The organism is Novosphingobium hassiacum (genome assembly GCF_014196055.1).
GTDB classification, from domain to species: domain Bacteria; phylum Pseudomonadota; class Alphaproteobacteria; order Sphingomonadales; family Sphingomonadaceae; genus Novosphingobium; species Novosphingobium hassiacum.
This window is the reverse complement of sequence record NZ_JACICY010000001.1, coordinates 853,101-910,771: the sequence shown is the minus strand read 5'-3', so window position 1 is coordinate 910,771 and position 57,671 is coordinate 853,101. Positions and strand designations below refer to the sequence as shown.

General features: G+C 63.2%; 42 protein-coding genes, 1 tRNA gene and 2 pseudogenes (2 of these 45 cut by a window edge). 10 read left to right on the top strand and 35 right to left on the bottom strand.

Annotation, left to right across the window (positions count from 1 at the left end; genetic code table 11):
• Both GGQ88_RS04455 and GGQ88_RS04450 read right to left on the bottom strand, forming a co-directional pair.
• Window positions 1-1,000, bottom strand: the 5' portion of a protein-coding gene (locus tag GGQ88_RS04455) for a glycosyltransferase family 4 protein (RefSeq protein ID WP_183611854.1). The gene continues 62 nt to the left of window position 1, outside the view; 1,000 of the gene's 1,062 nt are visible here — the first part of the coding sequence; the start codon lies at window positions 998-1,000; its stop codon lies beyond the left edge, outside the window.
• A gap of 11 nt (window positions 1,001-1,011) precedes the next feature.
• Window positions 1,012-2,139, bottom strand: coding sequence for a radical SAM protein (locus GGQ88_RS04450; protein WP_183611853.1), 1,128 nt, complete (start codon window positions 2,137-2,139; stop codon window positions 1,012-1,014).
• A 205-nt stretch (window positions 2,140-2,344) separates the two neighbouring features.
• On the opposite strand from GGQ88_RS04450, the gene GGQ88_RS04445 reads away from it, so the two are divergent.
• Window positions 2,345-3,322: an RluA family pseudouridine synthase gene (locus GGQ88_RS04445; RefSeq protein ID WP_183611852.1), complete on the top strand. Its 978-nt coding sequence runs from the start codon at window positions 2,345-2,347 to the stop codon at window positions 3,320-3,322.
• Window positions 3,323-3,439: 117 nt separating this feature from the next.
• Entirely contained in the window at window positions 3,440-4,342 is a 903-nt protein-coding gene (gene rpoH / locus GGQ88_RS04440; protein WP_183611851.1) for an RNA polymerase sigma factor RpoH, read from the top strand.
• Between the two features lie 112 nt (window positions 4,343-4,454).
• On the opposite strand, the gene GGQ88_RS04435 is transcribed toward rpoH, so the two are convergent.
• The 5 genes from GGQ88_RS04435 to GGQ88_RS04415 all read right to left on the bottom strand — a co-directional run bounded on the left by GGQ88_RS04435 (window position 4,455) and on the right by GGQ88_RS04415 (window position 13,217).
• Window positions 4,455-7,592, bottom strand: coding sequence for a Dyp-type peroxidase (locus GGQ88_RS04435; protein WP_183611850.1), 3,138 nt, complete (start codon window positions 7,590-7,592; stop codon window positions 4,455-4,457).
• The gene (locus GGQ88_RS04430) at window positions 7,589-9,076 is read right to left on the bottom strand and encodes a cytochrome P450 (RefSeq protein WP_183611849.1); all 1,488 of its coding nucleotides are present in this window, start codon (window positions 9,074-9,076) and stop codon (window positions 7,589-7,591) included. The genes GGQ88_RS04435 and GGQ88_RS04430 overlap by 4 nt, the downstream gene beginning before the upstream one ends.
• A complete protein-coding gene (locus tag GGQ88_RS04425; protein ID WP_183611848.1) occupies window positions 9,073-12,108 on the bottom strand; it encodes an adenylate/guanylate cyclase domain-containing protein in 3,036 nt (1,011 codons plus the stop codon). The genes GGQ88_RS04430 and GGQ88_RS04425 overlap by 4 nt, the downstream gene beginning before the upstream one ends.
• Window positions 12,109-12,234: 126 nt before the next feature.
• Window positions 12,235-12,702 (bottom strand): ATP-binding cassette domain-containing protein, encoded by a 468-nt coding sequence (locus GGQ88_RS04420; RefSeq protein ID WP_183611847.1) that lies wholly within the window; start codon window positions 12,700-12,702, stop codon window positions 12,235-12,237.
• Between the two features lie 59 nt (window positions 12,703-12,761).
• Window positions 12,762-13,217 (bottom strand): hypothetical protein, encoded by a 456-nt coding sequence (locus GGQ88_RS04415; RefSeq protein WP_183611846.1) that lies wholly within the window; start codon window positions 13,215-13,217, stop codon window positions 12,762-12,764.
• Window positions 13,218-13,343: 126 nt separating this feature from the next.
• On the opposite strand from GGQ88_RS04415, the gene GGQ88_RS04410 reads away from it, so the two are divergent.
• Together GGQ88_RS04410 and mtgA are read left to right on the top strand one after the other, a co-directional pair.
• Window positions 13,344-14,024, top strand: coding sequence for a Crp/Fnr family transcriptional regulator (locus GGQ88_RS04410; RefSeq protein ID WP_183611845.1), 681 nt, complete (start codon window positions 13,344-13,346; stop codon window positions 14,022-14,024).
• 52 nt (window positions 14,025-14,076) lie between these two features.
• Window positions 14,077-14,799: a monofunctional biosynthetic peptidoglycan transglycosylase gene (mtgA, locus tag GGQ88_RS04405; protein WP_183611844.1), complete on the top strand. Its 723-nt coding sequence runs from the start codon at window positions 14,077-14,079 to the stop codon at window positions 14,797-14,799.
• Window positions 14,800-14,875: 76 nt separating this feature from the next.
• Here mtgA and GGQ88_RS04400 read toward each other — a convergent pair whose 3' ends face one another.
• From GGQ88_RS04400 to GGQ88_RS04390, 3 genes are all read right to left on the bottom strand, one after another.
• Window positions 14,876-15,397 carry a GNAT family N-acetyltransferase gene (locus tag GGQ88_RS04400; protein ID WP_183611843.1) on the bottom strand — a complete coding sequence of 174 codons (522 nt, stop codon included), beginning with the start codon at window positions 15,395-15,397 and terminating at the stop codon, window positions 14,876-14,878.
• Window positions 15,398-15,554: 157 nt separating this feature from the next.
• Entirely contained in the window at window positions 15,555-18,086 is a 2,532-nt protein-coding gene (locus tag GGQ88_RS04395; protein ID WP_246385434.1) for a TonB-dependent receptor, read from the bottom strand.
• Between the two features lie 335 nt (window positions 18,087-18,421).
• Window positions 18,422-19,216: a metallophosphoesterase family protein gene (locus GGQ88_RS04390; RefSeq protein ID WP_183611841.1), complete on the bottom strand. Its 795-nt coding sequence runs from the start codon at window positions 19,214-19,216 to the stop codon at window positions 18,422-18,424.
• A 250-nt stretch (window positions 19,217-19,466) separates the two neighbouring features.
• On the opposite strand from GGQ88_RS04390, the gene GGQ88_RS04385 reads away from it, so the two are divergent.
• Window positions 19,467-20,213, top strand: a complete 747-nt coding sequence (locus tag GGQ88_RS04385) for a TorF family putative porin (RefSeq protein WP_183611840.1) — start codon at window positions 19,467-19,469, stop codon at window positions 20,211-20,213.
• Window positions 20,214-20,303: 90 nt separating this feature from the next.
• On the opposite strand, the gene GGQ88_RS04380 is transcribed toward GGQ88_RS04385, so the two are convergent.
• Window positions 20,304-20,993 carry an SIMPL domain-containing protein gene (locus GGQ88_RS04380; protein WP_246385523.1) on the bottom strand — a complete coding sequence of 230 codons (690 nt, stop codon included), beginning with the start codon at window positions 20,991-20,993 and terminating at the stop codon, window positions 20,304-20,306.
• A 151-nt stretch (window positions 20,994-21,144) separates the two neighbouring features.
• On the opposite strand from GGQ88_RS04380, the gene GGQ88_RS04375 reads away from it, so the two are divergent.
• On the top strand, window positions 21,145-21,582 hold the full coding sequence (locus GGQ88_RS04375) for a VOC family protein (RefSeq protein WP_183611838.1): 438 nt from the start codon (window positions 21,145-21,147) through the stop codon (window positions 21,580-21,582).
• 423 nt (window positions 21,583-22,005) lie between these two features.
• Window positions 22,006-24,684 carry a TonB-dependent receptor gene (locus GGQ88_RS04370; RefSeq protein ID WP_183611837.1) on the top strand — a complete coding sequence of 893 codons (2,679 nt, stop codon included), beginning with the start codon at window positions 22,006-22,008 and terminating at the stop codon, window positions 24,682-24,684.
• A gap of 135 nt (window positions 24,685-24,819) precedes the next feature.
• Here the strand turns inward: GGQ88_RS04370 and GGQ88_RS04365 are convergent, their stop codons facing one another.
• Genes GGQ88_RS04365 through peaA form a run of 8 tightly spaced genes read right to left on the bottom strand, consistent with a single transcriptional unit; the run spans window position 24,820 to window position 34,967 of the window.
• Entirely contained in the window at window positions 24,820-26,847 is a 2,028-nt protein-coding gene (locus GGQ88_RS04365) for a tetratricopeptide repeat-containing sulfotransferase family protein (RefSeq protein ID WP_183611836.1), read from the bottom strand.
• On the bottom strand, window positions 26,844-27,560 hold the full coding sequence (qhpE, locus tag GGQ88_RS04360) for a subtilisin-like serine protease QhpE (RefSeq protein WP_183611835.1): 717 nt from the start codon (window positions 27,558-27,560) through the stop codon (window positions 26,844-26,846). Before qhpE ends, GGQ88_RS04365 begins: the two co-directional genes overlap by 4 nt.
• Window positions 27,553-29,259 carry an ABC transporter ATP-binding protein gene (locus tag GGQ88_RS04355; protein WP_183611834.1) on the bottom strand — a complete coding sequence of 569 codons (1,707 nt, stop codon included), beginning with the start codon at window positions 29,257-29,259 and terminating at the stop codon, window positions 27,553-27,555. Before GGQ88_RS04355 ends, qhpE begins: the two co-directional genes overlap by 8 nt.
• Complete coding sequence (locus GGQ88_RS04350) at window positions 29,256-30,269, bottom strand: NAD(P)/FAD-dependent oxidoreductase (protein WP_183611833.1); 1,014 nt, start codon at window positions 30,267-30,269, stop codon at window positions 29,256-29,258. The genes GGQ88_RS04355 and GGQ88_RS04350 overlap by 4 nt, the downstream gene beginning before the upstream one ends.
• Window positions 30,266-31,351, bottom strand: a complete 1,086-nt coding sequence (locus GGQ88_RS04345) for a YncE family protein (RefSeq protein ID WP_183611832.1) — start codon at window positions 31,349-31,351, stop codon at window positions 30,266-30,268. Before GGQ88_RS04345 ends, GGQ88_RS04350 begins: the two co-directional genes overlap by 4 nt.
• Window positions 31,352-31,408: 57 nt before the next feature.
• Window positions 31,409-31,735, bottom strand: a complete 327-nt coding sequence (gene qhpC / locus GGQ88_RS04340; protein WP_183611831.1) for a quinohemoprotein amine dehydrogenase subunit gamma — start codon at window positions 31,733-31,735, stop codon at window positions 31,409-31,411.
• A complete protein-coding gene (gene peaB, locus GGQ88_RS04335; RefSeq protein ID WP_183611830.1) occupies window positions 31,732-33,186 on the bottom strand; it encodes a quinohemoprotein amine dehydrogenase maturation protein in 1,455 nt (484 codons plus the stop codon). The genes qhpC and peaB overlap by 4 nt, the downstream gene beginning before the upstream one ends.
• Window positions 33,183-34,967, bottom strand: a complete 1,785-nt coding sequence (gene peaA, locus GGQ88_RS04330) for a quinohemoprotein amine dehydrogenase subunit alpha (protein ID WP_183611829.1) — start codon at window positions 34,965-34,967, stop codon at window positions 33,183-33,185. The genes peaB and peaA overlap by 4 nt, the downstream gene beginning before the upstream one ends.
• A gap of 440 nt (window positions 34,968-35,407) precedes the next feature.
• Between peaA and katG the strand changes: the two genes are divergently transcribed.
• Both katG and GGQ88_RS04320 read left to right on the top strand, forming a co-directional pair.
• Window positions 35,408-37,630: a catalase/peroxidase HPI gene (gene katG, locus GGQ88_RS04325; RefSeq protein WP_183611828.1), complete on the top strand. Its 2,223-nt coding sequence runs from the start codon at window positions 35,408-35,410 to the stop codon at window positions 37,628-37,630.
• 132 nt (window positions 37,631-37,762) lie between these two features.
• Window positions 37,763-37,836, top strand: a tRNA-Gly gene (locus tag GGQ88_RS04320).
• An 8-nt stretch (window positions 37,837-37,844) separates the two neighbouring features.
• Here GGQ88_RS04320 and GGQ88_RS04315 read toward each other — a convergent pair.
• From GGQ88_RS04315 to GGQ88_RS04295, 5 genes and pseudogenes are all read right to left on the bottom strand, one after another.
• Window positions 37,845-38,130: pseudogene (locus tag GGQ88_RS04315) on the bottom strand (IS21 family transposase); the annotation flags it as partial.
• A gap of 80 nt (window positions 38,131-38,210) precedes the next feature.
• A complete protein-coding gene (locus GGQ88_RS04310; RefSeq protein WP_183611827.1) occupies window positions 38,211-38,702 on the bottom strand; it encodes a hypothetical protein in 492 nt (163 codons plus the stop codon).
• Between the two features lie 293 nt (window positions 38,703-38,995).
• A complete protein-coding gene (locus GGQ88_RS04305; protein ID WP_343057081.1) occupies window positions 38,996-40,378 on the bottom strand; it encodes an efflux transporter outer membrane subunit in 1,383 nt (460 codons plus the stop codon).
• Complete coding sequence (locus GGQ88_RS04300) at window positions 40,375-41,448, bottom strand: HlyD family secretion protein (RefSeq protein ID WP_183611826.1); 1,074 nt, start codon at window positions 41,446-41,448, stop codon at window positions 40,375-40,377. The genes GGQ88_RS04305 and GGQ88_RS04300 overlap by 4 nt, the downstream gene beginning before the upstream one ends.
• The gene (locus GGQ88_RS04295) at window positions 41,445-43,133 is read right to left on the bottom strand and encodes an MFS transporter (RefSeq protein WP_246385432.1); all 1,689 of its coding nucleotides are present in this window, start codon (window positions 43,131-43,133) and stop codon (window positions 41,445-41,447) included. The genes GGQ88_RS04300 and GGQ88_RS04295 overlap by 4 nt, the downstream gene beginning before the upstream one ends.
• 50 nt (window positions 43,134-43,183) lie before the next feature.
• Here GGQ88_RS04295 and GGQ88_RS04290 point away from each other — a divergent pair, with 50 nt between their 5' ends.
• Entirely contained in the window at window positions 43,184-43,495 is a 312-nt protein-coding gene (locus GGQ88_RS04290) for a hypothetical protein (RefSeq protein WP_183611824.1), read from the top strand.
• 102 nt (window positions 43,496-43,597) lie between these two features.
• Here GGQ88_RS04290 and GGQ88_RS04285 read toward each other — a convergent pair whose 3' ends face one another.
• The 11 genes and pseudogenes from GGQ88_RS04285 to GGQ88_RS04235 all read right to left on the bottom strand — a co-directional run.
• Window positions 43,598-44,857, bottom strand: coding sequence for a cation:proton antiporter (locus GGQ88_RS04285; RefSeq protein ID WP_183611823.1), 1,260 nt, complete (start codon window positions 44,855-44,857; stop codon window positions 43,598-43,600).
• A 20-nt stretch (window positions 44,858-44,877) separates the two neighbouring features.
• Complete coding sequence (locus GGQ88_RS04280; protein WP_183611822.1) at window positions 44,878-46,185, bottom strand: sugar MFS transporter; 1,308 nt, start codon at window positions 46,183-46,185, stop codon at window positions 44,878-44,880.
• Window positions 46,186-46,203: 18 nt separating this feature from the next.
• Entirely contained in the window at window positions 46,204-48,654 is a 2,451-nt protein-coding gene (locus GGQ88_RS04275) for a glycoside hydrolase family 3 protein (RefSeq protein ID WP_246385430.1), read from the bottom strand.
• Window positions 48,655-48,753: 99 nt separating this feature from the next.
• Window positions 48,754-49,971 carry an MFS transporter gene (locus tag GGQ88_RS04270; protein ID WP_343057080.1) on the bottom strand — a complete coding sequence of 406 codons (1,218 nt, stop codon included), beginning with the start codon at window positions 49,969-49,971 and terminating at the stop codon, window positions 48,754-48,756.
• Window positions 49,937-50,978, bottom strand: a pseudogene (locus GGQ88_RS04265) (LacI family DNA-binding transcriptional regulator). The gene GGQ88_RS04270 and the pseudogene GGQ88_RS04265 overlap by 35 nt, the downstream one beginning before the upstream one ends.
• An 8-nt stretch (window positions 50,979-50,986) precedes the next feature.
• Window positions 50,987-51,934: a glycoside hydrolase family 16 protein gene (locus tag GGQ88_RS04260; RefSeq protein ID WP_183611821.1), complete on the bottom strand. Its 948-nt coding sequence runs from the start codon at window positions 51,932-51,934 to the stop codon at window positions 50,987-50,989.
• Window positions 51,931-53,433, bottom strand: a complete 1,503-nt coding sequence (locus GGQ88_RS04255; RefSeq protein WP_425490405.1) for a tryptophan halogenase family protein — start codon at window positions 53,431-53,433, stop codon at window positions 51,931-51,933. Before GGQ88_RS04255 ends, GGQ88_RS04260 begins: the two co-directional genes overlap by 4 nt.
• A 14-nt stretch (window positions 53,434-53,447) precedes the next feature.
• Entirely contained in the window at window positions 53,448-54,458 is a 1,011-nt protein-coding gene (locus GGQ88_RS04250; RefSeq protein ID WP_183611820.1) for a cupin-like domain-containing protein, read from the bottom strand.
• Window positions 54,455-55,177: a SapC family protein gene (locus tag GGQ88_RS04245; RefSeq protein ID WP_183611819.1), complete on the bottom strand. Its 723-nt coding sequence runs from the start codon at window positions 55,175-55,177 to the stop codon at window positions 54,455-54,457. Before GGQ88_RS04245 ends, GGQ88_RS04250 begins: the two co-directional genes overlap by 4 nt.
• A complete protein-coding gene (locus GGQ88_RS04240; protein WP_183611818.1) occupies window positions 55,174-56,709 on the bottom strand; it encodes a tryptophan halogenase family protein in 1,536 nt (511 codons plus the stop codon). Before GGQ88_RS04240 ends, GGQ88_RS04245 begins: the two co-directional genes overlap by 4 nt.
• Window positions 56,710-56,827: 118 nt before the next feature.
• A protein-coding gene (locus tag GGQ88_RS04235) for a TonB-dependent receptor (RefSeq protein WP_246385429.1) crosses the window boundary here: on the bottom strand, window positions 56,828-57,671 show its end. 2,102 nt of this gene lie beyond the right edge of the window; the window shows 844 of its 2,946 coding nt (coding positions 2,103-2,946); its start codon lies off the right edge, out of view — the gene reads right to left on this strand; the stop codon is at window positions 56,828-56,830.

Genomic DNA, 57,671 nt, shown 5'->3' with positions numbered 1-57,671 from the left:
ACGACACCGAAAGGTCTAAGGTCTTCGCGCGCGACCGAGCGCGCCGGGACATCGCTCGCCACTGTGTGGGCTGTGTCATCAGTTGCCCCATCTCGTCTGCCATCGCGTCATGGTGGGCAACAGCGACGAAGTGCGCCGCGTCGCCGGCGAGCGCGCGCAACGACGGCAAGTCGCTCACGATCGATGGAAGTCCCGATGCCATGGCTTCGATCAGCGCGAGTGGCGACCCTTCGGCGCGCGACGGCATCAGAAACACCTGCTTGTCGCTGAGAAATGCCAAGGGATCGACCGAGCCGGCCAGCCTTACCCACGGCCTTGTAGATGCGAGGTCGCCGATTTGTGCACTCATCGCGCCTTCGCCCGCGATATGGAGTTCGATGTCGGAACCCCGCTCGATCAGCCGGTCCGCAGCATGGACGGCATCGATATGGCGCTTCACCGGATCGAGACGCGAGAGCATCGCGAAACGGAAAGGCGCGCCGGCAAATGGCAGCAGAGGGTCGATAGCGAGGTAGGGCGCGCATTCGATACCGTTGGGGATCGTCGCCACAGCACGGCCTGCAATCGTTGCATACGTTGTCGCCAGATCATTTGAGACGGCGTTGAGCCCGTCCATTGCGCGCAGCGCACGGCGAATCGACCAAAGCCACCGCCATGTGCCCTGCATGCCGAGATGCATGGTCGCGAGACTGGCGGGCCTGTCCGCCCACCCTTGAATCGCCTGCGCAAGATGGACCGCCGCGATGTGGCCGTGCGCATGTACCAGCGCGATCCGTTCGCGCCGGAACAGGTCGCGCAACTTTGCTACGAAGCCTGCGTCGTGCCGGTCCAACTGGACATATTCGACCTGGGGGGTAAGCGTCGCGATGTTGGCAGCAACGGGCTCGTAGCCCACCAGCATTGGTTGCTGGCCCAGCGCCCTACCCGCTCGCGCCAGATCGTTGGCGATGCGTTCACGGCCGCCGACAGTCAGATTGGGCAGGAAGTGGGCGATGCGCATGATGTGCTGTGTCAGGCTTTGGTCCGTGCCTTGGCCATCGCCGAGTACTTGCGATTGCTCGGGCCGTGCTTTTCGATCCGCGCCGCCGATTCACAATGGCAGTTCGGGCAGTTGAGCGCGAAGGCGTCACGCGCGGCGCGATGGTGGTCGGGCGTATAGAGGATGTCGCGCAGACGCTTCTCGTGGAGATTGCCGAGCGGAAAGGTGACGTAGCACAGCATCACCGATCCGTCCGCGCCGATCCACAACAGCTTGCGCGCGTCGCACGGCACTTTCATCTCGGCCTGCTTCAGCGCCCAATCTTCGAGCGAAACCAGCGCGGTGGGCGAGGCGGTCAGCAGTTGCGGCTGGCGCGCCTTGATTGCCAGCAGATGGTCGATGCTGCGGCGCAGGTCGTCGGCGTCCTGCGGGCGGAACTGCAATTCGGTTTCGGGGCCGTCCTGAAAGTAGGGGAGCGAGTAGTGGACCACATCGATCTGCACAGCAGCGTCATAGCGTTCAGCGAAAACGCGCATTTCCTCGATCGCTGCCACGTTGGCTGTCTGGCGTGAGAGCAGGAAGTTGAACTGAAAATCGAGCTTGTCCGGACCGAATGCACGGCGGGTGGCGTCCAGGCTCTCGATCAGTCGTGCATGCCTACCGGGGCGCTGGACATAGGCATCGAACGCTGCGCCCTGCCCGTAGTAGCCCATCGTGATTTTGCGCAGGCCAGCGCCGTGCAGTGCGTCGATCTTGCGGTCGAGGATCAGGGCGTTGGTGGTCATGTAAGCGCCGACGCCGTGGTCGCCCGCGATCTCGACCATGCGCACGACATCGGGGTGGAGCAGGGGTTCGCCGCCGTAGAGCCGCACTGCGGGCACGTTGGCCGCAGCGGCATCCTCGATCAGGTCGGCGTAGAGTGCCAGCGGCAGTTGCGCGCCCGGCATGAAGTCTCGTCCGTAGTTGCAGCCCTTGCAGCGCAAGTTGCAATGGGCGGTGATCGCGATCGTGATCTTCTCGGTATTAGCATGGATCACGCCCGGCCAGACTCCGCCGATCGTCGTCAGCGCGCGTTCGCTGGCGCGATAGCCGGATTTAAGCAGCGGGGCCGTTGCTGGAACGGTGTGGGCAATCTTGCGTGCAACGGCGGCAAGGGTCATCGAGCTTCTCCGACGAATCTGCTGCGTTGCTATGGCTGGAAGGCTTGCTGCGCGAACGGATATTTGGCGTGGTTCCATGTTGGGACGGTTGTTTTACAAATGCTTACAGGTGCAAACGTCCGGCGTGCGATGTGATGACGGCACTAACCTCGGCAACTTTTTCTTTGTCTTGCCGGATGCCGCGCCTGTTCCCATATCATGGGCGATGGGGGCATCCGACAGCATCATTTCCGGCACGATCCAGACCGGCGGGCAGCGGCTCGACAAGGCGCTGGCCGATGCCAGTGGGCTGTCGCGCGAGCGGGTCAAGGCGCTGTTGGGAGAGGGGCGGATTGCTCTTGGCGGCGTGACCGTTTTGCAGGGCACGATCAAGGCGGCGCAAGGCACGGACTTCACGATCGACATTCCCGAGGCGACGCCAGCGCATGCGGTTGCGCAGGATATTCCGCTGAGCGTCATTTATGAAGACGACGCGCTGATCGTGATAGACAAGCCTGCGGGGCTGGTTGTGCACCCGGCGGCGGGCAATCTCGACGGAACGCTGGTCAACGCGCTGCTGCACCATTGCCGGGGGCAGCTATCGGGCATCGGCGGGGTGGCGCGGCCCGGTATCGTCCACCGCATCGACAAGGATACCTCCGGGCTTTTGGTCGTCGCCAAGACCGACGTGGCGCACGAAGGGCTGGCCAAGCAGTTTGCCGATCATTCGATCGTGCGGGCGTACAAGTGCGTGACGGCGGGCGCGCCGATGCCCCCTGCGGGAACGGTGCGCGGCGCGATCGCGCGGTCCAATCACGATCGCAAGAAGATGGCGCTGGTCGAGGAAGGTCGCGGCAAGCACGCGGTGACGCATTACCGCACGCTGGCGACGCTCGAGGATGCCGCACTGGTCGAGTGCCGGCTCGAGACCGGGAGAACCCACCAAGTCCGCGTTCACCTTGCGTCAATCGGCCATGCGCTATTGGGGGACCCTGTCTATGGACGTGCCCCTTCACGGCTCCGGCCACTGCTTTCCCGGCTCAAATTTGCCCGCCAGGCGCTTCACGCCGCGGAACTCGGGTTCATTCATCCCGTCAGTGGCGACGCCCTGCACTTCATCAGCCCGACGCCCGTCGATATACGGGAACTTATCGTCGAACTCTGCGCTGAAGGGCAGGATGCAAGAGTACTGGCGATGGTGTAGACGAAGTGCTCCGGAGTCGTTCGATGCTGAGGACTCCAGCAGGTGTGTGGTCCCGCCGCCGGTCGCCCATCAGGGGGCCGTCTTAGGGGAACCGATACGAGGAAAGGATTTGTTCAGGTGAGTGAACGCAAGACCGCGCTGTCCGTCCCCTCTTTGGGCGGCGAAGCCAGCCTCAACCGATATCTCTCGGAGATTCGCAAATATCCGGTGCTGAAGCCCGAGCAGGAATACATGCTCGCCAAGCGGTATGCGGAACATGGCGATCCCGAAGCTGCCGCACAACTGGTGACGAGCCATCTGCGGCTCGTGGCGAAGATCGCCATGGGCTATCGCGGTTATGGCCTGCCGGTCAGCGAGCTGATTTCCGAAGGCAACATCGGCCTGATGCAGGGCGTCAAGAAGTTCGAGCCCGATCGCGGGTTCCGTCTGGCGACGTATGCGATGTGGTGGATCAAGGCCTCGATGCAGGAATTCATCCTGCGCAGCTGGTCGTTGGTCAAGATGGGGACGACCGCCGCACAGAAGAAGCTGTTCTTCAACTTGCGCCGCATGAAGAAGAACCTCGAGGCGTTCGAGGATACCGACCTTCATCCTGACGATGTTCGCAAGATTGCTACCGACTTGGGCGTGCCCGAGCAGGAAGTGATCAACATGAACCGCCGGATGATGATGGGCGGCGATGCCTCGCTCAACGTCTCCATGCGCGAAGATGGCGAAGGCAGCTGGCAGGACTGGCTGACCGACGATCGCCCGCTGCAGGACGAGACGGTGGCCGATGCCGAGGAAGCGCACTACCGCCATGAAATGCTGGTCGAAGCTATGGACAGCCTGAACGAGCGTGAGCGGCACATCCTGACCGATCGCCGTCTGGTCGATGATCCCAAGACGCTTGAAGAGCTTTCCCAGGTCTATCACGTCAGCCGCGAACGCGTTCGCCAGATCGAGGTGCGCGCCTTCGAGAAGCTGCAGAAAGCGATCCAGCGCATCGCGACCGAAAAGCGATTGGTTCCTGCGATGTAATTATCCGAATCGGATGAGGTTGAAGCGGCCGGACGCAAGTCCGGCCGTTTTCTTATGTGTGCTTGCGGCGCTCACCGCGTCGTGCGGCAAGGCGCTGCTGCGGGCCTGACCATCAATAGGCGAGCGTCGGCATCGGCATGACGCCTTGGTCGAACGCGTCCCCTGCCAGAAACCAGATGGCGTGGCGGCCGGGCATGAAGAAGTAGCCACCGCCGCGCAGGGTGACGTGGCGCTTGACCGGGCACAGTTCCAGCGCGGCGTTGCGACCGGTGATGGTGAAGCGCTGCGGGCCGCCCTCGCGTTCTTCGTTGCGGCCGCCGTGGTGCATGACGAAGGGGTCGGGCTCGCGTTCGAGACCATGGAACGCGGGCGAGCCCAGCCAGGTCTGCTGGACGAATTCGAACTGGCGTTCGATGTCGGCGTTGAAACAGATGAACAGCGTGCCTTTGGCCGTCTTGCCGTCATCGCCGAGATAGGGACGTCCGCGGCGCAGCAGGCGGTGGCGGTTCGACACCGACAGTTCGAACGGATCGGTCTGGGCGAGGCTGTCGCGCGGGAAGGTGCGGCGGACGTGCGCGCCGAACGGGCAGCGCAACCCTTGCGGATCGGCGGTCTTGTAGAGAAAATCGTTGGTTTCGACGGCGTCGGCGTTGTTACGGAACGCCGGGTGGAACGGGTGATCGACCAGCGACGACCCGTCGCGCCAGCGTCCGACCATCTTGGCAGCGATCCATTCGCGGGTGCGGTGGAGGTTGCCGTTATGCGGGTTGATCACGTCGGGCTGGCTGCACAGCCGCTCCGCCTCGGCATCGAGTTGATTGCGGAAGGTTTCCACGTCTTGCGCCAGTTGGCGGATGACGAGGTAGCTGCCGTTGCGGCCGAAATCGCGGGCCATGGCCGCGCGGGCCGAGAAATCCGGATATTGCGAAGGCTGGTCGGGCGGGGGCGAGGGCAGCAATTCGCCCGGCTCCATGCCGCGGTCGGACATGTCACGCGCGATCAGCGGCGAGGGCGGGTAGTAGCCGCGATTGTCGGCGTAACCGAGGATGAACTCGCCGGGCTCGACCGCGTGGATCGGGTCGGGCGCGCCGTGGCGGCCGGGGAAGCCGCGGACCAGTGGTTGCGAAACGCCATCGACGAAACCGAATGGTTCGACTGTCAGTTCTGCATCTGAATCGGCGCTGGCGTGGAGGAATTTCTGGTTTTCTGCAGGTGCCGAGACGTTTGGATCGCTGGCGTCCCAAGCCGCGCGAAAGTCTGCCGGTTTGAACTTGTTCAGTCCGGTCTGGATCGTGATGGGGTCGGTCAATCCAGCGGCGACCGCTTGCGCGATCACGGTGTCGAAGCGGGCGGCGGCGGCTTGGTTTCGGGCGTAAAGCAGTAGCGTGACGTGGGCGTCGTGCTCGGTCCATTCGAGCGTCTGGGGATCGTCGAGCGCGCGCTTGCGGCTGGGGTGTGACATGCCGAGCGCGAAGGCGGCGGGGAAGCCTTGGACCGCGCCGGCACCGCTGATGTCGAGCTCGGCGTCGAGCCCGAGCAGCCGCAGCCCTTCGGCGGAGAAGGCGAGGTTGCAGACGAAGTCCTCGGCGGGCTTGTCGCCGAAGGACACGGTGTCGGCAGCGATCAGGTCTGCGAGCCATTGCTGGACATGGGTATAAGGGTGCAGGCCCTTGCGTGGCTTGCCGAAGCGCAGGGCCACGACCGAACTGTGCGGATGACGGCTGAGCCCGCCGAACATCAGAGTCTGGATTTCCTCGTACTGGAGGCCGTAGTCGGGGCGGGGGATCGAGCCGAACAGATCGAGCCAGGCCTCGGCATCCGACGGCGATACGCTGACGCGCTCGGCACAATGCAGCCCGCTGACGATCAGCGCGTGCTTGCGGATCTGCGTGCAAGTAAGGTCGGGATAGGCTGAGAACCAGAACGGCGTGGGCTGCATCGACGCGCGGGCGAAGCGCTTCATCCGGTCGCCGTCCTCGGCGCCTTTGAAGAACAGGAGCTCGGTGGAGGGGAAGCCTTCGGTGTTGCTCCACACACAGGTCACACCCTTGGCCGACTTGGTGATGAAGTCTTCGAGGTAACTCTCCCAGCTTCCATCGTAATTGCTGCAGAACAGGAGTTGGCGGGTCTTGGGCAGGACGATCCAGCGCGCGGCGTGGATGGTCCCGATCGTGGCGAGGAAGCCGCTCCGCATCAGGCCGATCCGCGCCATCGCCGCGATGGCATAAAAGCCGAGCGCGAGCGACAGCCGCCTGATCGATGAGGCGCGCAGCCGGGTCACGCTGATCATGTGGTTCTGCACGCAGCCCTGTGCGTTCTCGAGCGCCATCATCCGTCCGAGCAGTTCGGGCGATGGGGTGCGGTCGATTGGCCGATTGGCGGTTTCATCGCGGCGCAACAAAAGCGCGAGCAGCGATGCGAAGAGAGCGACGAACACGAGGCCAGGCGCGATGGCGGCGGATGCGGACACCAGCGTGCTCGCGCCGGTGAGCTTGAGGATCACCAGTGCGGCGAGATAGGGCAGTGCGACGGCCAGCACGAGCAGTTGCCAGGCATCGCGCAAGGCGCGGAAGAACCAGGCAATGTTCCATTCCGAGCGTTCGAACTCGAGCCACGGAGCGCTGGCCGTCTCGGTGAAGGACAGCCTTTCGGGTTTCGCTCCGGGGCGGTCGCGGACGCGCTTGCCAAGAGCGTCATCGACTGCCGTGAACACCGTCTGCGGGCCGCTGGCGCTTGACTGGGCGCGTACGCGGGCCACGATCTGGCGCGCCTGCTTGACGATCTCGCGGTTCTCGCAGATCGCCTTGACGGTGAGGCCGGGGATGCCGTTGAACGGCAACCCGGCGAGACGTCCGAACCAGCGTAGGGGTGCGGGCGATATACCGTAGGCGTGGCGGCGCAGCAGTTGCTCAACCTCGCCGATGCGCGTGGTGGTGCCGATCATCGCGAGGATAGGGAGCAGATCGGCGGCCAGCGCTCCGGCAAGGGCGTCCACCGCCTTGTTTGCGGGTCCATCGACGGTCGCCTCGATCAGCAGATGCGCAGGGCTATCGGGTTCATCAGCCGGGATGACGTGGATGCTGGCGAAGTGGACGATGCCGGTGTCGCGCAGGCGTTTTGCGATGTCCTTGTTCGCCGGGTTGCCCAGGGCGGCGACGGCGCGTTCCACATCGGCAAGGGCAAGCGGAGCCCATTCGGTGCGATCGGCAAACGGGATCGCGATGGTGACGAAATCCTGTCGTTCGGTCACTGGCCGGGTCCCTTGAAGAAGCTTTTAAGGTTGCGCATCGCGATTGTGCCCGGCGGGGTGACGACAGTATTGCGCCTGCCGCGTCGGCGGTGGCGTGGCTTGGCAGCCGGGGCGTTCGGCCTGGCCTGAATTGCGAACGGCAAGTCGTCGGGCAAGGCAGCGAACACCGCGAGTTTTGCGTCCTTGGCAGGGACGATACGTCCCGCGGTCGCGACGATCGCTTCGCGCATGATCGTCCAGGCGATGACCCGGCCATAACAGACATGCGGTCCCTGCAGCGGCCCCGAGGTTATGTAGGGGCGAGCGGGATCGGGTGCGAACGTGCCCGGATCGGGGAACGCGGCGGGATCGCGCGATGCGGCTTCGACCATCACGAGCACGCGGTCGCCCTCGCGCAAGTCGACGCCGCGCCAGGTGCAATCGCTGCGGACGGTGCGCACGAGCCTGCTGCCGCCGACCAGCCGCAGCATCTCGTTGATCGTCGCGTCGTGATCGGCAGGCGATGGGGTGTCATCGGCAAGACGTGCAACCAGTTCGGGCCAGCCGATGCCGGCGGCATGACCACGCGGCGAGGTGGCAAACGCGGCGATCTCGGCCAGTGACTTGCCCACGATCAGCACGAGCGCGCCGGTCAGCTCGAACAGGACGCTGCGGCCTTGCGTGCGGTAGTCGGCATTGCCTTCGAAATCGCTTTGTGCCGCGCGCAGTCCGGCCAGCAGGCTGTCGGCGCGGGCCATGCCGGGCAGGTCCCACGCAAGGTCGAAGGCAGCCAGCGCGTCGCGCGTGGTCGAGCGGCTGATCGCTTGCAGCCAGCCGGGGCTGGTGGTGACCGTGCCGAAGACGTGGCCGAACAGCGGCTGGAGCAGCGTCAGCATGGTCGTCGCCGCGCCCATCCCGCCCTTGAGGCGTACCCATGGGCCGGGACGTAGCAGGTTGCGTACAGCGATCAGCAGGCGCACGAAGGCGGTCGGCTCTGCGGGCGCTGCGACCCCGATGATCCGCCGCGCCATGCGATAGGCGAGCAGGAAAGCGTATTCGCGCGCGAAATTGACGCTTTCGCCAGTGCGTCCGCGCCGTTCGAGCACATGCAGGATCGCATCTGCCTCTTCGCGGGCGATGCCGGCAATCCACGCGCGATAGCTTGGCGCCAGGTTGGCTGGGTCCGGCGAGGGCGGTGCCTTGCGCACTTTGTCGACGTGGGCCTGGGCTGCGTGGAGCTGGCTGATCCGGAGCTTGCGCAGGGCGTCATCCTCACCCACGAGATAGCGTACCGGCCCGGCGACTTGCGCCAGCAAGAGGTCGTAATGTCGCAGTGAAAAGCGGACCTCGTCGCTGAGCACCTCGGTCGCCACGTCGTGGCGTGCCGCGATGAAGACACGGGCGCTGTCACCATCGGTTTCGAGCGGCCTGTAGCGTTCCAGCGCGGGAGCATGCGGCTTCAGGAGGGCCTGAGCGACCTTAGCCAGCTCGTCGGTACCGCTCATGCCATGTGCTCCTGTAGTCGGGCAAGACGCTTGGCCAGCACGGCGATGCCGAGCGAACCGATCAGCCCGCCAAGGCTGGCAAGGGCTTCAGCGTGATCGTCGGGCGGGGCGCGACCGCTTGCCACGCGGACCTCCTCCCGCAGCACCAGCGCGTGGAGTTCGTGCATGGCTTCGCCGCAATCACGGCAATGTTCCAGCGCCTCGCTGGCCGCGAGTTCTGCCTGCGCCAGATTCCCTTGCGCCAATGCAAGCCGTGTCCGCGCTTCGTGAAAATAGTAGGTCGCCGCCGTGCGCACCGTCCGGTAGTGGCCGCGCTGCGCCGATTCCATCAGGACCGTATCGGCTTCGTCCAGCAGACCCTGATCGATCAGTGAGAGTGCAAGCCAGCTGACGCTAGCCGGTTCGAAGCCGTGGAAGCGGTGTCGCAGGCAATCGGCGTAAGCACGGCGCAGGACGGTAAGCGCGTGGGCACTGCGCCCCTGGCGATAGAGCAGGTAGCCGTGCGCCAGGTTCGCGAGCAGACGCGAGTAGTTGTGGCGATGCCGGCGTGACAGGTTCAGTGCTTCGGCGATCCATGATCGCGCCCGCGCCGTCTCACCCAGATCGACCAGATACCATGCGCCGAACGAGCGGGCCAGAACATGGGGGATGACCACGACAGCGCCGAACGTGGCGGCGCGCATTCCGTCAACCAGACGTGCGCCAAGCCGCTCGATCCGGGCGATCGCTTCACCGGGCCGGGCGCGCGAAAAAGCGATATAGGCGCCGACCACATCGGCATAAGTCCGGCGCGGCAGACTGTCGCGCGTTGCAAGGTCTGCTTCTGCCTGTGCCAACCACGCTGAGGCGGCTACCGGCGCGCCGTCGATCCAGTCAAGCAGGGCCATGTTGATGCGGGCGACCGTCTGTAGCGCGGGCCTCATCTGGACGCTGCCGGTGGCGATCGCGCGAATATCGGCGCGAGTTTCCTGCTCGAGCGACAACTGCTGGAGCGTGTCGAAGGCGAGCAGCGAGAACCGGGCCGTTTCGAACGCAGCGACGTCAGCGGGGAGTCCGCCTGCCACAACGCGCGCGCGACGGTAGAGAACGAGCACCGATCCAAGCGCAGCAAGCCCTAGCGCTTGCTCGCAGGCATCCCACAAGTGGCCCAGCGCGCGTTGAAGCAGACCGGCCTTTTCGGCATGGGTGGCAAGTTCTGCATGGCTTGCCTGTTCGGCGTCGGGCGCGGTGGGATCGAGCAGTTCGAGCGCGCGCGAGTGCATCGCGGTCCGCCTGCGTCGCGCCATTGTCCGGTATGCCGCTTCCTGCACCAGCTGGTGGGTGAAGCGGACGTGATCGGCATACGTGGTTTCGATCACGCGCGCCTCGACCAGCCGCGCGATGGCGACGGCCGGATTGCGGCAGATGAGGCCGGCACCCTTGCGCAAACGGCTGGCAGGAAAGGCCGGGCCGAGCGTCGAACAGAACTGGCACAGCCGCGTCGCATCGCCATCGAGCGACGCCAGCCGTTCGGCGAGCAGGTTCTCGAGCCGTGCGGGCAGCCGGACGCTTTCGGGCGCGGCCTGCGCAGTAACCGCGAATTCCTGCAACGCCAGTGGCAGTCCGCCCGAGCGGTGGAGGATGTTGGTAACGACGGTTGCATCGAGCGGGGACGAGCGGCTGATCAGCGCGACCAGCTCCCGCGCGGACGAAGGAGCGAGCGGAGCGAGATGCGCCATGTTCTCGCACAAGCTGGCCAGGCGGAGCGCCGCCTCCGGACGACCGGTGGCGATCATGCCGAGCCGGGTTGCCGCGCGGATGGCGGCGAGGACCGACCTGGTCTCCTTGTCGACGTATTGCATGTCGTCGATCAGCAGCAGCAGCGGAATGTTGGCTACCGCCAGCTGGACGATGCCGACGATGGTCTGTGCGGCGATGTTGTTTCGGTCGCCTGGGGCCACGTGCGGGAGCCAGTCGCCCGAATTGGCCACGAACCCCTGCAGGCACGCGGCCTGCTCAGGGGTGAACTGCGCCGCCGAGGCGGGATCAGGACAGAACGGGCGCAACAGTTCGGTAAGATGGCGCACGGTGGGGGCAAGGCAGCCGAAGGGTACTGCTGCCATCAGCGCGTTGCCGCGCAGCACCACGAAAGTCACGCCGAGACCCGCAGCTTGGCGCGATGCTTCCAGCAACAGGCGACTCTTGCCCATGCCCGCTTCACCAACGATCGCCAGCGCAGGGCCGCTCCTTGCGGCACTGGCGTCGACGTCGGGCAAGCTGTCGACCAGCGCGCGCACCCGCTTGAGCAACCCGTCGCGACCGACGATGGGGTACGTGGCATTGCCCTTGACCGGGACCTGATCGCCGCCGGCAAATTCGACAGAGAGAAGTTCGAACACCGCTTCGCCCTGATCGTCGCCAGCCTGATCGTTGCCGCCTGCTGCAACGCTGCCAAGCGTGCGCAAGCCGCAAGGTTCGGCGATCAGCGAGACCGTAGACGAGGAGATGGCGACGCTGCCGGGAGGGGCGAGCTGTTCGATCCGACCGGCCAGATGCGCGGCATGGCCGACCACATCGACAATGCTGCCGAAATCGTTGTCCTGCCGGCGCAACAGTATAGGCCCTGCATGAAGTCCGACGCGGGCTTGCGGCGAGGGCAGCAGGCCCAGCGCGCCTTTGCGCATCCGGTCGACAATCTGACGGGCGGCAAGCGCGCCGCGCAGGGCATGATCGGTGGCGGCGGGGTGGACGCCGAACACGGCCATTACGCCATCGCCCTGCACGCGCACCACAAGGCCATCGAAATCGTGAATCGCCTGCTGGATGAGGGCAATCGAACCGTCGAGCAGGTCACGCGCGTCTTCAGGATCGAGCGCGCTGATGAGCTTGGTCGATCCGACGAGATCGGCAAACAGGATGGTCGCGAAACGAACCGATTCGAGTTCGCCCGCAAGGCCCTGCAGACCGGGCAATTGTAACGTCTGCGACAGGTCCCCGCCAATGCCGACCGTTTCGGGTCTGCTTCCGGCACTGCCGTCTTCAAACACCCCCACGGTGAATTTTCGCCCCCTGCCAAGCAATGCGAACCCCGTGCCGCCTCGCCTGACTCGCGCAGGCTTTCAGGTAACAAGCACAACTGCAACGAGAATCTTTCGAGGTGCCCCGTTACGAACCATTTTTCAGGTATCCAGTGCAAGACGGGTGTCGGCGAAATCTTCGACGACGCGGTCGGTGGAAGCAGCGATCACAATCATCCCGCGCTTGCGCGCCTGATGGCGCACCGCGAGCATCACCCGGCCCGCCAGCTGTGCACCCATGTGGCGGGTGACGTCGTCGATCAGTAAAATGCGTGGAAGGACGCACAGCGCTGCGGCAATGCCGACCGCTTCGGCCGAGCCTGCCGCGAGCTGTCCGACCCTGGTGCCGACGCGCCGCCCGAGATCGAACCGGTCGAGCAGGTCGAGCGGACCGAGATTGAGGCTGCCCGATGAAGGAGAGGTGCGCAGCGCCAGCGTCCGCAACAGCGCCTTGGTCGAAGCGTCATACGGCGTAATCAGGGTGACGAGGCCCGGCGCGAAGGCGTGGTCGACGATGACCTGCCGACCGGGCTGTTCGGGATCGGGCGGGAGGCACAGGCTGGCTGCCACGAGTGACTCGGGCCTGGTCGTCCGGACCCTGCTCAGGGGTTCTTGGGCCGTTGGGGCCGTCATGTCAGTCCGATGATATCGTGATCCCGGGCCACGCCCGAAAGGTCCGGCAAAGTCCTCAGGCGGGCACGGGTGAAGCCGTCGCGACACATGACGAGCGGCTTGCCGTCAAGGTAGTGCCCGGGCAGCGCGTGGCCATCGCGTGAGACGCGAATCGCCCAGCCCCAGCGTCGACGGCCCGTGTCACCTGCAGGCCCGGTCGTCATCGACAGGAATGCGTCGCACTGGAATGCCATGCACGGCGGGCGCAATCCGCCGGGCGATGAGAGCAGGCGCGCGACGTCCTCATCCGTCAGGTGGAAATGGGCGATGTCGGCGCTGTCCTCGCGCGGGACGGCGATCGACTTTCCCGGGGTGACGATCAGCAGCGAGGGCCGCAACACGGCTTCGCCCATGCGTTTGAATTCAATGTCGAGCGGGCCGGGCCCGGATTTCCAGATCAGGTAGCGAGGCATGAATGTGTTGCAATCGTTTGGAACGATCGACCATGCCGCCCTTGCTGGATTCCTGCCGCTGTCCAGCACACCGGCCACTTGTGATTTTGATCACATTCGATAATAACGCGGCAGGGGATTGCAGAAATGCCGGGCGCAACAGTACTTAAGTCGAACCTGACCGTACCAAAAGACGTCAGGCAAATACTTGCCGACAACGGCCGTGCGGTGCGCGTACGCAAGGGCCAGGTGCTACTTGCCGTGGGTCTGCCCGCCACCGATGTCTATCTTGTCGTCGAAGGCTGCGTCAGCGTTTCGCTGGTCTCGGCGCAGGGGCGCGAGACGGTGTTGCGTTCGATCGGTCCGGGTGAGCTTTTCGGCGAGCTTGCCGCGATCGATGGCGAGCCGCGCTCGGCCGACGTCGCCGCTAGCGAGAACAGCTCGTTGCTGGTGATCCCGGGGCGTGTCTTCGTATCGCTGATCGAACGCGAGCCGCGTCTGGCGCTGTGGCTTGCGCGCTATCTGGCACAGCAGGTGCGTTACCTGACCAACCGCATCTACGAACTTTCGACGATGGCGGTCGGAACCCGGCTGCAGGCCGAACTGACCCGGCTCGCCGTGCCCGATGGCAACGGCGGGGCGACGATCGCACGCATCCCGACCCAGGCCGAACTTGCCGCGCGGATCGGGACCAACCGCGAGACGGTCACGCGCGAGTTCTCGCTGCTGGTGCGCGAGCGGCTGGTGATCCGCGAGGGTCGGCGCATCGTCATTCCCTCGCTTTCGAAGCTGGCCGAACGCGTCAGTCGCTATTCCCACTTCGGCTGAGACATCGCACCGATTGCGGGGGCGCTGGGTTCCGGTTAGGTTTGCCCACGACATGATCCACGAACTCAAGAACGCTCGCCAGCCTGTTGCCGCCAAGCCCGGCGCCCTGCGCCGCGTCGGCTGGTTCTTCGCGCGGCTCGTGGCTGCGTTCCTGTTCCTGTCGGTCGCGCAAGTGGTGATTTACAAGTTCGTACCGGTGCCGATCACTTTCACCATGCTGATGGACGATCATTCGATCACCAAGGACTGGACGCCGCTTTCGCGTATCGACCGCGACATGGTCGCCGCCGCGATCTCGGGCGAGGATGGCAAGTTCTGCCTGCACAACGGCTTTGATCACGAGGCGATGATGCAGGCGTTCAAGCGCAACGCGAAGGGCGGGCGCATCCGCGGCGGCTCGACGATCAGCCAGCAGACCGCCAAGAACGTGTTCCTGTGGCAGGGCGGCGGCTATGTGCGCAAGGGGCTGGAGGCCTGGTACACCGTCCTGATCGAGACGATCTGGGGCAAGCGGCGGATCATGGAAGTCTACCTCAACGTCGCCGAAACCGGCATCGGTACCTATGGCGTGGAGGCGGGCGCGCAGCGGTACTACGGCAAGAGCGCGGCAAAGCTGAGCCCGGTGGAGGCCGCCCGCATCGCCGCCGTCCTGCCGCTACCCAAGCAACGCGAAGTCAACGGCGCGGGCGGGTTCACGCGGCGTCATGGCAACGCGATCGCGCGGCGGGTGGCGGTGGTGAAGAACGACGCACTGGATGCCTGCGTTTATCGGTGAGGGTTGGGCATTTCCCACCCCCGTTTGTCCTTCGACTGAACGATGGGCAGCTACTGGATAGCGATCGGTCAATCATTCAGGAGCTGGAGAGAGCGGCGAATTCTCGCGTCATCCAGCGCGCGTTCTGTCCATAGACCGCCACTTTTGCTTTAAGCTCTGCTGCGACGTCGACTTCAGCGAAGCCAAGGCTCCGCCAGTAGGCTGCGGCACCTTCCACTGCGATCAATTCTGCGCGGGCCAACTTCTGCTTGGCGGCTAATTCGAAGGCGCGGTTCACCAACCTTCGTCCCAGCGCCAGGCCTCGTCCATTTAGGCCGACAGCCAGATCATGGATGAACAGAACTTCGCTGGAGGCTGCGGGCGACAGAATAGCGCCGATGGGTGGCGGGCTCTGCCGCAGCCATCCGTGTGCAAGCAAGTATGCTACCAATTCGCCGTTTGAAACAGCGGCGAGGCAAAATTGCGCCGGAACGTCGAGCCGGCTCGCGAACGCGTCGGCAGATTCTACAAGAAAGGATGGATACGCAGCTGATTGGATTGCCAATGCCGCTGGCAAATCGCGCTTCTCCAGTGGGCGTACGATGAGGTCCTCAGCCATTGTTTGACCCTGCCTAAAGCCCTCTGAAGCGTCGCATTCGGTACCGCAGCTTTCAAGCCATAATTCAGCTAAGCCCCTGGAGGTTTTGCAGCACATAACAAAAAAGCGCGGGAAGGTTGCCCCTACCGCGCTTTTTCTGTGTCAAATCAGCGTCAGATCAGAACTCGAAGTGTACCGAGCCGATTACCGTGCGGGGTGAGCCGATTTCGACCTGCGGGTTGTTCGATGCCGCAGGCTGCGTCGACAGGTTGCCGATGTAGAACTTGTCAAACAGGTTGATGACGTTGAGCTGGAAGTAGATTCCGCCCTTGTCGTTGACCTTGCCCAGGTTGAAACGCGCGTCGAGATCGACCGTGGTATAGGATGGCGCGATCACGTCGTTGATGTCGGTCAGGAAGCGGTCACCCACGTACTTGACCTGCGCGCCGACCGAAACCGGATCGTAATCGACCTGGACGCGGCCACCGACCTGCCACTTCGGCGTTTCGGCCACGAACTTGCCCTTGGTCGGTGAAAGCACGGTGCCCGTGGCCGACAACACGTCGTCCTTGAGTTCCGCGTTCGTGTACGAACCGAAAGCGTAGATCGAGAAGAAGTCGACCGGACGGATCGCCACGCTGCCGTCGAAGCCGTAGCTGCGCACCCGGCCGACGTTGCGGTCGAGGTTCAGCGTGCTGCCATCGTCAAGCAACACCTGCGACGATATGATGCGGTTCTTGTAGCTGATGTACCAGCCGGTCGCCTGGGCCTGAACCACGCGGCTGGTGTAGCGCGCGCCGAGGTCGAAGCTGTTGGTACGCTCTGGCTGGACCAGCGTGGTCGGCTGGATCTTCACGCCGTCGAACCCATAGAGGTTGTCGGTACGCGGGGCTGAGAAGCCCTGGCTGAAGCTGCCGAACACGTTCATCGAATCGGCGAACTTGTAGACGAAGCCGGCACTTGGCAGGACCGCGCTGTAGGCAACCTTGCGGGCGGCATATGGTGCGCCATAGGCCGGGTACTTGCTGGCGACGACGGCGGCGCTTTCCGAGGTGCAGTAGGCGTCGTTCGAGCTACCGGCGATGGTGTAGCAGTTGTTCGTCAGGTTGCGGCGGAAGAACGGAGCGCGCACGCCGAGCTGCACGGTCAGCGCATCGTCGAAGTACTTGCCGACGTATTCACCCGCGACCTGATGCAGGATCGCATAGGACAGGCGATCGCGCTTCTGCAGGATGTTGCCCGCTGCGTCTTTCACGCCCGACGCTTCATCGCCGCGACCGCCGAACACGCTGATCGGGTTGCCGAACGGGTCGAGACGGCTGGCCTCACCGGTCTGGCGATGCTTGGCGCGATCCCAGGTATAGGCGAGGCGGATCGTGTTCTCGGGCGACATTTCATACCGCAGCGACGCCGTGGCGCCGAGGCGGTGGGTGTTGGTGTTTGACGGGAAATAGAGGCGAACGAGATCGTTGAGATCGCCGTCCTTGTTGATGTCTACGCCCAGCGCGGTGCCAGCGCCGATGCGCGTGCCCTGACGGTTGTAGACGCCCGTAACGCTGCGGTTTGCGTCGGATTCGGCAAACACCGATGTGCCGCCACCGTTGGCCAGCGCATACTGGTAGCTGGCGTCGAGCGTGGCGGTCAGTTTGTCGCTGAGGTCAACGCGCGAATTGAAGCGAATGTTGCCGGTGTTCGAAGGATTGATCGCGGTGTTATAGAAGTTCGAGCAGGAGCTCGCGTCGCTCTGGCGACCGGGACCGCCCGTACCGCTCGGCAGCGAGCAATCGGCATCGTTGTTGAAGTTAAAGACGGTGTCCTGCTGTGCATCGGTCAGCTTGCCAAGATCGAGCGGCGCTGCGGGCGTAATGCCTGCCGCTGCCGGGATGGTGGCGGTGCCCAATAGCGTGCGCATGTCGTTCAAACCGACACGGCGGTAGAAGTTGTTGCGGTTGACGTTGTAGTTGGCCGCAAGGCTGACGAAATCGCTGCCGCCACCGAGGGGCTGATAGATGCGCGCGTTGTACTGCGCCTTGTTGAGTTCACCCGGACCACGAAACTGCTTGTAGGTGGTGTTGCTGGCCGAGATGAACGCGCGCGTACCGAAGGGGGTGAACACGCCGGTATCGATCACGCCGAACACGCGGTTGTAGTCGAACGTGCCGCGCGAATAGTTGACCGCTGCGCCGAGCTCTTCCTTGGGCAGGCGCGTGCGATAGTTGACGGTGCCACCGGCTGCGCTGGCGGTCGGGCTGTCGACATCGGTCGCGCCGAAGTTGACGTTGACCTGTTCGATCAGTTCGGAATCGAGCTGCTGGTTGGTGTAGAGCGCGTAGTTGCCCGAGTCATTGACCTGAACGCCGTCGAACGTGGCCGAGATACGCGCGCCGTCGAAGCCGCGGATGCGCAAGTTGCCGCCGCCCGCACCATAGGGGTCGGTGCTGGTGAAGTTGACGCCGGGGATGATGTTGATCGTGTCGAAGATCGCCTTGCCCGGGTTCTGGCGAGCAACCAGTTCCTGCGTCAGCACGGCCTTGGCCTTGGTCGTCTCGGGCGCCTTGATGCCGTTTACGGCAGCTTCGCCGCGCGCGCCGGTAACGACGATCGCTTCTTCGACGTCGACCGATCCGGTCGACTGCGCACTGGCAGTTCCCGCAAGCGAAACGCTGCCGATGGCAATCGTCGAAGCGGCAACCAGAAATCTCATTTGCATGTCTTGACCCCGTATGTGCGCCTTGTGGCGCGGTTGTGCCGGTAGAACTGGTCCGCATCGTTGGTCGATGCAGGACCGCGCGAATCATTGCTGGTTCCAACCTTCGTGGACGGCGCTAGCCGCCCGTGCAGGGCCTCAAAACCGGTTTCATGTGACACGTGAATGACGGTTTTTCCGGCTAGCTACCGGGGGTCTTGCAGCTACGTAACAATCTTACGCAAGCGGCGTCGGAGCGCATCTAAAAGTGCGTACCTGACGCGATCAGGCAAACGAATGGAAATATGTTGCACCGCGGCAACATCTGTTGAAATTTGCTGCGTTGCGGGAACCTTGGGTCAGGCTGCCGCGGGCTCGCTTGGTGCGATCAGCGCAGTTACGAACCATCGTTCGCCCCCTTCGAGCCCGAGTGCCGTAAGGCGGCCCGAGGCGAAGGCGCCGGTGTCGATGCCGATGCGGTTTTTGCGGATCACCGGTTCGTCGCTGATCGAATGGCCATGCACGACAACGTGGCTGTGCGGTGCGTCATGATCGAGGAATTCCCTGCGGATCCAGCGCATGTCGGGAACGATCTGGGCGTCGAGCGGGACGCCCGGGCGGATGCCGGCGTGGACGAACAGGTAATCGCCAAACACGATCTGGTTTTCCATGGACCGAATAAACGCGAGGTGGCGTTCGGGTATCAGTTCGCCCATCCTGTCGAACAGTGTCTCAAGCGTCGATCTGGAATATTCCTCGATCGACAGGCCGTAGCTGAACAGCGTTTCCTTGCCGCCATGGCGGAGAAAATGTCGCAAGGTTTCCGTGTTCTCGAGGCTGCCTAGCAGCATTTCCTCGTGGTTGCCCGCCAGGATCCGGACCTTGCCGCCCTGCGCCAGCTCGATCGCACGCTCGACCACGCCCCGGCTTTCGGGACCCCTGTCGACAAGATCGCCGAGCAGCACCAGCCAGGTGTCCGATGGCCCGCGAGTGGCATCGTCGGCAATAATCTTGTCGAGCAGCTGCTCGAACAGGTCGAGCCGGCCGTGGATGTCGCCGATCGCATAGATGCGCTGACCCTCCGGCACGAACGCCACTGGACATTCAGGCTCGGGCGTTGGCGGCGCGAATAGCGTTCGTAGCTTGGCTAACATGGACCCTCTTTAACCAAGGATATGGTTCCGGATTGTGCGGGTTGCAACAGGCGCGACCACCTGTAGCGACAACTGGTGCGCAAAAGACACAAATGGAAATCAATCAGACACAATGGGGCAACAAATGGCTTGTGCGTTGCAGCATGTGGCGGCACCTGTTGCTTCGTAGTCAAGAGCGCTTCCGGTATGAGAAGCGCCGACTGCAAGCAGGTGGGACGACGCGCTGAAGGAACAACAAAAGGATTTTGTTATGCGTACGTCCATCAAGGCCCTTCTGGCCTCGACCCTTATTGCTGCCGGTCTGGCTGCTACTCCTGCCATGGCGCAGGAAGAAGCCGCCGCAAGCGACATCACCATCACCGGCAACGTTGCTGCCGTGACCGACTATCGTTTCCGCGGCCTTTCGCTCTCGGGCGGTGACTTCGCGATCCAGGGTTCGATCGGCGTCAGCCACTCGAGCGGCTTCTACGTCGGCGCATGGGCTTCGAGCCTGGAAGATACGCCGGTCTACGGCAGCACCGAGCTTGACGTTTACGGCGGCTGGACCGGCGAAGTAACGCCCGGCCTGACCTTCGATGGCGGTCTGCTGTACTACGTCTACCCGAACGGCAACGTCGGCAAGGCCAACGTGTATGAGCCTTACGCCTCACTTTCGGCTGCTGTCGGCCCCGCAACCGTGAAGGTTGGCGCGGCTTACGCCTGGAAGCAGGACTCGCTTGGCGGTGACGACAACATCTATGTCTACACCGACCTTTCGGCTGCGATCCCTGAAACCCCGATCTCGGTTTCGGCACACCTCGGTTATGCCGATGGTGCGCAGTCGCCCAAGTTCCTGACCGGTGCCAGCACCGACGGCGGCTTCGACTACAACGTCGGCGCCAGCTATAACCTGACCAGCAAGCTCTCGGTCGGCGTCAGCTACGTTGGCGTTGACGGTCGCTCGATCGACAGCTTCTCGAACGATGCTGTCGTCGGCACGATCAAGCTCTCGTTCTGATCTGACGACTCTTCCGGTCCTTCGGGGCGGGAGACACAGAAGGCCCGCGCTGCTCATGCAGCGCGGGCTTTTCTGTTTTGTGGGTCTGTTTCAGCGTAAATAGAAGTCGATCGTGGTGACTACGCGAACCTTTTTGTAGGGGGTGTCCGAAACGCCCCAGCCGCCACCGCCATCGCCATCGCGCGCGGTGATCTCGAAGTAGCCCTGGGTCGCGTTCTTGATCCCGTCGACCGACGAGCCGCTGTCGCGCGCGAACTGTTCGGCCGCCGAGCGCGCGTCTTTGGTGGCGGCCGCGACCATCTCGGGCTTGATCGCGTTCAGCTTGGTGAAGGTGTAGGCCATTCCCGAGCCTTCCTCGAGCATGACCCCGCGCCGGACGAGGTCGAACTGGCGCTTCACCGCTTTCTGCGCGCGGTTCACGTCGGTGGTGCGCAAGGTCATCCGCTGGCGCACGGTGAAGCTGACCACCCCGTTGTTCGTCATGGTCTGGACGTTGACACCCGTCGGCTGCAGGGCATCGGCGGGAAAGCCCAGTTCGGCAAAGAACGCGCGGATCGATTGACTGTCGCGATCGACGCTCGCCTGTGCGCTGGCCATGTCGGGCGCGGTAGCAGAATAGGCCAGGGTCCAGGTGGCAAGGTCGGCGGTCACCTCGCGCTCGGCAAGGCCGCGCACTGTCACCGCGCGATCGGCGACCTTGGCACGGCGCAGGCCATCACCGATGAACCAGCCGCCGAGCACCAGCCCGATCGTCAGAATGCCGGCCGGCAGCAGCGCCATTGCGCTACGCGGTATGCGCGTGCGTGCAACCACTTGGGTCGGATCGTCGTTATCGCTATCATGGCCGCTCATCGTCATCTCCCTGCGCATTGCCTGCGATGAGTTGTGCGTTTTCGTCGATGAACCGATTTTGAACGGAGTGCTCGCGCGCGTGACCAAATTTCTCCACAGCATGATTCGGGTGACCGATCCCGACGCCACGATCGCCTTTTTCAAGCTGATCGGGCTTGAAGAAGTGCGTCGCATCTCTAGCGATCAGGGTCGCTTCACGCTGATCTTCCTGGCTGCTCCCGGTGAGGAGGGCGTTGCCGAGGTCGAACTGACCTGGAACTGGCCCCCAGCCGATGGCGCGGCAGGCGAGATCTACAGCGGCGGGCGCAACTTCGGGCACCTAGCCTACCGCGTCGATGATATTTACGCGACCTGCCAGCGCATCCTCGATGCCGGCCACGTGATCCACCGCCCCCCGCGCGATGGCCACATGGCATTCGTCAAATCGCCCGACGGAATATCAGTAGAACTGTTGCAGGACGGGCACCTGCCTCCGGCTGAGCCTTGGGCCAGCATGGAAAACACCGGAAACTGGTAACCAAGCGATAAGACAGGCGAGCATGCGGGCCGCGCGGGCAGATCGCCTGCGCGGCCCGTTGCCGTGCGTGCGACGGGCGTATTCCTCTATGCGCGAATTGCGTAGGCCCCCTTCCGAAAAGGAAGTTGACTCCATGTTGCCCTGCAGCATTATCAATCCCGGACGGGCGTCATAGAAGTTGACTAAAACCCGCCGGTCCATGGGGTAATACAGCACTATCTAACTTGCTTTGCGTCAGGCGGAGCGGGGCTGGTGACGGGTCGTCGCCGGTCGATGGCGGTTGCTTGCCTCAACAAGTTTGATCGCCTGCATGGCGATGAGAACTGTGCTGCAGTGCAGCGCAGCGGGTCATGCAACAGCGAAACGGGATGGGATCCTGAAGGTCGCGGGTCGCGCGCGTTTTCGGTTTAGGGGGTAAACGTAATGAAAAAGCAGGTTGCATTGAGGTCGCGAGCCATTCGGGCGCTGGGTGCCAGCACGATACTGGCCACGATGGTACTGCCGGCAAGTGCCTATGCCGCAGAAGCGGACGAGCAGGAGGCCATGGCCCCCGCTCCCGCCCCAGATCAGGCCGAAGACCAGAGCGGAACCGGCCTTGGCGAGATCATCGTTACCGCCACGCGCGACGCGACATCGATCCAGAAGGTGCCGATCTCGATGCAGGCGCTGAGCGGGGACGTACTTCAGCAGCGCCAGATCAACGGCATAAGCGATTTCACGGCCCTGCTGCCCTCAGTGACCATTGCCGGTATCGGACCTGGTCGTGTAACCCCGTATTTCCGCGGCATCGTGCCCGCAGGCGGAGCCTATGCATCTGTCGGCTACTACCTCGACGATATTCCGATCACCGGCACCGGTCTGCCAGATATCCAGTCGTACGACATGGAGCGCGTCGAAGCGCTTTCCGGTCCGCAGGGTACGCTTTACGGCGCTGGTTCGCTGGCCGGCACCATTCGTATCATCACGAAAAAGCCGAAGCTCGACCTCTTTGAAATGGGCTACGATGCCGAGGTCAACAAGTACGGCAAGGGTGATTTCGGCGGAAAGTATCAGACTTACATCAACGTGCCGATCGCCAACAATATCGCGGTTCGCGCGATGGGCTTCTACCGTAAGGATGGCGGCTACATCGACAATACGCCTAACAATGGCAAGTTCAACGATGGTCGCCCTTCCGTATTGAGCCTGGGCGATGACAACCCCGCAACAAGCTTCACACTCGACAACTCAGCCATTGCGCAAGACGATTACAACACGATCGAAGCTTATGGCGGCCGTCTGCAAGTGCTGTGGGAGCCCGCCGACGACTGGTCGGTAATGCCGCAAATCACGGCGCAAAAGCAGATTGCGAACGGCTATTTTGGCTTCGATCCGCGCGTTGGCGATCTTGAGGTTCACGATTACGATACCACCAAGCAAAACGACAAATGGTATCAGGCATCGCTTACGATCAATGGACACATCGGCGATTTCAATATCGTCTCGGCGACCGGCTATTATCAACGCCAGATCAAGCTGCTGAACGACTACACCTACTACACGGTGACATATGACGCTTTCGGGCCCGGTTACGAAAACTACCTGCAGTTCTTCGACAAGAACGGCTGCACGGGTTCGGGCGCGACCTTGAAGTGTTCGAACCTGATCAACCCGACACAGTTTTATCGTGGCTTACGCAACGAAAAGAAATTTACGCAGGAATTGCGCATCAAGACGCCATCATCGTGGCCTTTCGATGTCACGCTTGGCGCATTCTATCATCGCCAGAAGAACGAGGTTAATAACTATTACAGCATCCACGGTCTGGACAAGATCGTCGGATACACCGAATCCGGCGCTGATCCGGCTGGCTTTGGCATTCCCACCAGCCAAGGCGGTTCCATGATCCTGGGATCGCCCGCAGTGAAGAACGATGGCTTCTACATCAACGAGAACAACAATAATTATAAGGACTACGCCTTCTTCGCCGAAGGGCACTACAACATCACACCCACACTCAAGCTGACGGGTGGCATCCGCTTCTTCTGGACCGAATTCGACACGCGCGGTTTTGCCGGTGTCAGAGGGTCGGCAATCGCTGCACCGTCGGTGTTCGTGCCCACAGGCGCGATCGGTTGCCCGTTGCCTTTGCCCCAGGATCGCCTGACGTGCCTCAACTCGAACCGCACGGCTGCGGATAACGTAGGGCGCTACAAGGAAAATGGCGAAACCCACAAGGTCGCGCTTAACTGGGAGTTTGCCGACTCCAAGATGCTGTTCCTGAACTATTCGACGGGCTTCCGTCCGGGTGGCTACAACCGTCCGTTGCGCATCCGCGCTGCCGGCGGCCTGCCCCAGGTTATTGTGGCGGCTCCCGCGTTCAAGTCTGAAACGCTGACCAACTATGAAATCGGCATCAAGACGACGTGGAACAATATGTTCCGGTTCAACGCCGCAATCTATCGCGAGGACTGGACCAACATCCAGTACGGCGTCGTCGTGGCGGGTGCACAGGGCGCGGGCTACACAGGCAATGCAGGCACAGCGCGCGTTTACGGCATCGAATACGATTCGGACTTGAAGCTAGGCGACATCACGTTCTCGACGTCAGGTGCCTACAATGACGGCAAATTGAAGGGTGATTTCTGCAACTTCATCGCAGATCGCGCCAACCTGACGATTACGCAGCTTGCGTCCTGCGCCGTGGGCACGCCTGTACCGGGCACCAACGGCCAGACCTCGTCGGTGGCGGCCGTCGATGGCACCCGGCTGCCGCGTCAGCCAAAGTTCAAGGGCACCACATCGGTCCGTTATGCAACGACGATGGGTGAAATGGATGCCTACATTCAGGGTGCGGCACTCTACCAGACCGGTGCCACGCAGGATCTGAACGTCGACCAGAATGCGCTGTTCGGCAACACGCCCGGGTTCGTCAGCTTCGACTTCTCGGCGGGCATCAAAAAGGAAACCTGGTCGCTCGACGTGTTCCTCCAGAACGCTTTCGACAAGCGCGGCCAGCTTACCAAGAACACCTTCTGCTCAATCGACTTCTGCTCGGGTTCCTCGCGAACCTTCATCATCAAGCCGCAGTTCTTTGGCATCCGCTGGGGCCAGAAGTACTGATCAACCAACTTACCACCCTGCGTAAGGCAACCTCGACACCCACGGGAGACCGTGGGTGTCTTTTTGTGTGGCGCAGGCGCAAAAAGCCCCCTCCTCTTCAGAGGAGGGGGAAGAAGCGTCGCCTAATTGCGAAGATCAGTCCGCAGGTGCGTCCGGGTAGGCAGGCAGCACCGGCCCCAGCGCCTCGACCAGCGGCCCCAGCCACGGCTCGTAGTTGCGCCATTGGTCGAGCCCGTCGCGGAAGATCGGTTTGCGTACCTGTTCGGAACTGGCGGTGCGCACCGCGCGGTCATTGTTGTAGAATTCGAGGCAGCCTGCCTCAAACGGCAGGCCTAGATAGGCGAGCACGCGGCGCACTTGCGCTTCGGTATCGGCCACCATGTCCTCGTAGATCACGCGGTGGACCGAACCGGGTGCGGCGCGATCGTAGTCGGCCATCAGCCCCACATAATCGCGATAGTACCGGCCGATCTCGGTCAGGTCGTACGTGAACGTCTGCCCGCGCGCGAAGTGCTGCTTCCATCCCGAAAGGCAGCACGACAGCGGATTGCGGCGCGCGTCGATGATCTTCGCGTTGGGCAGGATCAGCTTGATCAGGCCGACGTGCTGCCAGTTGTTGGGCATCTTGTCGACGAAGCGCGGCCGGTCGGTCTGGCGATGGACGCGCGTTCGCTCGATATATTCCTCGCCCAGTCGCGTGCGGTCCGCGGGGGTGAGCGAGGCGATCATCGTGGCGAAATCGGCAAACTCGCCTTCGTCGATGCGTGATTGCAGGCGGGCTGCGATCATCATCATGTCGGGCAGCTCCATCGTGCCCTCGATCTGGCTGTGGCTCGCAAGGATCTGCTCGACCAGCGTCGAGCCGGAGCGCGGCAGGCCGACCACGAAGATCGGGTCAGGGGCGGGACAGCCGCTGTCACCCCTTTGCGCGATGAACGCCGATGTGAACGTTTCGGCAGCCGCGCGCACTTCGCCGCTGAAGTCCTCGGCGTCGTGGAGCACCATCGTCCGGCGCAGGGCGTTGCCGCTTTCGTAGTGCGCGAAGGACGCCGGGTAGTCCTTGGCATCCTCGAACGCCTTGCCTAGCGAGAAGTGCAGGTGGAACACGTCCTCCTTGCGCTCCTCGACCTGGCCCGCGAGCGAGGTGAGCGCCGCTTCCATTGCCGCGATGTCTTCCGCGCCCAGCTTGACCGTCTTGAGGTTGGCAAGGCTCCACCACGCCTCGCCCATCGTCGGCTGACGGGTCACCGCCTCCCGGTATGCGGCCACGGCTTCGTCCTGCACGCCCAGCGTCTTCAGGACATGGCCGAGGTTCTGCCACACTTGCGGCTGATCGGGCTGCGCGGCGAGCAGCTCAAAGTAGAGCCCGCGCGCGCGCTCCTGCTGGCCCAGTTTGACCAGCACCGAGGCGAGGATCAGCCGGTGTCCCGGCGACTGCACCGGCGATCCGGTTAGCACTTCGGCATGGGCCAGCGCTTCGGGGAGGCGGTTGGTCTGCATCAGCAGGCGGATCAGAAAATCGCGGGCAAGGTCGAACCCGGGAGCCGTCGTCACTGCGCGCTCGACCAGTTCCAGCGCGGCGGTCATGTCTCCGCGCCGCCACGCGATTTCGCCGAGCATCCGGCACGCGGGCGGATCGTCGGGAAGGCGCTGGAGGCGCAACTTCAACTGGGCTTCGGCCTCGTCGAGCTGGCCGTCGTTGACCGCCGTTGCGGCCTTGAGCAGTTCGGCATCGTGCGACGAGGCGAAGACGCCCGACAAGTCCGCGCGCCACGCATCGGCATCCTCGCCCAGCTTGCGCAAGGTGCGCGCCAGCAGGAACCAGCCCGCCGGAATGCTCGGCTGGACTTGCGTCAGCGCGTGGAGGGCTGCAACCGCGCGTGGATTATCGCCGAGTTCGGCGGCTAGATCGCCCAGCTCCCACAGCACAGCAGGGACGCGCGCATTGGCGCGTGCGAGGGCATCCAGGCGGGGCAGGGCCTGCTTGCCCTTGCCCATCCGCCGCAGAGCGCGCGCGGCCAGAAATTCAGCCGGGGGGTAGCCCGGTGCCTGCCGGAGGATCGCATCGACCTTGTTCAGCGCCAGATGCGGCTGCTTTTCCAGCAGACTTTCCGCCTCGGCCATGGCGATCTTCGGAGGTGCGAGACGGGTCTGCTGGATCATGCCTCCTGTCTAGGGCGCGGCTCGGCCTCGGCGTGTACGCGATTCAGCGCAAGGGCTTCGAGAACGGTAGCCGGGGTTAACGGCTTTGCGGCGCTATTGGCCGCGATCCAGCCGGCGACTTGCGCCACGGCAAAGCTGATCCCGTAGAGGTTGCGCCGTTGCGGTACGCCCGGGATAGGGCGCGGATAGCCCGAGGCCATGACCACGAGTCCTCCCGGGTCGAGGCAAGGTTGCCCGCGCGGGATGTCCCAATCGAGCCCGACGCCGAGAACCTGTGGCAGGCATCCCGGCCAGCACGGCTCGCCCTGCGCCTCGCGCGCAGCAACGATCAATGCGCCCGCTGCTGCGGCTTCATCGGCAAGCGCGGCGAAGACTTCGGCATGGGCGGGGTTGGTGGTGCCGAGGCTGAGGTTGATCAGATCGACGCGCGCCTCGATCGCGCAGCGGATGCCGCCCGCCAGTGCGCGCGCACTGGCGCGCAGGCCGTCGCGGAACACCCGGATCGGCAGGACCAGCGCGTCGGGTGCCTGCTCCTGAATGGCGGCGGTGACGGCAGTGCCGTGGCCGAGTTTGTCAAGCGCGTCTTCTTCGCCGCGCAGCACGGTGCCGTCTGCCAGCACGCTAAGGCCGGGCAGCAGGCGGGCGGCATTGATATGCGGATGCGTGGGGTGGACGCCGCTGTCGATCACCGCGATGCGCAAGGGCTCAGCCATGGACGCTCACCTGCGGCGCGATCGTTGCTTGGCCATGGTCGAGCCGGATCACGTGATCGGCCATCTCGGCAAGTGCGGGTTTGTGGGTGATGACGATTAGCGTGGCGCGCGGCAGCGCGCGGCGCAGGCCACGGGCGACCACCATTTCGGTGGCCTCATCCAGTGCGGCGGTGGGCTCGTCGAGGATCAGCACATCGGGCTTGCGCAGCAGCGCGCGGGCGATGGCGATGCGATGGCGTTCGCCCGCCGAAAGTGACAACCCGCGCTCTCCGGTGCGTGTGGCGAGACCATCGGGCAGGCGCGCGGTCAGCGTATCGAGACCGGCGGCGCTGGCGGCGGCTTCGATCTCACTCGGCGTTGCGTCGGGACGGGCGAAGGCGATGTTCTGCGCGATCGTGGCGTTGAACAGGAAGGGGCTCTGATCGACGAGCAATACGCGGGCGCGCAGGTCGGCCAGCGACACCGCGCGCAAGTCGGTGCCGTCGATCGTTATGCTGCCCGCAACCGGATCGTGGAAGCGGACCAGCAGGTCGGCGAGCGTCGATTTGCCCGCGCCCGAAGGCCCTAGGATCGCGGTCATCATGCTTGCGGGAATGACGATGTCGACATTGCGCAGAACCGGTTCGCGCCCGTGGTCCATCGACACGTTTTCGAGCCGGATCTCGCGCTTCACGGCGGGCAGGGCCTTTGGCGCGGACGCTTCGACCACTTCGGGCGCAGTGTCGAACAGTTCGAAGATCCGCGCCAGAGCGACGCGCGCGGTCGCGAGGCCCGCAGTCAGGCCCATCAGCGCCTGCACCGGGCCGAGCAGTCGTCCGTGATAAGTGATGAAGGCTACCAGCGCGCCGATGGTCATCGTGCCGTCGATGATCTGCTTGCCGCCATAGATCATCACCGCCGCGCTCGACGCGGTGACGATCGTTCCGGGCAGCGCGCCGGTCATGAACGACACGGTCTGCATCCGCAGCATCGTGGCGATGAAGCCGCCATTGGCCGCGCGGAAACGCTCGGCCTCGTGAGCTTCGGCGCCCAGCGTGTTGACCGTGCGCATGCCCACGATCGTATCGACCAGCAGGCTGCCGATGTCGGCCCCGCTTTCGCGCATCTGGCGCGAGAGGTCGGTCATGCGGCGCTGGAAGTGGAGGAAGCTGGCGACGGCTGCAGGGACCAGCACCGTGCCGACCAGGAACAGCTTCCAGTCGAGCCAGAGCATCATCGCGACGCTGCCGACAAAGAACAGCACGTTGCTGACGACCGAAAGCAGCGTATCGCCGACGACGCGCTGGACGTCGGAAACGTCGCTGTTCAGCCGCGACATCAGGTCGCCCAGCCGGAACGAGCCGTAGAAGCGTGGACTGAGTGTCTGCAGGTGACGCAGCAGCGCGACGCGCATGTCGAACAGCATCGCGGCTGAAATCGCGACATAGCGGTAGGACACCAGCGCGTTGACCGCGAACCCGCCGACCGTCGCGCCGACCATCAGCGCGGCGATTTTCAGCAGCATGTCCCAGTCGCGCTTGATCAGCGCCTCGTCGATCATCAGCTTCGAGATCAGCGGCTGCGCCAGCGTCAACCCGGTCGCGATCAGGCTGGCGAGCAGGACCAGCATGAGGCGGGGGGCATAGGGTTTGAGCCATGGCCACAGCCTACCGTACGTGGTCCACGGCGCGATCTTCGGGGCTGGGGGTGGGACGCTCATGCAGCGAGGTCCCGGCGGACCAGATCGAAGCCGTGCAGGGCAAAGCGCGGCTCGGGCATCGTTGCGAGCCGTTCGGTGCACCAGTCGTAGCCTGCGCGCGCGGCGGTATATTGCTCGCGCCACCAGTGCGCCGACCCCGCGCCGCCGTAAAACGGCAGCGACAGTTGCAGATGGCGGCGCATCGCGGCGAGCAGCATCGAGTTGTAGTGCATCGTCAACGCAGCCGGGTCTTCGCCGCGCGACAGGGCGGTGACGACTGCGCTCGCCAGGATCGCCTCACGCGTGGCCTGCGCGGTGCCGTCGCCGCAGATCGGGTCGAAGGCAAGCGCCGCTGTGCCGCAGGCGAGCCAGCCGTCGCCAGCCAGGTGTTCGAGCATGCGGGGCGAGGTGTCGAATGCCGGCCCGGCGCTGCCGATCGTGTCGATCAGCGGTGCAATCATCGGGGCCTGCGTTGCCAAGGCCTCGGGCGTGTCGCCCACCGCGAGCAGCCACGCGCCGCCGCTGCCATCGGGGATCAGGAACAGCCAGCCGCCCTCGACGGCTTCGATCCAGCATGTTGCGGGCGGGGCGTCTGCGGCCAGCATCACCCGTGCGGTCATCGAAAGTCGTTCACCGAACCGTTGACGCTTTTCCACCGGGAACGGTGACATGCCGTGGAGCGTCATCAAGGCCTTGGTTTCGCCCGATGTTGGATGGTTTTTCCGGGGAAGCATATCGAGAACAGCGTTCAGGTCGTCCTCGCTGACGACGACTGCGCCATGGGGCATTTCAACCGGATCGCCCGTACCCCAGCGCACCACGCGGCGCTCTATCCGGGTCTTGTTGGCGAACATCTGCGGCTGATCATGGACGTCGCGCAGCAGCGCCAGCGCCGGGTCGCTCAACATGATGACCGGGACCGGGCGACGCGTGCCCGGTTCGTGATCGACCGCCAGCCCTGCACGGTGCATCAGGTGCGCGGCGGTCGACACCGCCACGCCCCTTCCACGCAGGATCACACGATCCGTCACTGGGTAATGATCATCCCCGCGCCGGTCGTGTCATTGCCGAGATCGACGGTCTTGATGTGCTGCAGCGTTTGCGCATCGTACATCTCGATGTCGTAGCTTGCGCCATAGATGTAGAGCATCTTGCCATCGCCCGAGAGGCCGAACTGAAAGCGTGAGCGACAGGGGAATTCGGCCTTGTTCTTGACCAGGTTGGTGGTCAGGTCGAAGTGCCAGAATTCGCAGCGTTTGTTGCCGACCTTCTCCTGCGTAACGACGGTCCAGCCTTCCTTCATATCAGCCGAAACCTGCAGTCCGGCCATTCCGCCGAGCGGGGCCGGGCCAACTGGGCGGAAATCGAAGGCCTTGGTTGCCAAATTGAAGCGGCCCACACCGAAGATCTTGTTGCGGATGTACGGGTCCTGCGCGTTGAACAGCGAGACGTACTCGTTGGGATTGCGCAGCGTTTCCACGCCGCCGCCGAAGCTGACGCCTTCGATGCCGGTCGCTTCTGGCTTGGAAAATTCGAGGCGGTCCTTGACCTTGAGTTCGCCGGTATCGATCACCAGCACCTTGTCGCGGATCAGAAACAGCGTCTTGCCATCGGCGGACAGCATGTAGTTGCCGCGCCCCGCGCCATTGCGGACGTCTTCGTCCGGCACATCGGCGGTGCGGACCACGGCCTTCTTCTGCAGATCGATCACGCCGAACATCTGCGGGCTGACGGTGTAGCGGTCGTTCAGCTTTTCGAACTTCTGGATCATCGTGTAGAAAAAGCGGCCCGTCGGATCGGGCACGCCACCGTTGAAGCGGTAGCGCACAGTCGGTGTGTTGAGACTGAAGGAATTGACGACCTTCTTGGTCTTGGTGTCAATCACCTCGATCCCGCTGGTGGTGATCGTGGTGACGTAGATCTTCGACTTGTCGTTCGACAGACGCATCGAGGTCGGCAGGCCCGAAGCCAGCGTGATGCGGTCTTTGATCGCACCGGACGCCTCGTCCATCACCAGCATCTTGTCGGGGTAGGACCCCATGAACAGGGTCGATGCATGCGCGGCGGTCGATCCGGCAAGCAGGGCAGCAACGAACAGGCCGAGTTTCTTCATGGCAACGCTCTTCCGGTCAGGATGGTCGGGCAGGGCAGGCAGACGGCAAACCCGGCATCACGGGAAGATGATGTCGAGGCTGCGCCAGTCCTTGGCCGCCGTCGCGCAATTGCTAGCCCAGTCGGGCGAGTAGTTGACGTGGTCGGGGACCTGCACCGGCCAGAAGCAGGTGACGTAGCAATCGTAGATGTCGCGCTCTGCCGGCTGGCACAGGCCCGCCGTGCCGCCGCCCGCATCGACTTCCCAACCGGGCGAGAACGAGATCGAGCAGCCCATCGGCGTATGCATCGGCTTCTGCTGGAGCGCGATCACGTCCTCGTCGGTGGACGCGATCGTTTCCTCGATGCGCAGAGCCTTCTTGTTGAGTGGTTTCAGGTGCTTCATGACAAGCCCTTTCGTGCAGCAAAGCGTTCGAGAAATTCGGGGTTACGCGCAGCGACGGTGCCGTAGATCTTGAGGCACGTGTCGGTCCATTCACGGATCCAGTCGCAGTAGTGCAGGTTGGCGTGGCCGGTATCGCCGTAGCGCACGAACGCCTCGTGATGGCATCCGCCCGCGCAGAGCGGACGCGCCCAGCACGACGAACATTCGTACTTGGCGCCGACATGCCCGCGCGTCAGGAAATCGGTGCGCTTTTCCTTGTCGAGCCCGGTGGTCACGTGGCCGAGCACATGCGTGTCGGCGTCGGTGAAGCGGTGGCACGGCGAAAGATCGCCCGAGGGGCTGACGCCGACCAGACCCAACCCCGCGCCGCATGGGTGCGACTTGTTGGTGCCCTGGATCAGTTCGCTGATCGTTTCCGACACGTTGGAAAAGCCGTGCATCTCGCCGCGCAGGGCAAAGGCAAGCCATTCCGCCGCGAGTTCGTGGAAGGCCGAGACGACCGTGTCCATGCCATCGCTGTCGAGCGTGTAAGTCTGCTCGCCCGAATCCGTGACCGGCGCGAAGCCGACTTCGTGGAAGCCCAGATCGTCCTTGAGGTGGCGGTAGATGCGGATGACGTCGGTCACGCCTTCGGTCAGCGTGACGCGGGCGGTGATCGCGCGGGTCTTGTGCCCGGCGATCAGCTTGCGCAGGCGCGGCTCCATCACCGCGTAGGAGCCCTTACCGCTCTTGTAGACGCGGCGCTTGTCCTGAAGATCGGGCGGGCCGTCCATCGATACGGTGACGCCGACCGCCTGATCGGAGAGGAACTGGATAATCTCGTCGGTCAGCAGCGTGGCGTTGGTCGTCAGACTGTAGGTCATGCGCTTGCCGACTGCAGCCGAAGCCTCGTTGGCATAGAGCACCACGTCGCGCAGCAGCTTGAAGTTCATCAGCGTTTCACCGCCGAAGAAAGTGATGTGCGGCACCTCGCGATCGCCCGAGCTTTTCAGCAGGAAATCGACCGATGTCTTGGCGGTCTCAAGCGTCATGTACTTGGGCTTGCCGGCGGGCGTGGCGATCTTGTCCGCGCCGAATTCATAGCAGTAGGTGCAGGCAAGGTTGCACTGGTTGGTGACGTTGAGCACCAGCGCCTGCAACGGATAGTCTTCGGGCGGGGCAGGCGGGGCGAGCGGGGCCTCGCGGATCTCGTCCGAAACGATGCCGCGCACGGCGCGCAACTCGCGGATCAGGTCTTCGGCATCGGCGCGCGAATAGTCGGCTTCGATAAGCGCCTGGACCATCTCGCCATAGGCCATGTTCCTTTCGCCGAGCAGGGCCATAACGCGGGCCGCGCCTTCGTCCAGCGCGAAGATGGCGCCTGCCGATGCGAGGTAGACGAAGCCTTCGCCTTGCGCATCAAACAGGTGGATGTCGCCGCGGCGGTACTTGGGAGCAAGGACTGTCGTCATTTTGCGACCTCAGGTTGGTCCCACCGCTTGTAGGCGGGGACGGACACGATCATGTACGACTTGGCGGTGAGCGGCTTGCCCAGAGCGTCCTTTTCGGACTTGGCGGTGGCGACAACCCAGACTTCGCCGTAGTTGTTGCGACCCCATTTGCGCGCAGGGTTCGGTCCGTCGATGGCAGGCGTGAACAGCGCGTTTTCGCTCAGCTTGCCGACGTAATTGACGTCGTCGTCGTAATAGACGGTCTGGAATTCTTCCATCTTCCAGGTCACGTCGATCGGACCCAGCGCGACATCGTCGGTGGTGTAGGGTTTGCCGTCGAGGCCGTTGTCATAGCCGATCGCATCGAACTGCGCGAAACCCGGCGTATGCTTCTCGCTGCCGCCGAGGCGGGCGAGCGACGTGTCGGGCGTGGTCTTGATGTAATCGACCTTCTTGTAGACCGGCAGGCCAGCGGCGAGCACCGAGCCTCCTACGCCGACATCGTGCGCGCCGACCGCTGCGTCAGCGGCCACATCGACCATCAGGACGGCCTGCGTCGGGCTGGCCGAGACGACCTTGCTGACGACCACGCCCTTGCCCAGATCGATGTCCGAAGGCTTGAGGCCTGCGGGGAAGGCATCGCCCATCAGCGTCAGCGTCGTGCCCTTGGTCCCGGTCTTGAGCGCATAGGGCGCGACCGCGACGACGGTGGGTTCAGCCGAGGCGCGGGTCAGCTTCACGTCGAAGCCGAATTCCTTGTAGTCGCCCCAGAACCAGCGGCCCTGAGCCGACTTGCGATCGGGCGAGAACCACATCGTCTCGCGCGTTTCGTGATCCTGCGGTGCGTCAGGTGACGCGCCTTCCGGGCCGCTCGACGATGTGCCGCGCCATGAGTAGCCGGTGTAGACGAGGCCCTTTCCGGTGCGCGTCAGAACCGAACCGTCCTTGATCGAACGCAGCGTGATCGCGGTGGTGTAATCGTCCTCGGCAGCAGCAGGCGTGACGATCATTTCGCCGACGTAGAGTCCCTTGCCGGGCAGCATGGCATTGACCATCCACTTGCCGCCGAGCCGCGGCGACTGGATGCGCGCCTCCCACTTGGTCCATTCGGGCGTGGTCAACGGTGCGTTCTTGTTCATGTATTCGAGCGCGACTTCGACTGGCAGCGGCTTGACCGCGCCGGTGGCGACGGCGGGTTGCGTCGGGTCTTCGACCGGGCGGCGATACTGCGCGTCGGCCTGCGAATACATCGAAACATGGAGATTGCGGAGCAGGCTCCACTCAGCCTTGGAACGCCGCCATGAGAGCGGCTGCGCGAAAGCATGGCACGATGCGCAGGACTGGCGGATCGTCTCGTTCGGTACGTTGGTTTCGTTCACCATGCGGTGTTCGGGCAGGTACATCACCGGTTTGGCTTCTTCGGGCGCGAGGCCATGTGTGGCCGAGAGCGCGCGGACAACGGCCTTGGATTCCGCTGGCGTGATCGACAGGCCGTTAATCTTGATCATGCGGTGAATGACTTGCGCCCAGCCCTCGGGCGTCGTGCGCACCCAAGAGATACGCGAGAGGTTGCCCTTCGCATCTGCGGTATGGCAGGTGCCGCACTTTTCGATAACCGTTGCATCCTTCACCGCGATGCCGGTTTCGGTCTCGACCGGGTTGGACGGATCGCGCGCGGCCTGGGCGAAAACGAGGGTGGCGGGAAGCGCCGTCAGTCCGACGAATTGCGCCAAACGGCTGCTGAGCAGACGATTCAGGCGGCGGTCGGCACTATGGCGGGTAACAGTCTCGGCCACGATCATGGTCGCAATTTCCCCCTGATGGCTGGGCCGCTATCCTGCGAGTCGAGAGCGGCTGCAGACCAAAGACTGGACAGATGTCAAAAGTTGGTCAACGCCTTTGTTTGCATCTGCGAAATGAAAAGTGACGACCCCCTGTTGGCGGCACTTCCAGGGCGTATGTGTCCGCTTTCGCGCACGGCAGGCCATACGCATAACGCGCAAGGATGGTTTGTCCTGAGGTCTGGGGCAGCGGAGGTCACTGGTCTCCAGATCAACCACGAGTGCCCCGGCAAGCAGCCCGCAGCGTGCCCAAACGAACAGGTCGGGGAACGGCGATGACCGGGGCCTGTATTCGAGACGATTGATCGCCTCAGCCGCTCAGACTGACGCAAGATGATCATTTAGGAGGGCCGACTGGCGGTAGTAGGGTCAGGCCAACACAGACAGCTGAGGAGCAGGTGATGAACGTCGCAACTGGAAGCATGGCAGGTGGCTGCCCGGTCCCGCATGACAACGTGAAGCCGCGCGCGCTGCTGGGGCGGACGAACCGCGAATGGTGGCCGGATTCACTGCCGCTCGATATCCTGCATCAGGGTGGTCGCTCGGCCGATCCGATGGGCGACGACTTCGATTATGCCGAGGCGTTCAACACGCTCGACTACAACGCGCTGAAAGCCGATTTGCTGGCGATGATGACCGACAGCAAGCCCTGGTGGCCGGCCGATTACGGCCACTATGGGCCGTTCATGATCCGGATGGCGTGGCATGCGGCGGGCACCTATCGCACGGCCGATGGCCGGGGCGGTGCCAACAGCGGGCAGCAGCGCTTTGCCCCGCTCAATTCCTGGCCCGATAACGGCAACCTCGACAAGGCGCGGCGCCTGCTGTGGCCGGTAAAGCAGAAGTACGGGAAGCACATCAGCTGGGCCGACCTGTTCATCCTGGCAGGCAACGTCGCGATCGAATCGATGGGCGGACCGGTGTTCGGTTTCGGCGGCGGGCGCAAGGATGTGTTCGAGGCAGAGCGCGACATCTACTGGGGCAGCGAGGAGCTGTGGGTCGGCCAGGAAGGCAACAAGACCCGCATCATCGAGGAGGAGCAGCTCGATCTCGAAAGCCCGCTTGCCGCGATCCAGATGGGCCTGATCTACGTCAACCCCGAAGGTCCCGGCGGCGTGCCCGATCCGCTTCAATCGGCGCGCGACATCAAGATCACGTTCGAGCGCATGGCGATGAACCACGAGGAAACTGTCGCGCTGACCGCTGGCGGGCACACCTTCGGCAAGGCGCACGGGGCAGGCGATGCAAGCCTTGTCGATGTCGCGCCCGAGGCGGCTGAAATGACGCTGCAGGGCCTTGGCTGGTCGAGCACGTTCGAGAGCGGGTTCGGCGAACATACGATCACCAGCGGTATCGAGGGCGCGTGGGTCAACACGCCTACCGAGTGGAGCGAGAACTACTTCCGCCTGCTGCTCGACTACGAATACGAACTGGTGAAGAGCCCGGCAGGCGCGCACCAGTGGCAGCCGATCGATCAGCGCGAGGAAGACATGGCGCCCGACGCGCATCGCCCCGGAGTCAAGGTGCCCACGATGATGACCACCGCCGACATGGCGCTGAAAGTGGACCCCGAATTCCGCAAGATCAGCGAGAAGTTCCGCAACGATCACGAGGCGTTCAAGGACGCCTTCGCGCGGGCCTGGTTCAAGCTGACCCATCGCGACATGGGCCCCAAGGTGCGCTATCTCGGCCCCGAAGTTCCGGCGGAGGACCTGATCTGGCAGGACCCGGTGCCGCAGGGCTCAAACCCGTCCGATGCCGACATCGCCGCGTTCAAGCAGGCCATTCTGGGCGCTGGGTTCAGCGTCGGCCAGTTGGTCAAGGTGGCATGGGCCTCGGCCTCGACCTATCGCCGGTCGGACCACCGCGGCGGAGCCAACGGCGCGCGCATCCGGCTTGCGCCACAGTGCGACTGGGCAGTGAACGAGCCTGACGAACTGGGCACGATCCTCGACCGGATCGAGCAGTTGCGCGGGGGCCTGTCGATGGCCGATGCGATCGTGCTGGCAGGCACCGCAGCGGTCGAAAAGGCCGCAAGCGATGCAGGCTTTGCCATCGATGTGCCTTTCACCGGCGGGCGCGGCGATGCGGTGGATGAATGGACCGACGCCGAAAGCTTTGCGGTGATGGAGCCGATCGCTGATGGTTTCCGCAACTATCTCAAGACCAAGCACAGCGTGAAAACCGAAGAGCTGTTGCTCGACCGCGCATCACTGCTCGGCCTGTCGGTGCCGGAAATGACTGTCCTGATCGGGGGCTTGCGCGTGCTCGGCGCGACGCATGGCGACCGGCCTCACGGTGTGCTGACCACCCGCAAGGGTCTGCTGACCAACGACTTCTTCGTCAACCTGCTCGATATGGACACGATCTGGGAAGTCGTCGACACCAGCAGCGACGAGGAGTTCGTCGGCTATGTCCGCAACGGGCGTCAGGAAAAGTGGCGGGCCACGCGCACCGATCTGATCTTCGGTTCGAACAGCCAGTTGCGCGCCACCGCCGAAGTCTATGCCGAACGCGGTAATGAGGAAAAGTTCGTCCGCGACTTCGTTGCCGCCTGGACCAGCGTCATGAACGCGGATCGCTTCGAGGTGCGCAATACCGGCCACTCGACGGCGACGAGTTGAGGTGCCGCGCGGGACGTCCGGCGGCGTCCCGCGCCCATCGGAATTGACCACGTTACAGGCCTGTGCCATAGGCCCGTCCGCCGGGCGACGCCGGAAAGACGTCGAAAAATTCGAGCGTTAAATGCTTGATTTGCGGGTGTAGCTCAATGGTAGAGCAGCAGCTTCCCAAGCTGAATACGAGGGTTCGATTCCCTTCACCCGCTCCATATCTTTAGGCCCGACTATGCGACAGCGTTGCATGGGCCACCTGCAGCTTAATGGACTTGCCGCCCAAGACCACATAATCTTCGCTCCAGTCGAACTGGAACGCCTCGCCAGGCTGGAAAGCCAACGGCACAAACGTCCCGCGGCCGCTGGTCTGCTGCTCGTACTGGCGCTTGCGCTTCCAATTCCGCATGCAACCACCCTGAAAGCTTATCGGCAAACGGGTCCAGTTTACTCGGCCGGTCGGGAACCTTGAATATCGGCTCCACGGTGTCAGCCCGAAGATATTTGTCGATCACTCCAGTGCCTCCCGACTGTCTGCCGGGGCGAGGAAAGCATCGGTCAATTCTCAGTGATAATTTCTGGGCATCCCGCGTCAATTCCCGGCGCTATTCAACAGTTGAGGCAGACTCGAGCCAACTACGCGCGCGAACCCGTCGCGTTCGGCGGAGCGGAGCCATTCGGAATAGTCCGCAAAAGCCGCACCGCCCACATTCACCGGGCCACATGTCGGCAGGTCCTCGACATGGAGACTGACTGGCATAAGCGCGATTGCGCTACTGGCCGGTGTGGGGCGCCTCTGATGCATGAAAGCCGTGGTGCAAAGCCCAAGTAACCGCCCATCCTCGATCGGGCGGCCTAGAACCGTCAGCTCAAATCGCCCGAAATCGTTAGTCAGCAGATAACTGTGGCCGGTCCGCGTCGAAAAAGAAACGCGGCCCTGCTGGAGTGCTGGACCGGTGAAATCGTCCCTCGTTACGAAGGATAGCACTGCCGCTGTGTCATCCCATTCGATCACCACGGCATAGGCGATGATCGTATCGGCGTGGTTGAACGAATGCCGCACCGCGAGATAGACGCCCTCCATCCAACGGACGGCTGTCTTTCCGCCATTGCGACAACGGGCTGAACGAACGGCAGGAATCGATCACGTCAAAATTGAGCGGGAATGACCGGGTTCAAGGCGGCATTTGCCGGAATTTCGATGGCAATCAAAGGGTCGGAAGCGACCAGCCTAACCCGTGCGTTCGCTTAAGAGCGAAAGTCAGTTCGTGGTGAAACCTGCCGCCAGCATATCTTTTTGCATTCCAGCAAAAGCGCCTTCGTCCACCCCATTCCCGGCAGATGATGAGTCAAAAGCCTCCAAACGAACTCCTGAAATCATGGATCGGCGTCGTTTTGAGCAGACCAGCCACCGCCGAGTACCTGAAACAGATTGATCCGTGCGTTGAGGGCATCGGCGCGTGTCTGGATCAGGCTCAGTTCCGCAGAAAGTAAGCCGCGCTGTGTATCGAGCTGCTCGAGCAGCGGCGAATAGCCTTCGCGATAACGATTACCGGCAAGGCGGTTGGCCTCGGCCAGAGCATTACGTTGCGTGACCTGAATCTGCACCTGCCGGTCCAGCCCGTCGACCGATGCCAGCGCGTCGTTGACCTCGCGGAAAGCGGTCAGCACGGTCTTGCGATAACCGAACGCCGCAACATCGCGCTGGGCGCCGGCCGCCTCGGCACCGGCACGCAGGCGGCCACCCTCGAACAGCGGGGCAAGTACGCTCCCACCCAACGACCACAGCCCGACAGGCCCAGAAAGCAGAGTGGAAACGGCTACCCCTGCATTTGCCGAAAGCCTGAGCGATGGCAAAAAGCGCTTGCGCGCAGCGGCAAGGTTGCTGTCGGTTGCTGCAAGCTGAAACTCTGCCTGCGCAACGTCCGGCCTGCGGCGCAAAAGTTCTGAAGGCAATGCTTCAGGCAGCGGTGGTTTGACCAGCATGGCAAGCCCTTCGGAACGTGTCACCGGACCGGGCACTCTCCCAGCGAGCACGCTCAGGACGTTTTCCTGTCGCGCCCTTGCTTGCTCCAGCGCGGGCACCAGCAGCAGGGCGGCCTGATAATCGACCTCGGCTTGCTCCAGTTCCAGCTTGGGTGAATAGCCGACCTTCACCCGCCGCGCGATAAGATCGCGCGATCCCTTGCGCGTTTGCGCGGTGCGCTGCGCCAGCGCCAGCCTGTCATCGAGCGCCAACAGCGTGACATATGCGGTGGCCGTCGCCGAAGCGACCGAGAGCCGTACGGCATCGCGCGCGGCCTGGCTGGCCAGCCAACCCGACCGGGCCGCGCTGATCTGATCGGACAGGCGCCCGAACAGATCGACCTCCCACGCCGCCTGTACCTGCGGCTGGGCCGCGCGCTGCTCAACCGGCTGACCGAAGGGACTTATGCTGCGTGAATCCGCAGCTGCAATTGCGGCATCGAGGTTCGGCAACATAGCCGCGCGCGCCACATCCTGCTGCGCCCGCGCTTCTCGCACACGCGCGGCTGCGATGCCGATATCGGCGTTGCGTTCCAATGCTTCCTCGACAAGCGCTGCCATCTGCGGATCGCCAAAGCTGCGCCACCATTCACCATCGACAGGCACGCCCGGGCCAAGGTCCACGCGAAATGAAACCGGGGACGTCACGGGCGGCACTTGCGCGGTTTGTACCGCAGGGCCCGCGCATCCAGCCAGCATGGCAAGGCCTGCGATCGTGAAGACCGCGTGCCTCACGAACCGGTATCCACGCGCGCTTCCACCGACATGCCGGGTCGCAACCGCCTCGCTATCGCCTGACCCGGATCGATCCTGATCCGCACCGCGATGCGCTGTGCCACCTTGACGAAATTACCGGTAGCATTGTCTGCCTTGAGGACTGCAAATTCCGACCCCGCCGCGGGTGAGATGTTCTCTACGTGGCCGGTCAGTTCTCCGTCTCCCAGTGCATCGACGGTGAAGCGCGCAGGCTGCCCCACGGCCATGCGCGCAGTCTGCGCTTCCTTGAAATTGGCGATCACCCAGACATCGTAAGGGACGAGAAACAGGAGCTGTGTTCCCGCGGTTACGAACGCACCTAGTCGCACGCCCACTTCGGAAAGCTGCCCATCCTCAGGCGCGCGGATCACAGTGTTTTCCAAGTCAACTTCTGCTGCATGAAGCTGTGCTCTCGCAGCCTCGACCGTGGCCTGAAGCCCGCCGCGCCCCACCAGCACGCTCCGCACGTCCTGCTCGCCCACGCTCCGAGCGGCCTGCGCCTGACGCACGCCAGCGTCGGCGGCGAGCAGGGCGGCGCGCGTCTGGTCGCGTTCGCGCTCGGAGATGGAGCCGTCGCCGACCAGCGCGCTGGCGCGAGCCATGTCGGCGCGCGCCTTTGCGGCTTGCGCCTGGGCGCTGGCAATTGCGGCATCCTGGCCGCCAAGCGCGGCTTTGCGCGACCGTTCGCTCTGCTGCGAATTCGCGAAAGCCGCTTCTTGGGCGGCAAGATTGGCGCGCGCCTGTTCGACCTTGGCCTGATACTGCCGCTGATCGATCACGGCGATGATCTGGCCCTTCTTCACTTTCGCAAAGTCCTTGACCAGCACTTGCGTGACATAGCCGCTCACTTGCGGGCTGATCACGGTTACCCGGCCGCGCACATAAGCATTGTCGGTCGATTGCGAGAGACCTGCGAACGGCGGCAGATGCCATGCATAAAGCACAGCCAGAACCGCGCCGAGCAAGGCCAGCGCGATCAGGGCAAGCCGCGTCTTGTTCGGGCGCTGAGGTGTCCAGCCATCGGCGGGGGTTTCGTTCTCGTCGCTCATCCGGCGGTCCTTGAGGCTGTGGTGGCACTGCTAGCGGCGGTTTGTTGCAGGCGTTGCAGCTGAAGCAACGGCGATTCCTCGCCCCGCCGCGCCATCCCACTGCGAATGAAGATCGACCAGACGGCCGCCACCACCGCCAGCACGCCGATCAGAAGAAACACATCGTTGAAGGCAAGGATGTTCGCCTCACGCGTGGCCTGTTGCGAAAGGATCGCCGCGCCTTGCGCATTGCGCAGGATGGGGTCGCCCACGGTGCGCGCCACCAGCCGCCCTCCCGCCGCGATGCGCGCCGCAACTTGCGGGTCGGTCATCACGATCGACTGGACGATCTCGGCCGAATGCATCTTTTCGCGCACCACCTGGAACGTGCCGAGCAGCGCGCCGCCGACCAATCCGCCCAGCGCCTGGCTCATACTGAACAGCACGATGAAGCTGACGAAATTGCGCGGCCCCGCCAGCAGCGTCCGGGCAAGGCCGATGATCATCGCCTGCGACAGGAACAGGATGCTGGCAAAGCCGATGAGGGCCTGACAGATGTAGAAATTCTCGGGCCTCGTCAGGTTGTTCGCATCGGCATCGAGAAACGCCGCGATCGCGATCAGCACGAGTGATATGGTGATCGGCCGCGCGACATTGGCCGGGTTCAGCGTCACCAATGCTGTGATCAGTCCGGCAATCGAAGCTGCGATGATCACCAGATTGAGGCCAACCATTTGTTCGTTGGTCATGCCCACCACGGTCAGCAGGCCGACCGAGCCGAAAGCCTGTTCCGAAAGCAGCACGCGCACCGCCGCCGCGATAGACATCAGCCGCACCATTTCCCGGGTGCCCAGCCAGCGCGTGTTGATCAGCGGATTGCGGCGGAAGTGTTCATATACGAACGCGCAGGTGACCATCACCATCCCGGCAACCAGCGCGTATCCCATCCACGGGCGCGAAGTCCACCACTCGATCCGGCCCTGGCTGAGCACTGCGATGAGCAGCGACATTCCCGGCACCAGCAGCGCGATGCTGACTGCGTCGCCCTTTTCGAAGACCTTCGAGCGCTCGCTCGGGGGCAGTGGCAGCGCAAGGATTGCGGCGAGCGACGCCAGTGCCAGACCCAGTTCAAACCAGTACAGCATATGCCAATCGCCCGACGTCAGCAGCCCCGGCGAAACCACTCGTGCCAGCGGCGTGGCAAGCTGCGGGATCGAAATGCCGATCATCAAGCCGCCCAGCCGCTTGGCCGCCGGCATCGCCTGCATCAGGTAGAGCACCGTCAACGAAGACAGGGCGCTCCCTGCAAGCCCGCCTGCTGCGCGCACTGCAATCGCCGACCAGAAGCCGTGGACGAACAGATGAAATACCGTCGCCAGCACATAGATGCCCAGCATCCAGCGGATGAACGGCTGCAGCCCGAACTGCTGGCGGTATTTCACCAGCACGAGGTTGGCCATCGTGTTGGTCATCAGATAGGCCGCCGTCAGCCAGCTTGCCTCGTCCGGCCCCAGCCCCAGCGTGCCTTGCGCAAAAGGCAGGTTCACCGCGACCAGCGCGTTGCCCAGGCCGCCTGCCAGCCCGATAAGAACGCCAATGGCCCCATAGGCTAAGCGGCGACGCGTCGGATGATCGGGATTCGCGGGCGAGCCAGGAAGCGTCGGCTTTTCGTGCGGCTTGAACTGATAGGCCGCAGCCTGCGCCATGGTGTTCCCCATTCATGCGTCAGCAGCCCCACGTTTAGGCTGGATGAGAGATGAAAATCGCGCGCGCGATCAACCCGGCAGCCGCAGCAAGGTTCCCTAAAACAAGATACTGGCTGGCCGGACAAAAGCAACGCGCTGTTCCGTGGCCCCTCGGACCTTACTTTTGTCCGAACCTGAAGGAAGCGCCTTTCGATCACCATGAAAGGACGGCGATATACAAAGGCAGAAACCAATCACGGCAATCTGAAACACGAATTTCCGGAATTGAGGCAACAATTGCCACAATTTTATTCCGGATCGACGGGGCGGCAGCCGACCAGAGTCGGCTGTTTAGATCACGCACCGTGGATGTCTGCTTCTGACAGAATTTGCCAAAGGCTGCTTCCAAGCGGACTGTCAGCAAGCTGCCCCTTCTCGGTCATTGACGTTTTACTGCTGGGAGGGGTTCACCCAATCAAAGGCCACTACACAACCTTGATTTCGCCTCTTGCCCTTGCCGCGCGGCCATAGACCAGTTCGAACAGCGGGGTGGCCATGAGCGTGGTGACGACGGCCATCAGCACCAGAATGGCGAACAGCTCCGCGCCGATGATCCCGCGAGACAGGCCGATGTTGATGATGATGAGTTCCATCAGGCCGCGCGCGTTCATCAATGCGCCGATGCCCATCGCGGTGGCGTGGTCCTGTCCGGACAGGCGAGCGGCGAGATAGCAGGCGCCGCCCTTGGCAAGGATAGACGCCGCGACGATGGCCAGCGTTACGGTGATGAGCGAGGCGCTGCCGAGCACCTGCAAGTGGGTGTTGAGGCCGGAGAACGTGAAGAACATCGGCAGCAGGAAAACGACCGTGAACGGTTCGAGCCGCGCACGCAGGTCTTCGGCGAATTTGCCACGGGGCATGGCCGTGCCCAAGAGGAAGCCGCCGAAAACCGCATGAATTCCCGCAGCGTCCATCGCCCATGCGCTGAGCAGGAACAGGATCAGCACGATCGCCATGACCCCGCCATCGACCCCGCCGTTGCGTTGGGCCAGCGTGGCAAGCCGCTGGAGCTGTGCCGGGGCAAGCCAGATCATGACCACGGCAAAGGCCAGGCCGCCTCCGATGGCCAGAACCGCGGTGCCAGCACCATCGCCGAGACTGGCAAGGACCAGAGCGATCACGCCCCAGGCGCCAGCATCGCCGATGGCGCCTGCTGAAAGCGAGAGCAACCCCAGCCGCGTGCCCGCTATGCCGCGCTCGTGAATGATCCGCGCAAGCATGGGAAAGGCGGTGATGGCTATGGCCGAGCCAAGGAACAACGCAGCCTGACCGGAGGAAATCGCCGGCGAAAACAAGCCGGGGTGGTTGAGCAGCCACGGGACCATGAGCGCCGCGACGGCAAAGGGCGCGATCATCCCGCCGATCGAGACCGCAGCGGAACTTCGCGCATGAACACGGAATTCGGCGCGATCGAGGGTGAGGCCGACAATGAACATGTACAGCCCGACCCCGAGTTGGGCGCCGACGTAGAGTACCTTGCGTGATTCAGCCGGAAACAGTGTGGCTTCGACGCCGGGCAAGAGCCACCCGAGCAGCGATGGACCCAGAAGTATCCCGGCGATCATCTCGCCCACAACCTGGGGCTGACCTAGAAACCGCTGAACGAACCAGCCAACGACGCGGCACGTCGCCAGAATTGCAGCCATCTGCAGAAAGAACAGGATGCTCGATTGGGCCGCAGTCATTCTGGAAGCTCACACTCCGATCACGCCGACTGCTGGTCACGGCCTTGTGGCTTCGAGGCGAACACGCCGAAAGCGGCGATCACGGCATAGCATATTGCGGGCAAGGCCAGCGCGATGGCCAGACTGCCCGAGATATCTGCGAGCGAGCCGGTAAGCGGCGGGATGACCGCGCCGCCGACGATCGCCATGCAGATGACACCAGACCCATCAGCGGTGCGCGGCCCCAGGCCTTCGCAAGCCAGGCTGAAGATCGTGGGGAACATGATCGAATTCATCAGGCCGATCAGCAGGAGCGAGTAGCCCGAGACAGCGCCGGTCGAATTTGCGGAAATGATGATGAGTGCAATCGCGCCGATGGCATTGGCGGTCAGCACTCGGCCCGGTCTGAGTACCCGCAGCAGGCCCGATCCGATGAAGCGCCCAACCAGCGCACCGCCCCAGTAGAGCGGGATCAGCTTGCCAGCTGATTGCTCGTCCAGACCGAGGACCGAGGACTGCATCAGATAGTTGACGATGAACGAGCCGATCGCAACTTCAGCGCCCACGTAGAGGAAGATGCACGCAGATCCGAAGCCGAAGCGCTTCTGCTTCAACAGGTCGAAACTGCTGATGATCGAACCGCCGCTGTGACGCTCACCCTTGAGGCGGTTCCGGTTGAACCAGACCACTGCGGCCACCACTGCCAGAGCAGCGGCAAGGCCTAGATAGGCCATGACGACAACGCGTGTTTCTTCGACCCGATAAGCATCGAGCCCTGGGCCGGACAGTTGCGAGGCGGAAACGTCGGCCAGCCCGCCAAGGATCACGATTGAACCGACATAGGGGAAGATCGTGGTGCCGAGCGAATTGAAGGCTTGGGCAAAAGTCAGGCGGCTGCTCGTCGTATTGGCTGGTCCGAGCAGCGAGATCAGGGGATTGGCCACGACCTGAACGACGGTTATCCCCGATGCGAGCACGAACAGCGCCATCAGAAATACCCCAAATGTCGCGCTTGCCGATGCCGGGACGAAAAGCAGGCAGCCACCCATCATCGCCAGCAGACCCAAGGCCGCACTGCGCATGTAGCCAAGCTTCTTGACCAGCGCTGCGGCGGGTATCGAAATCGCGAAATAGGCCGCGAAGAAAGCCGACTGCACCAGCATGGCCTGCGCATAATTGAGCGTGAACAGCTCTTTCAGCTTGGGAATGATCACATCGTTCAGCGAGGTGATCCCGCCAAAGATGAAGAACAGCGCAAAGACGAATATCTGCAGACCCGGTGCATTCACCGCGGTTCCGTTGGTGTCAGCAGTGGTCGGATCGCCAAGCTGGCCTGGTGCGAGCGCCATGTCTTCTCCCTTGTTTTTCTATTTTTTCTGAACCGGGGGGCACGCGATAGTGACGCCCACTCCTTCGATGTTCACGTTGCGCAAGGTCGCGGTAAATCCGACGGGCGCGGCAATGCGCAGCGGCGCGCCGACAGCCGTGAAGTTGGCGCCGGCGTCCTTGAAGCACGTTAGCGGAATACGCGTCTGAACTGGCGAGCCGGAAGGTGCCGCGCGCACGAGATCTCCAATATCAAGCGTTGCCTCGCCAAACGATACTTTGATCGGACCCGCCACTGCCCGGTCTATCCGCCAATCCAGCAAGAGAGCGAACCCTCCATTAAGCTGGCGCATCAAGTCTACCGGAGTACCCTCTATAGAAAGGCTGCCGTCCGCGTTCCAAGTGAATTGTCGTGCATCTTCCTGAGCGGAAAGATCGACCGCCCGCGACGTAATCGCCCCGTCGATTCCTAGATGCCAGGGTGCCGGTACGTTGCCGCGAACGAAATAGTTCTCCGCGCTGGCCGATTCCGCCAGTTCCATGCGCGGATCTTCGTTCAGCCGGGCGACGCTGGCAGGTTTCGCGTAGCTGAGGCCGTAGCCTGTCGGAAATGCCGGCTTGAGCACAGGCGAATGTGCATCGTCGGGCCAAGCGAAAGGCAACTTGCCCGTGAAATCGCGAAGCGGTTTGCCATTGGCCTGCGCCACCAGCACATCGGCAACTCCGATGCCCTGACTGCCAGGGAGCCACGCGGCAACGAAAGCATCTGACTGGTTGATCAGCTTGCTCGCAAACATCGGGCGGCCGGACAGAAACACGGTAACGATGCGTGTACCTTGCGCCTTGAGCCGAGCGATCAGCGCATCGTCCTCACGCGTTGTCCGAAACGCGATGTCAGGCAGATCACCCTGAAATTCGGCATAGGGACGCTCGCCCAGCACAACGACGGCAACATCGGGCTTGTTCGCAGACGTACCCTCGGTCGACAGCGTCGCCTGCCCTCCGGCAGCAATGACCTGACTGGCGATGGCCTGTCCGATGGTCTGGCCCTTGGGGAAATCGGCCGAGGTCGTGTCGGTGCCCTGCCAGGTGATCGTCCAGCCACCCGCCTGCATTGCCATGTTGTCGGCGCCATGGCCCGTGATCAGAACTTTCGCGCCGGGGCGCAGCGGCAGGACACCACCTTCGTTCTTGAGCAGGACGAGCGATTTTGCCACGGCTTCGCGCGCTATCGCAAGATGGGCCGGGGCACCGACCATGGCAGGATTGCCGCGCTCGACAGGTTTGGCGTCCAGCATGCCGAGTTTGAGCTTCACCCGCAGGATCCGGCGGACGGCATCGTCGATCCGTGCAGCCGGGATCACGCCTTCGCGGGCTTCGCGCAAGGTGTTGGCGAACAACGGCTTCCAGCTTTCCGGGGCCATGAACAAGTCCAGCCCGGCATTGATCGCAGCCGGGCAATCGGTGACTGTGCAACCAGGGATCTGGCCGTGACCGTTCCAGTCGCCGACCACCAGGCCAGCAAAGCCCATGCGTTCCTTGAGGACGCCTGTCAGCAGCGATTTGTTGCCGTGGTGCTTAGCACCGTTCCATGTCGAAAAGCTGGCCATTACTGTCAATGCACCAGCGTCGATCGCGGCGGGATAGCCCATGGCATGCGTTGCAATCAGTTCGCGTTCGGAGATCCTGGCATCGCCCTGATCCTTGCCCTCAGCGGTGCCACCATCGGCCAGGAAGTGCTTGGCAGTTGCTGCGACGTTCTGCGCGCCCAGCGGCTTCCCGGCGACGAGCGTGCCCTGCAATCCGCGGACCATGGCCTTGCCGTAAGCTGAGACCAGTGCGGGATCGGCGGCATAGCCCTCGTAGCTACGACCCCAGCGCAAATCCTGCGGGACGGCCAATGTCGGCGCGAATGTCCAGTCGATACCGGTTCCTGCTATTTCGGCGGCGGTTGCTGCGCCGATGCGCTGGATCAGCGCAGGATCGCGCGCGGCGCCAAGGCCGATGTTGTGAGGGAAGATCGTTGAACCGGGCAAGTTGGAATGGCCGTGCACGGCGTCGACGCCGAACAGGACGGGAATGCCTGCACCCGAATTGCGCGAGGCAGCGTGAAACGCCGCTACGAGCTTGGCCCATTTTGCGCCATCGGCTCGTTCATCGCCGTAGGGACCGCTGTTTCCGCCCGCGAGGATCGATCCAAGCGGATATTTTGCGAGGTCTTCGGGCGTGATTGCTGAGATGTCTGCCTGGATCAGCTGGCCGACTTTCTGTTCAAGCGTCATCTTTGCCATGATCGCGCTTATCCGCGCTTCGTCACGCGAAGTGGAAAACGCAGATGGGCTTCGCGCGGCGGGCCACGCGGACGGATGTGCGGTGGCTTCCGGTGCGGTCTGCATCGTCGGTGCGGCAGGCGCCTGTGGCTGTTCTGCCCGGCTGATTGCCGCCCAGCTTCCCGACAAGAGGACAGCCGCCATCAATGCAGAACTGCGCATTGGATCTCCCATTTTCGCTTTGTGAACGTTATCATTACCAGATGACATGATGCTCTTGGGAAATCAAGCATTCTTCAAAAATCTGGTCGCTTCGCCCGATCAGCGGGGGCGGGCAGGGCTAAGGAGAGCGGCAGCGCCCAAGGCAAGAACCGCTAACAGCACGAACAGCCCGCGGAATCCGATCTCGGGGATCAGGGTTATCGTCAAGGCGGGCATAACCAGCGAAGGCAGGGTATTGGTGAGGTTGAAGACCCCCAGATCGCGACCGCGCCGGTCGCCGCGCGGCAGAACGCGCAAGGTCTGGGCAGAGTGCAGGGCCAGAAACACGCTGCTGCACAAGTTGAACGCCGCATAGCCGACGACCGCCACCACCGGGCTCGTGGTTCCGCCCATCAGCAGCAAAGCCGCGCAGGCAAATGCGGCGGCGATGCGCAAGGGCAACAGCGGTTTTCCTTGACGGTCGGTCCAAGACCCGATGATCAGCGTCAGCGGCACGGAAACTGCCAGCATGCCGCCGAAAATGCGCGCGGTCGTCGAATCATCGAAGGATGGGTCGAGCGATCGCAGCCACAGGTAAAGGTAGGCGAACAACGTGGCTTCGGATATTTGCACCAACAGGCGTGCCACCCACATGCGCAGCAGCACGGAGCGTTGCGGCATGTCGGACTGAGAGGAGGGCGCTTCTGGTTCCGTGACGGGAGCCCGCGCGAGAGATCCGAAAAGGAGCAGGGGGACGACACAACAGACCTGAAGAAGTGCGACGATGAGCACCCGCATCTCGGGCCCGGCCATCCCCGGCACGGTGACGAAAGCGCCGGTCAGCGCACCTGCGGCTGGCGCAAAGGCCATCATCCCGCCCAGCTTGCCCTTCTGGCTGTCCGGGACAAGGTCTCCGGCCCATGCGGACAAAGGGCCGAGCATCATGTTGAGAGCCAATTGCCAGCACGTCAGAAGCACGATGTGTTTGAGAAACGTGGTGACCTGTGTGGTCAGCAGCAGCAAGCCTACGGATAATACCAGGCCGGCAGCCACCCAGATGCGCCGGTTGCCCAAGACGTCGCTTGCCCAACCGAACGCGATGCCACCGATGCTGGCTGCGATCGCTCCGGCAAATGCGAAGCTGCCGATCCATGTCACTGCCAGATCGCTCTTGCCCGTAACGCCTGCGAGCGTTTCGATCCGGACCGGCAAGAGGATGGTCAGGAACGGAATATAGGCAATGGCAGCGCCTGCCCAGGCCAGCGCGAAGAGGGGGAGGAAACCGGACTGCGTGCGGAGGCGATCAACCCGCATCGCGCGGCGCAGCGGTTGATTCACGGACGACCAGGCTGGCGGGTACGACGACCGGGATCGTCACAGACAGTTCCTCGCGCTGGGCGGCAATCAGAAGCTCGACCGCCCGCGCCGTTATCTCGGCCACTGGCTGATCGACCGCTGTAAGCGGCGGCCGGGTGAACCGCACCAACGGCGTATTGTCGAAGCATACCAGCGACAGATCCGCAGGGATGGCCAGACCCATGGTATGTGCCACTTCGATCGTTGCGAGGGCCATCTGATCGTTGCTGACGACAATCGCGCTGGGCGGGCTCGCCCGGCTCAGCAAGGCGCGTGCCGCAAGTTCGCCCGAAGCATAGCTGAAATCACCCGTGGCAAGCAGGCCGTCCGTGCTCATCCCGGCTTCGGCCATGGCCGCGCCAGCCCGAGAGCTGATAATCGGCAGGTCCTGCGATGAAGCCGATGCTGCGATGACCGAGCGCGAGCAGATGCTGCGTTGCCTGCTGTGCCGCTCCTTCGTCGTCCATGGTCAGTGCGATGCCGTCGCCCGTGCTGCGCGAGCCGATCCGGGCGAAGGGAATCTGGCGCTTGGCCAGCAACCCCGTAATGAGCGGGTTGTCGGAGTGTGGTGGCGTAAGGATGACGCCATCGGGCTGAAGCGCAGCGATTGCCGCCGCAAGCTCGCGCTCGACATGGTCGTTGTGTGTATCGACCAGTTCAATGATCAGGCGATAGCCATTCTCGGCACAGCTGAGCATCCCGCCGAGCAGCATCTGGTCGACCCAGTCGGTACCCTGCCGTGCACGCCAATCGGCAATCGTGCGATCGCGGTCGTTCAAAGCCAGAATGATATAGGAACGCGATCCGCTCATCCGTTGTGCCGCGATCGAAGGGACATAGCCCAGCTTGTCGATCGCCGATTGCACCCGAACCTTCATTTCGGGCCGAACGCTCGCTTCGTTATTGATGACACGGCTGACCGTCTGCAGCGATACTCCGGCCTCGGCCGCAACATGCTTGATCGTGACCGCCTGCTTTCGCCGCGCCATGTTCGGTATCAGTCCCCACTCGTTTCGCAATGTGCAGTGCTAGCGGGATCGCCCGCGCATTGCCAGACGTGAACCCAATCGATGGCCATCTGTTTGGGAAAGCCCTCGCGCCCGACCCCGCCCTTGTTGCGGTCCTCGGCCAGACGGCCGCCCACGGCAAGGTTCAGCACCAGATGAAAGCGTTGATCGAATGGTGCGACCGGCTTGTCCGAGCCAAGCGTGGACCAGTCACCGGGCCGTTGTGTCTGAAACGGTTTGTCGTCGATGAACCAGGTGATCGCTTTTGGGCTCCATTCCACGGCGTAGTCATGAAACCCGTCAAGTGAGCCGGGCATCGCTGCGGTCATGCCTCGATGCTCATTTGCAGGCCATGTGCCTCCGAAATGCAGCGTGCCCAGAATGCCCCGTTCGAGTCCGGTCGGGCAGCCAGGGACGCCCTTCGTGCACGGTTCACCCAGGTTGACCGCTTCCATGATGTCGATCTCGCCCGAAGCGGCCCAAGCGCCATAGCGGTTGTCTTCGGGCAACATCCATATGGCGGGCCACATGCCCTGGCCTTGCGGCAAGCGCGCGCGCACTTCGATGCGGCCATAGCGCCACGCGGCCTTGCCTTGCGTCGTCAGCCGCGCCGATGTGAACGGGCGGGTCGCCGTTCCCCGCTTGTCGGGCGCGGAACGCTGATCTGCGGGAAATGCCGGACCGGTGAACGTTTCTTCCCTTGCCGTTATCACCAGCAGGCCATCCTTGACCGCGGCATTGGTGGGACGATCGGTATAGCACTGCTGCTCGGCGTTGCCGCCGCCCCAGCAATCGCTGGCCAGGGTCCAGCGCTTGGCATCAATGGTGCTGCCGTCGAACTCGTCGGACCAGACCAACGACCAGCCCGGGGCGGGTGCGGGTGGCGGAAGGGGCGTGGCCGCGGTCGCAGCCGACAAAGCGAGTAGCAAGGCGTTCATGCGACGCTTGCCTCACGCACGCCGCAGTAGTGCGATACGTAGGCGAAATGCTCGGGCATGCCGGAAACCGTTTTGGTTACATTTTCGCGAAGCGAGGCGAGCAGATAGGAAAGCTCTTCGCCACTCAGCTTGGCTGCGACCGGATGATAGCTTTGGGGGAGAATGCCTTGGCCCATCATCACCTGGACCCAGCTGTTCTCGGCAAAAAGCTCCTCGTTGCGACGGAATACGCGGCCGGTTTCACGAAACAGGTCGATCTTGTGCGAGAGGCTTTCAGGCACTTCCATCGACGCGCAGTGCCGCCAGAACGGGCTGTCGGCACGTTCGGTTGCCTTATAATGGAGGATCAGGAAATCGCGGATCTGTTCCATATCGGTAAATTGCTGATCGTTGAATTCGGCGATGTCGCGGTCGCTTGGCCGGCCGGCAGGCAGCATGCGGACAATGCGCAGCACCGCGCGCTGGATCAGGTGGATGCTGGTTGATTCCAGCGGCTCCATGAAACCGCCCGAAAGCCCGACGGCGATGCAATTGCGGTGCCACTGCTTGCGCCTTGCGCCGGTCTTGAACGACATGAAATTGGGCTGGGTCAGCGTCTCGCCTTCGATCGTGCCCAGCAGTTTCTCCAGCGCTGCTTCGCGGTCCATGTAGCGGCTGCAATAGACGATGCCGTTGCCCGCGCGGTGTTGCAGCGGGATACGCCATTGCCACCCTGCCTCGTGCGCGATTGCGCGGGTATAGGGCACCGGCGGCCGCACGCTGGCGGTCTGGATCGCGACGGCGCCATCGCAGGGCAGCCAGTGGGTCCAGTCGTCGAACCCGGCATGGAGCGCACCTTCGATCAGGAGCGCGCGAAAGCCGGTGCAATCCAGGAACAGATCGCCTTCGATGCGGCGGCCACCGTCCAGCATCAGGGCGGCAATATCGCCGTTTTGCCCATCAAGCTCGACGTGCGCGATGCGCCCCTCGACCCGGTTGCAGCCATCGCTTTCGGCCATGCGGCGCAGGAACGCTGCATAGAGGGAGGAATCGAGTTGGTAGGCGTAATTGATCCGGTCGTCGGGCAAGTGCGCGAATTTGCCTGCTTCGGCGGCTTTCAGTTCGAGGCAGTAGTCGTCGTAGGGTTCGCTATGCCCTTGCGTCTGTGCGTGCAGCCAGAAGTGCTGGAACCCGGCCGACCAGTGGTCCTTGCCCGTGCCGCCGAAGGAGTGGAAGTAGCGTGCACCCTGATCCTTCCAGTTTTCGAACATGATACCCAGCTTGAAGGTCGCTTGGGTCGCCTTCATGAACTCGGCCTCGCCGATCCCGAGCAGCCGGTTGTAGGCCACCAGCGGCGGGATCGTGCTTTCGCCGACGCCGATCGTGCCGATCGCATCGGATTCGACCAGCGTCACTTCAGCCACCGGGCCAAGCGTGCGCGCAAGGGCAGCAGCTGCCATCCAGCCCGATGTGCCGCCACCGGCAATGACGATGCGGCGGGGCAGATTTGGCATGTCCATGGTCTGTCCTTCGATCATTGGCTGAAACTGCGCAGCAGGAACGCGTGCATACGCCCGGCGCTTTGCGCGTCAAACGGCGCCAGCACACCCTGTGCAGCGTCGGGAATGTGCTCAGCGGCCTCGGCGCCGCCTGAAAAGACATAGTGTTCGAACATCGCGCGCCAGATTTCGCGCTGCTCTTCGGGCAGATCGCGGATCGCCAGAATGGCGTGGTTCAGCGCATTCTGCGGCTGGCCCAGAAAGCGTGGGCTATCGCGCCACCAGTAATTGACCAGCACGTTGAACGGCGCGCTAGCCTCGACATGGTGATACCACAGCGAGGGGATGTAGAGCGCATCTCCGGGCTCCAGATCCGCGACCAGTGCAGTTGATAGCGCCTGGGCAAAGCGGGGATAGGCGGCAAGGTCTGGCGCTGCCAGATCCACCATACTGACCGCGCGACCGGCCGGGGTATTGTCGATCGGGCCAAGATAGAGATTGCGAAACTGATCGGGCGGAAACAGCGTAAAGCGGCGCTTGCCCACTGCGCAGCAGGCCAGATTGTCGGGGAAATCGTTGTGTGCGGCAATCCGTGTCGGGGTGCCGATCCAGATGCTGGCAATTGCATCGCGCGCCGAAAGGGGTATGGGATTGGCACTGCTCAAGCCATCGAAGAACTGCTCGATGTCGATCGAGGCGAGGTACACGGTCGGGACCTCTGCACGATTTTCCGCGGCATCGAAACCAGCGAAGATCTTGTCGAGCCGGCCATGACCCATGCGGAAATTCATCTGCATGTCGGCATCGTAAAACAGGCGTCCGCCCGACTGCGGACTACCCATCGACACCGCGAAATCTCGGTCGCGGGCATGGGCCAGCAGATGTGCCCTCGCATCGCGCGCAGATCGTTGAGCGGCCTGCACCAGCGGCCAATCAGCCACCAGCCCGCGCGCCACGAACGGTCGGTCGGCGCCAGCAATTGCCGCGTCGAGCCCGGCTGCGTCCAATGCCGCCAGTTCAGCTACAGGCGGCAGGCTCTGGCTCACGCGCCCGAGATCCGCGCATTGCGGCGCGCAACCAGCCCGCCGAACTGGCTGACCGATGCCAGCGCCATGAACAGCGGCATCAGGTGCCCATCGCGGTGGAGATCGCCCAAGGCGGCACTATCGAGCGCGCGAGCCTTGTCTTCGTTGATAGCCAGAAAGCCCACAAGCGTGTGCTTGGAACCATCGATCAGCGGCACTTCGAGCGTAAATGGTTCGAGCAGGTCGTAACGCTCGATCGCTGCAAAGAACGCACCGCTTGCCCGATATGCTGCATCCAGATCGCCCAGCATCTGCGCAGCATTTTCGAGCAGTGGACTTGCCCGTCCGTCCTCGTCGAACAGGCGAACGCCTGCATTACCGGCGTGTGTCACGCGGGGATGATCGAGATCTATGTGCACTTGGCCCTGATCGTCCGCGCCTTCTGCGCGCCCGATCAGAAACGGTTGCACCGCGTGCGCAAGCGGTTTGCAAGGCGCATCCCAGTGGTCGCCTTCAAGGTAGAGATTTTCACCGTTCTCGAACCCGAACAGGGCGAGGGCCGAAACCTGACCACTGGCCAGATCGCGACGGAACACGATGGGATAACAGGCTTGTAGCGCCCTGAATTCGTGCGGTGTTGCAAGAGCGGCCATGACATTGTCACCCAGCGCGGCGGACGCGGTATCGAGCACGCGCAGATCGCGGTGCGTCACGGAATCGACGATGACATGCTGGCTCATGACTGACTTTCCAAAGCGGGTTCGGCACAGGCTTGCTGCAATAAGGTGCGGTTCGTCGGCAGGGCAGCGGCCAACGCGCGCGAACGATGCGTGACCTCGTTGAGCCGCGCCTGTGCGTCGGTGTCGTCCCCTGCAAAAGGCGGAGGTGAAAAGCCCATTCCGTAGAGCACATAGGCATGGCTCTCGGCTGGGAAAATCTCGTGGGCCTGCGGAAAGTCCCACTGCGAAGGCGGTTGATCGCGCCAGAGTGCCATCAGCGCGGCCAGACGCGGCGGCACATGTGTGGGATCGCGCTGCGCGAGCCAATAGGGCTCCGTGCGTTGGCTGGGCAAGTAGTGCAGCTTCAGAAACTCGACGATCCGGTCCCAGCGATAGCGGAACAGGGCGTTGAAACGTTCGGCATGGATCGGCAGGCTGGCGCGGCTCTTGGGGAAGTTGTCGCACAGCGCCTGCAGCGAAAGCTCGATCATGACGATGGCCGAAGCTTCGAGCGGTTCGATGAAACCGGCAGACAGTCCCACCGCCAAGCAGTTACCGCGCCAGAAATGCTCACGGTGGCCGGTCGGGAAGGCGATCTTGCGCGGGTTGAGCGCCGCCGGATCGGCGCCGGGCACGTTGCGGGCGACATAGTCGATCAGCACCTTGCGCGCCGCGTCCTCGCCCATGAAGCGCGAGGCATAGATGCAGCCGATGCCGCGCCGCATGGGAAGGCCGATATCCCAGATCCAGCCAGCGTCATGCGCCGTGGCGATCGTGGCAGAGGCGATGGCGCTGCCGGGCCGAACCGGGACCTGAACTGCCAGTGCGGTATCGTTGAACAGCGCGTCGCTGCGGTCCACCCATCCGGAGCCGCAATGCTTGCCGATGAGCATGGCAGCAAGCCCGCTGCAGTCGATGAACAGATCGCCGGGTATTGCGCCGTGATCGTCGGTGATCAGCGCGGAGAGATGACCATCGGCGGTCTTGACGACATCGATGACGCGCGTGGCAACGTGCGCAACGCCAAGCCGTCCGGTCGCGTGGGCCATCAGCAAAGCGGCAAATTTGCCTGCATCGAGATGGTAGGCATAATTGAGCGCACCGGCGTAGCCGGGCATGGCGGCCTGACGCGGACCCAGATCGCGCGCCACTACGGCAGCTTGCGCGGTCATGGCAGCGGCGTAGGACAGGGAGCTCGCTTCGTTGCGGGTCGCCCAGGCGGCGACCAGAGCATCCGTCGCGCATGGTGGTGGCGGGGTGAAAGGATGCAGGTAGCTGTCGCCAGTCTGACCGGTTACCCAGCCGTCAAAGCGTGAACCCTGCTTGTACGACGCGTCACAGCAGGCGAGGAACTCGGCCTCGTCGATACCGATGGATGCAAGCGTGCTGCGCATCGTCGGCCACGTGCCTTCGCCCACGCCGATGGTCGGAATGTCGGGTGCTTCGACGAGCGTGATCGAAAGCTCCGGGTGTCTGGCCGCCAGCATGCACGCCGAAAGCCACCCGGCGGTGCCCCCGCCCACAATGACGACACGTTGGATTTCAGCGTTCATGTTGGGTCATCATAGCGCACATCTGTCCGCTGCAATATGCGGGGATTGAAAGGAACAGGAGCCGCACTGCGATGCGGTTCGGCTCCTGTTCATGCGACCCTCAGGGTTTACCTCGCAATCAGAACTTGAAGCGCGCTCCGGCTGCATAACGAGCATAGCCGGGCGCAGCGAAGAACACGGTCTGATCGTTGCGCATGTGCCCCTTGCGATCAGCGTTCGTCACGTTGATGCCCTCGACAAATACGGTCACGCCGTTCGTGAACTCATAGCTCGCGCTGACATCGAACTGGCCATAGGCATTGGTGTAAAATGGGTCGAAACCGTAGCCACTCAGGAACGAACCGCGCCAGTTATAGGCAACACGTCCCTGCAAGCCGTTCTTGTCATAATAGAGAACGGCGTTGGCGCTATCGCTTACGCCCTGCACGGCGAACTGCGGCACGGTGTAGCGCAGCGTGTTGTCGAACTGCGTATCGCTGTTCACGATCGTGTAGTTCAGGATCGTGCCGAAGCCGGTTTCCCAGAAGTTGTGCTGGATAGCAAACTCCCAGCCAGATAGCTTGGCCTTCTGATCACTGTTGGTCGGGCGGGTGATGATGAAATTCACCAGCGGATCCGTCGATTGGCCATTGATGCCATTCAGGGCAGAATTGAACGACGAGGGGTTGCGCGCCGCAATAAAGGCCACGAGCTGCGCCGGAGTAGCATTCGCGCCGAGCGCCGCACGTGCAGCTGCGGCATCGGGACCGGCAGCAGCGTTGGTCAGCGCAAAGGCCGGGGTATTGACCTGCGTCTGGCTGATGAAGTTGCCTACATTCTTGTGGAAGTAACCGACAGAGATGTAGCTGGTCGGGCCATAGTACCATTCAGCCGACAGATCGATGTTCTTCGATTTGTAGGGCAGCAGACCCGGGTTGCCGCTGGCGCCCGTGCTGCCACCGATGCGGATGGGTGAATCAAGC

Excerpts from the sequence above, each read along its gene's own strand:
- GGQ88_RS04450 (WP_183611853.1), bottom strand. The coding sequence starts at position 2,139 with ATGACCCTTGCCGCCGTTGCACGCAAGATTGCCCACACCGTTCCAGCA.
- GGQ88_RS04445 (WP_183611852.1), top strand. The coding sequence starts at position 2,345 with ATGGGGGCATCCGACAGCATCATTTCCGGCACGATCCAGACCGGCGGG.
- GGQ88_RS04430 (WP_183611849.1), bottom strand. The coding sequence starts at position 9,076 with ATGAGCGGTACCGACGAGCTGGCTAAGGTCGCTCAGGCCCTCCTGAAG.
- GGQ88_RS04415 (WP_183611846.1), bottom strand. The coding sequence starts at position 13,217 with ATGCCTCGCTACCTGATCTGGAAATCCGGGCCCGGCCCGCTCGACATT.
- GGQ88_RS04410 (WP_183611845.1), top strand. The coding sequence starts at position 13,344 with ATGCCGGGCGCAACAGTACTTAAGTCGAACCTGACCGTACCAAAAGAC.
- mtgA (WP_183611844.1), top strand. The coding sequence starts at position 14,077 with ATGATCCACGAACTCAAGAACGCTCGCCAGCCTGTTGCCGCCAAGCCC.
- GGQ88_RS04400 (WP_183611843.1), bottom strand. The coding sequence starts at position 15,397 with ATGGCTGAGGACCTCATCGTACGCCCACTGGAGAAGCGCGATTTGCCA.
- GGQ88_RS04395 (WP_246385434.1), bottom strand. The coding sequence starts at position 18,086 with ATGCAAATGAGATTTCTGGTTGCCGCTTCGACGATTGCCATCGGCAGC.
- GGQ88_RS04390 (WP_183611841.1), bottom strand. The coding sequence starts at position 19,216 with ATGTTAGCCAAGCTACGAACGCTATTCGCGCCGCCAACGCCCGAGCCT.
- GGQ88_RS04385 (WP_183611840.1), top strand. The coding sequence starts at position 19,467 with ATGCGTACGTCCATCAAGGCCCTTCTGGCCTCGACCCTTATTGCTGCC.
- GGQ88_RS04380 (WP_246385523.1), bottom strand. The coding sequence starts at position 20,993 with ATGGCGCTGCTGCCGGCCGGCATTCTGACGATCGGGCTGGTGCTCGGC.
- GGQ88_RS04370 (WP_183611837.1), top strand. The coding sequence starts at position 22,006 with ATGAAAAAGCAGGTTGCATTGAGGTCGCGAGCCATTCGGGCGCTGGGT.
- GGQ88_RS04365 (WP_183611836.1), bottom strand. The coding sequence starts at position 26,847 with ATGATCCAGCAGACCCGTCTCGCACCTCCGAAGATCGCCATGGCCGAG.
- qhpE (WP_183611835.1), bottom strand. The coding sequence starts at position 27,560 with ATGGCTGAGCCCTTGCGCATCGCGGTGATCGACAGCGGCGTCCACCCC.
- GGQ88_RS04355 (WP_183611834.1), bottom strand. The coding sequence starts at position 29,259 with ATGAGCGTCCCACCCCCAGCCCCGAAGATCGCGCCGTGGACCACGTAC.
- GGQ88_RS04345 (WP_183611832.1), bottom strand. The coding sequence starts at position 31,351 with ATGAAGAAACTCGGCCTGTTCGTTGCTGCCCTGCTTGCCGGATCGACC.
- qhpC (WP_183611831.1), bottom strand. The coding sequence starts at position 31,735 with ATGAAGCACCTGAAACCACTCAACAAGAAGGCTCTGCGCATCGAGGAA.
- peaB (WP_183611830.1), bottom strand. The coding sequence starts at position 33,186 with ATGACGACAGTCCTTGCTCCCAAGTACCGCCGCGGCGACATCCACCTG.
- peaA (WP_183611829.1), bottom strand. The coding sequence starts at position 34,967 with ATGATCGTGGCCGAGACTGTTACCCGCCATAGTGCCGACCGCCGCCTG.
- katG (WP_183611828.1), top strand. The coding sequence starts at position 35,408 with ATGAACGTCGCAACTGGAAGCATGGCAGGTGGCTGCCCGGTCCCGCAT.
- GGQ88_RS04310 (WP_183611827.1), bottom strand. The coding sequence starts at position 38,702 with ATGGAGGGCGTCTATCTCGCGGTGCGGCATTCGTTCAACCACGCCGAT.
- GGQ88_RS04300 (WP_183611826.1), bottom strand. The coding sequence starts at position 41,448 with ATGAGCGACGAGAACGAAACCCCCGCCGATGGCTGGACACCTCAGCGC.
- GGQ88_RS04295 (WP_246385432.1), bottom strand. The coding sequence starts at position 43,133 with ATGGCGCAGGCTGCGGCCTATCAGTTCAAGCCGCACGAAAAGCCGACG.
- GGQ88_RS04290 (WP_183611824.1), top strand. The coding sequence starts at position 43,184 with ATGAAAATCGCGCGCGCGATCAACCCGGCAGCCGCAGCAAGGTTCCCT.
- GGQ88_RS04285 (WP_183611823.1), bottom strand. The coding sequence starts at position 44,857 with ATGACTGCGGCCCAATCGAGCATCCTGTTCTTTCTGCAGATGGCTGCA.
- GGQ88_RS04280 (WP_183611822.1), bottom strand. The coding sequence starts at position 46,185 with ATGGCGCTCGCACCAGGCCAGCTTGGCGATCCGACCACTGCTGACACC.
- GGQ88_RS04275 (WP_246385430.1), bottom strand. The coding sequence starts at position 48,654 with ATGCGCAGTTCTGCATTGATGGCGGCTGTCCTCTTGTCGGGAAGCTGG.
- GGQ88_RS04260 (WP_183611821.1), bottom strand. The coding sequence starts at position 51,934 with ATGAACGCCTTGCTACTCGCTTTGTCGGCTGCGACCGCGGCCACGCCC.
- GGQ88_RS04255 (WP_425490405.1), bottom strand. The coding sequence starts at position 53,433 with ATGGACATGCCAAATCTGCCCCGCCGCATCGTCATTGCCGGTGGCGGC.
- GGQ88_RS04245 (WP_183611819.1), bottom strand. The coding sequence starts at position 55,177 with ATGAGCCAGCATGTCATCGTCGATTCCGTGACGCACCGCGATCTGCGC.
- GGQ88_RS04240 (WP_183611818.1), bottom strand. The coding sequence starts at position 56,709 with ATGAACGCTGAAATCCAACGTGTCGTCATTGTGGGCGGGGGCACCGCC.